This is a genomic window from Acidovorax sp. 93, assembly GCF_003633835.1.
GTDB lineage: Bacteria > Pseudomonadota > Gammaproteobacteria > Burkholderiales > Burkholderiaceae_C > Acidovorax > Acidovorax facilis.
Genome location: NZ_RBIT01000001.1, coordinates 2,363,496 through 2,417,230, shown reverse-complemented (window position 1 = coordinate 2,417,230; position 53,735 = coordinate 2,363,496). Strand labels below are relative to the sequence as shown.

At 66.1% G+C, this 53,735-nt stretch carries 56 protein-coding genes, 1 pseudogene and 1 riboswitch (2 of these 58 cut by a window edge); of the genes and pseudogenes, 39 read left to right on the top strand and 18 right to left on the bottom strand.

Annotated elements, in window-relative coordinates:
• Positions 1-298 carry the final stretch of a sulfite exporter TauE/SafE family protein gene (locus C8C93_RS11000; RefSeq protein WP_121506923.1) on the top strand. 461 nt of this gene lie to the left of the window's left edge, so the window shows 298 of its 759 coding nt (coding positions 462-759); the start codon falls outside the window, past its left edge; it ends in the stop codon at positions 296-298.
• A 78-nt stretch (positions 299-376) separates the two neighbouring features.
• Here C8C93_RS11000 and C8C93_RS25570 read toward each other — a convergent pair whose 3' ends face one another.
• A complete protein-coding gene (locus tag C8C93_RS25570; protein WP_255424283.1) occupies positions 377-508 on the bottom strand; it encodes a hypothetical protein in 132 nt (43 codons plus the stop codon).
• A 10-nt stretch (positions 509-518) separates the two neighbouring features.
• Between C8C93_RS25570 and C8C93_RS10995 the strand changes: the two genes are divergently transcribed.
• Together C8C93_RS10995 and C8C93_RS10990 are read left to right on the top strand one after the other, a co-directional pair.
• Positions 519-1,817 (top strand): HD-GYP domain-containing protein, encoded by a 1,299-nt coding sequence (locus tag C8C93_RS10995; RefSeq protein ID WP_121506922.1) that lies wholly within the window; start codon positions 519-521, stop codon positions 1,815-1,817.
• On the top strand, positions 1,814-4,258 hold the full coding sequence (locus tag C8C93_RS10990; RefSeq protein ID WP_121506921.1) for a bifunctional diguanylate cyclase/phosphodiesterase: 2,445 nt from the start codon (positions 1,814-1,816) through the stop codon (positions 4,256-4,258). The genes C8C93_RS10995 and C8C93_RS10990 overlap by 4 nt, the downstream gene beginning before the upstream one ends.
• Before the next feature lie 53 nt (positions 4,259-4,311).
• Here the strand turns inward: C8C93_RS10990 and C8C93_RS10985 are convergent, their stop codons facing one another.
• The 3 genes from C8C93_RS10985 to C8C93_RS10975 all read right to left on the bottom strand — a co-directional run bounded on the left by C8C93_RS10985 (position 4,312) and on the right by C8C93_RS10975 (position 6,125).
• Positions 4,312-5,127 (bottom strand): sulfite exporter TauE/SafE family protein, encoded by an 816-nt coding sequence (locus C8C93_RS10985; RefSeq protein ID WP_055395215.1) that lies wholly within the window; start codon positions 5,125-5,127, stop codon positions 4,312-4,314.
• A 399-nt stretch (positions 5,128-5,526) separates the two neighbouring features.
• The gene (locus C8C93_RS10980) at positions 5,527-5,898 is read right to left on the bottom strand and encodes a cell division protein ZapA (protein ID WP_121506920.1); all 372 of its coding nucleotides are present in this window, start codon (positions 5,896-5,898) and stop codon (positions 5,527-5,529) included.
• Positions 5,895-6,125, bottom strand: coding sequence for a hypothetical protein (locus C8C93_RS10975; RefSeq protein ID WP_055395219.1), 231 nt, complete (start codon positions 6,123-6,125; stop codon positions 5,895-5,897). Before C8C93_RS10975 ends, C8C93_RS10980 begins: the two co-directional genes overlap by 4 nt.
• A gap of 36 nt (positions 6,126-6,161) precedes the next feature.
• Positions 6,162-6,401, top strand: a riboswitch (cobalamin riboswitch).
• An 80-nt stretch (positions 6,402-6,481) separates the two neighbouring features.
• Between C8C93_RS10975 and C8C93_RS10970 the strand changes: the two genes are divergently transcribed.
• The 16 genes from C8C93_RS10970 to cobT all read left to right on the top strand — a co-directional run bounded on the left by C8C93_RS10970 (position 6,482) and on the right by cobT (position 24,725).
• Positions 6,482-8,365 (top strand): TonB-dependent receptor domain-containing protein, encoded by a 1,884-nt coding sequence (locus C8C93_RS10970; RefSeq protein WP_121508746.1) that lies wholly within the window; start codon positions 6,482-6,484, stop codon positions 8,363-8,365.
• Between the two features lie 142 nt (positions 8,366-8,507).
• Positions 8,508-9,869 (top strand): cobyrinate a,c-diamide synthase, encoded by a 1,362-nt coding sequence (locus tag C8C93_RS10965; protein ID WP_121506919.1) that lies wholly within the window; start codon positions 8,508-8,510, stop codon positions 9,867-9,869.
• A complete protein-coding gene (locus C8C93_RS10960) occupies positions 9,866-10,468 on the top strand; it encodes a bifunctional adenosylcobinamide kinase/adenosylcobinamide-phosphate guanylyltransferase (RefSeq protein WP_121506918.1) in 603 nt (200 codons plus the stop codon). Before C8C93_RS10965 ends, C8C93_RS10960 begins: the two co-directional genes overlap by 4 nt.
• Positions 10,468-11,370, top strand: coding sequence for an ABC transporter substrate-binding protein (locus tag C8C93_RS10955; protein WP_121506917.1), 903 nt, complete (start codon positions 10,468-10,470; stop codon positions 11,368-11,370). Before C8C93_RS10960 ends, C8C93_RS10955 begins: the two co-directional genes overlap by 1 nt.
• Positions 11,367-12,401, top strand: a complete 1,035-nt coding sequence (locus C8C93_RS10950) for an iron ABC transporter permease (protein ID WP_121506916.1) — start codon at positions 11,367-11,369, stop codon at positions 12,399-12,401. The genes C8C93_RS10955 and C8C93_RS10950 overlap by 4 nt, the downstream gene beginning before the upstream one ends.
• Positions 12,398-13,195: an ABC transporter ATP-binding protein gene (locus C8C93_RS10945; protein WP_121506915.1), complete on the top strand. Its 798-nt coding sequence runs from the start codon at positions 12,398-12,400 to the stop codon at positions 13,193-13,195. The genes C8C93_RS10950 and C8C93_RS10945 overlap by 4 nt, the downstream gene beginning before the upstream one ends.
• Before the next feature lie 17 nt (positions 13,196-13,212).
• Positions 13,213-13,680, top strand: coding sequence for a hypothetical protein (locus C8C93_RS10940; RefSeq protein ID WP_008906167.1), 468 nt, complete (start codon positions 13,213-13,215; stop codon positions 13,678-13,680).
• A complete protein-coding gene (locus C8C93_RS10935; RefSeq protein ID WP_121506914.1) occupies positions 13,677-14,045 on the top strand; it encodes a DUF2149 domain-containing protein in 369 nt (122 codons plus the stop codon). The genes C8C93_RS10940 and C8C93_RS10935 overlap by 4 nt, the downstream gene beginning before the upstream one ends.
• Positions 14,042-18,223 (top strand): cobaltochelatase subunit CobN, encoded by a 4,182-nt coding sequence (cobN, locus tag C8C93_RS10930; protein WP_121506913.1) that lies wholly within the window; start codon positions 14,042-14,044, stop codon positions 18,221-18,223. Before C8C93_RS10935 ends, cobN begins: the two co-directional genes overlap by 4 nt.
• A gap of 29 nt (positions 18,224-18,252) precedes the next feature.
• A complete protein-coding gene (gene cobO, locus C8C93_RS10925) occupies positions 18,253-18,822 on the top strand; it encodes a cob(I)yrinic acid a,c-diamide adenosyltransferase (RefSeq protein ID WP_121508745.1) in 570 nt (189 codons plus the stop codon).
• A 58-nt stretch (positions 18,823-18,880) separates the two neighbouring features.
• Positions 18,881-19,837 (top strand): adenosylcobinamide-phosphate synthase CbiB, encoded by a 957-nt coding sequence (gene cbiB, locus C8C93_RS10920; RefSeq protein ID WP_121506912.1) that lies wholly within the window; start codon positions 18,881-18,883, stop codon positions 19,835-19,837.
• A complete protein-coding gene (locus C8C93_RS10915) occupies positions 19,834-20,904 on the top strand; it encodes an aminotransferase class I/II-fold pyridoxal phosphate-dependent enzyme (protein WP_121506911.1) in 1,071 nt (356 codons plus the stop codon). The genes cbiB and C8C93_RS10915 overlap by 4 nt, the downstream gene beginning before the upstream one ends.
• Positions 20,901-21,695, top strand: a complete 795-nt coding sequence (locus tag C8C93_RS10910; protein ID WP_121506910.1) for a HipA family kinase — start codon at positions 20,901-20,903, stop codon at positions 21,693-21,695. Before C8C93_RS10915 ends, C8C93_RS10910 begins: the two co-directional genes overlap by 4 nt.
• Positions 21,682-22,074, top strand: a complete 393-nt coding sequence (locus C8C93_RS10905; RefSeq protein WP_121506909.1) for a DUF3037 domain-containing protein — start codon at positions 21,682-21,684, stop codon at positions 22,072-22,074. Before C8C93_RS10910 ends, C8C93_RS10905 begins: the two co-directional genes overlap by 14 nt.
• A gap of 35 nt (positions 22,075-22,109) precedes the next feature.
• Complete coding sequence (locus tag C8C93_RS10900) at positions 22,110-23,591, top strand: cobyric acid synthase (protein ID WP_121506908.1); 1,482 nt, start codon at positions 22,110-22,112, stop codon at positions 23,589-23,591.
• A 63-nt stretch (positions 23,592-23,654) separates the two neighbouring features.
• Positions 23,655-24,725: a nicotinate-nucleotide--dimethylbenzimidazole phosphoribosyltransferase gene (cobT, locus tag C8C93_RS10895; protein WP_121506907.1), complete on the top strand. Its 1,071-nt coding sequence runs from the start codon at positions 23,655-23,657 to the stop codon at positions 24,723-24,725.
• Positions 24,726-24,750: 25 nt separating this feature from the next.
• Here cobT and C8C93_RS10890 read toward each other — a convergent pair whose 3' ends face one another.
• Entirely contained in the window at positions 24,751-25,860 is a 1,110-nt protein-coding gene (locus C8C93_RS10890) for a GGDEF domain-containing protein (protein ID WP_121506906.1), read from the bottom strand.
• 284 nt (positions 25,861-26,144) lie between these two features.
• Here C8C93_RS10890 and C8C93_RS10885 point away from each other — a divergent pair, with 284 nt between their 5' ends.
• The 8 genes and pseudogenes from C8C93_RS10885 to C8C93_RS10850 all read left to right on the top strand — a co-directional run bounded on the left by C8C93_RS10885 (position 26,145) and on the right by C8C93_RS10850 (position 32,768).
• Positions 26,145-27,215 (top strand): ABC transporter ATP-binding protein, encoded by a 1,071-nt coding sequence (locus tag C8C93_RS10885; RefSeq protein ID WP_121508744.1) that lies wholly within the window; start codon positions 26,145-26,147, stop codon positions 27,213-27,215.
• A 61-nt stretch (positions 27,216-27,276) separates the two neighbouring features.
• The gene (locus C8C93_RS10880) at positions 27,277-28,569 is read left to right on the top strand and encodes a PotD/PotF family extracellular solute-binding protein (protein WP_121506905.1); all 1,293 of its coding nucleotides are present in this window, start codon (positions 27,277-27,279) and stop codon (positions 28,567-28,569) included.
• Between the two features lie 190 nt (positions 28,570-28,759).
• Positions 28,760-29,674 (top strand): annotated as a pseudogene (locus tag C8C93_RS10875) (ABC transporter permease).
• A 1-nt stretch (position 29,675) separates the two neighbouring features.
• Positions 29,676-30,563: an ABC transporter permease gene (locus C8C93_RS10870; RefSeq protein WP_055395267.1), complete on the top strand. Its 888-nt coding sequence runs from the start codon at positions 29,676-29,678 to the stop codon at positions 30,561-30,563.
• A 13-nt stretch (positions 30,564-30,576) separates the two neighbouring features.
• On the top strand, positions 30,577-31,338 hold the full coding sequence (locus C8C93_RS10865; protein WP_121506904.1) for a GntR family transcriptional regulator: 762 nt from the start codon (positions 30,577-30,579) through the stop codon (positions 31,336-31,338).
• Positions 31,339-31,354: 16 nt separating this feature from the next.
• Positions 31,355-32,101 (top strand): aspartate/glutamate racemase family protein, encoded by a 747-nt coding sequence (locus C8C93_RS10860; RefSeq protein ID WP_121506903.1) that lies wholly within the window; start codon positions 31,355-31,357, stop codon positions 32,099-32,101.
• A 53-nt stretch (positions 32,102-32,154) separates the two neighbouring features.
• Entirely contained in the window at positions 32,155-32,379 is a 225-nt protein-coding gene (locus tag C8C93_RS10855; protein WP_056169497.1) for an AbrB/MazE/SpoVT family DNA-binding domain-containing protein, read from the top strand.
• A complete protein-coding gene (locus C8C93_RS10850; protein ID WP_121506902.1) occupies positions 32,376-32,768 on the top strand; it encodes a type II toxin-antitoxin system death-on-curing family toxin in 393 nt (130 codons plus the stop codon). Before C8C93_RS10855 ends, C8C93_RS10850 begins: the two co-directional genes overlap by 4 nt.
• Positions 32,769-32,857: 89 nt before the next feature.
• On the opposite strand, the gene nth is transcribed toward C8C93_RS10850, so the two are convergent.
• Together nth and C8C93_RS10840 are read right to left on the bottom strand one after the other, a co-directional pair.
• A complete protein-coding gene (nth, locus tag C8C93_RS10845; protein ID WP_121506901.1) occupies positions 32,858-33,496 on the bottom strand; it encodes an endonuclease III in 639 nt (212 codons plus the stop codon).
• Positions 33,497-33,583: 87 nt separating this feature from the next.
• Positions 33,584-34,060: a GyrI-like domain-containing protein gene (locus tag C8C93_RS10840; protein ID WP_121506900.1), complete on the bottom strand. Its 477-nt coding sequence runs from the start codon at positions 34,058-34,060 to the stop codon at positions 33,584-33,586.
• Between the two features lie 120 nt (positions 34,061-34,180).
• Here C8C93_RS10840 and C8C93_RS10835 point away from each other — a divergent pair, with 120 nt between their 5' ends.
• Together C8C93_RS10835 and C8C93_RS10830 are read left to right on the top strand one after the other, a co-directional pair.
• Complete coding sequence (locus C8C93_RS10835; protein WP_121419646.1) at positions 34,181-35,371, top strand: PLP-dependent aminotransferase family protein; 1,191 nt, start codon at positions 34,181-34,183, stop codon at positions 35,369-35,371.
• Between the two features lie 7 nt (positions 35,372-35,378).
• Positions 35,379-35,606: a SlyX family protein gene (locus C8C93_RS10830; protein ID WP_015014770.1), complete on the top strand. Its 228-nt coding sequence runs from the start codon at positions 35,379-35,381 to the stop codon at positions 35,604-35,606.
• Positions 35,607-35,620: 14 nt separating this feature from the next.
• Here C8C93_RS10830 and C8C93_RS10825 read toward each other — a convergent pair whose 3' ends face one another.
• On the bottom strand, positions 35,621-36,253 hold the full coding sequence (locus tag C8C93_RS10825) for a TetR/AcrR family transcriptional regulator (RefSeq protein ID WP_121506899.1): 633 nt from the start codon (positions 36,251-36,253) through the stop codon (positions 35,621-35,623).
• A gap of 97 nt (positions 36,254-36,350) precedes the next feature.
• On the opposite strand from C8C93_RS10825, the gene C8C93_RS10820 reads away from it, so the two are divergent.
• Positions 36,351-38,405, top strand: a complete 2,055-nt coding sequence (locus C8C93_RS10820) for an NADPH-dependent 2,4-dienoyl-CoA reductase (RefSeq protein ID WP_121506898.1) — start codon at positions 36,351-36,353, stop codon at positions 38,403-38,405.
• A 96-nt stretch (positions 38,406-38,501) separates the two neighbouring features.
• On the opposite strand, the gene C8C93_RS10815 is transcribed toward C8C93_RS10820, so the two are convergent.
• The 3 genes from C8C93_RS10815 to pstS form a co-directional block, all read right to left on the bottom strand.
• Entirely contained in the window at positions 38,502-39,158 is a 657-nt protein-coding gene (locus C8C93_RS10815) for a 3'-5' exonuclease (protein ID WP_121506897.1), read from the bottom strand.
• A gap of 81 nt (positions 39,159-39,239) precedes the next feature.
• Complete coding sequence (locus C8C93_RS10810; protein ID WP_121506896.1) at positions 39,240-40,775, bottom strand: CYTH and CHAD domain-containing protein; 1,536 nt, start codon at positions 40,773-40,775, stop codon at positions 39,240-39,242.
• 99 nt (positions 40,776-40,874) lie between these two features.
• Positions 40,875-41,945 (bottom strand): phosphate ABC transporter substrate-binding protein PstS, encoded by a 1,071-nt coding sequence (gene pstS / locus C8C93_RS10805; RefSeq protein WP_121506895.1) that lies wholly within the window; start codon positions 41,943-41,945, stop codon positions 40,875-40,877.
• A gap of 296 nt (positions 41,946-42,241) precedes the next feature.
• Between pstS and C8C93_RS10800 the strand changes: the two genes are divergently transcribed.
• Positions 42,242-43,894 carry a methyl-accepting chemotaxis protein gene (locus C8C93_RS10800; RefSeq protein ID WP_121506894.1) on the top strand — a complete coding sequence of 551 codons (1,653 nt, stop codon included), beginning with the start codon at positions 42,242-42,244 and terminating at the stop codon, positions 43,892-43,894.
• Between the two features lie 63 nt (positions 43,895-43,957).
• The gene (locus C8C93_RS10795; protein ID WP_055402288.1) at positions 43,958-44,161 is read left to right on the top strand and encodes a hypothetical protein; all 204 of its coding nucleotides are present in this window, start codon (positions 43,958-43,960) and stop codon (positions 44,159-44,161) included.
• Between the two features lie 18 nt (positions 44,162-44,179).
• Here the strand turns inward: C8C93_RS10795 and C8C93_RS10790 are convergent, their stop codons facing one another.
• On the bottom strand, positions 44,180-45,466 hold the full coding sequence (locus C8C93_RS10790) for a sensor domain-containing diguanylate cyclase (protein ID WP_121506893.1): 1,287 nt from the start codon (positions 45,464-45,466) through the stop codon (positions 44,180-44,182).
• 91 nt (positions 45,467-45,557) lie between these two features.
• Here C8C93_RS10790 and C8C93_RS10785 point away from each other — a divergent pair, with 91 nt between their 5' ends.
• Positions 45,558-45,902, top strand: a complete 345-nt coding sequence (locus C8C93_RS10785) for a DUF6172 family protein (RefSeq protein ID WP_121506892.1) — start codon at positions 45,558-45,560, stop codon at positions 45,900-45,902.
• A 51-nt stretch (positions 45,903-45,953) separates the two neighbouring features.
• On the opposite strand, the gene C8C93_RS10780 is transcribed toward C8C93_RS10785, so the two are convergent.
• On the bottom strand, positions 45,954-47,234 hold the full coding sequence (locus tag C8C93_RS10780; protein ID WP_121506891.1) for a DEAD/DEAH box helicase: 1,281 nt from the start codon (positions 47,232-47,234) through the stop codon (positions 45,954-45,956).
• 214 nt (positions 47,235-47,448) lie between these two features.
• Between C8C93_RS10780 and C8C93_RS10775 the strand changes: the two genes are divergently transcribed.
• The 3 genes from C8C93_RS10775 to C8C93_RS10765 are packed head-to-tail and all read left to right on the top strand — an operon-like array spanning position 47,449 to position 48,519.
• Entirely contained in the window at positions 47,449-47,919 is a 471-nt protein-coding gene (locus C8C93_RS10775; RefSeq protein ID WP_121506890.1) for a DUF2721 domain-containing protein, read from the top strand.
• Complete coding sequence (locus tag C8C93_RS10770; protein ID WP_121506889.1) at positions 47,916-48,278, top strand: translation initiation factor Sui1; 363 nt, start codon at positions 47,916-47,918, stop codon at positions 48,276-48,278. Before C8C93_RS10775 ends, C8C93_RS10770 begins: the two co-directional genes overlap by 4 nt.
• 13 nt (positions 48,279-48,291) lie before the next feature.
• Positions 48,292-48,519 (top strand): DUF3820 family protein, encoded by a 228-nt coding sequence (locus tag C8C93_RS10765; RefSeq protein WP_055402300.1) that lies wholly within the window; start codon positions 48,292-48,294, stop codon positions 48,517-48,519.
• Positions 48,520-48,527: 8 nt separating this feature from the next.
• On the opposite strand, the gene C8C93_RS10760 is transcribed toward C8C93_RS10765, so the two are convergent.
• Both C8C93_RS10760 and C8C93_RS10755 read right to left on the bottom strand, forming a co-directional pair.
• Positions 48,528-49,622, bottom strand: coding sequence for a branched-chain amino acid ABC transporter permease (locus tag C8C93_RS10760; protein ID WP_121506888.1), 1,095 nt, complete (start codon positions 49,620-49,622; stop codon positions 48,528-48,530).
• Positions 49,619-50,170 carry a GNAT family N-acetyltransferase gene (locus tag C8C93_RS10755; protein WP_199727016.1) on the bottom strand — a complete coding sequence of 184 codons (552 nt, stop codon included), beginning with the start codon at positions 50,168-50,170 and terminating at the stop codon, positions 49,619-49,621. The genes C8C93_RS10760 and C8C93_RS10755 overlap by 4 nt, the downstream gene beginning before the upstream one ends.
• A gap of 125 nt (positions 50,171-50,295) precedes the next feature.
• On the opposite strand from C8C93_RS10755, the gene C8C93_RS10750 reads away from it, so the two are divergent.
• Complete coding sequence (locus C8C93_RS10750) at positions 50,296-51,189, top strand: LysR family transcriptional regulator (RefSeq protein ID WP_121419660.1); 894 nt, start codon at positions 50,296-50,298, stop codon at positions 51,187-51,189.
• A 37-nt stretch (positions 51,190-51,226) separates the two neighbouring features.
• Complete coding sequence (locus tag C8C93_RS25235) at positions 51,227-51,400, top strand: LiaI-LiaF-like domain-containing protein (protein ID WP_171012331.1); 174 nt, start codon at positions 51,227-51,229, stop codon at positions 51,398-51,400.
• A gap of 33 nt (positions 51,401-51,433) precedes the next feature.
• Here the strand turns inward: C8C93_RS25235 and C8C93_RS10740 are convergent, their stop codons facing one another.
• Both C8C93_RS10740 and ytfE read right to left on the bottom strand, forming a co-directional pair.
• Complete coding sequence (locus C8C93_RS10740; protein ID WP_121506886.1) at positions 51,434-51,874, bottom strand: group III truncated hemoglobin; 441 nt, start codon at positions 51,872-51,874, stop codon at positions 51,434-51,436.
• On the bottom strand, positions 51,871-52,641 hold the full coding sequence (ytfE, locus tag C8C93_RS10735; protein WP_199727015.1) for an iron-sulfur cluster repair protein YtfE: 771 nt from the start codon (positions 52,639-52,641) through the stop codon (positions 51,871-51,873). Before ytfE ends, C8C93_RS10740 begins: the two co-directional genes overlap by 4 nt.
• A gap of 92 nt (positions 52,642-52,733) precedes the next feature.
• On the opposite strand from ytfE, the gene C8C93_RS10730 reads away from it, so the two are divergent.
• On the top strand, positions 52,734-53,264 hold the full coding sequence (locus tag C8C93_RS10730) for an Rrf2 family transcriptional regulator (RefSeq protein ID WP_121506885.1): 531 nt from the start codon (positions 52,734-52,736) through the stop codon (positions 53,262-53,264).
• A gap of 39 nt (positions 53,265-53,303) precedes the next feature.
• Here C8C93_RS10730 and C8C93_RS10725 read toward each other — a convergent pair whose 3' ends face one another.
• Positions 53,304-53,735: the end of a helix-turn-helix transcriptional regulator gene (locus C8C93_RS10725; protein WP_121506884.1), read on the bottom strand. It continues 603 nt past the right edge of the window; 432 of the gene's 1,035 nt are visible here — the last part of the coding sequence; its start codon lies off the right edge, out of view — the gene reads right to left on this strand; the stop codon is at positions 53,304-53,306.

Here is a 53,735-nt window from a genome sequence, read left to right as displayed (position 1 = left end):
GGTTCTGGTTGCTGGTGGGCTTTGGGCCTTGATGCCCTGTGGCCTGCTCTACTCAGCGCTGCTCGTGGCTGCGCTGAGCGGAGGGCCTCTGGAAGGGGCGCTCAGCATGGCGCTTTTTGGCCTGGGCAGTGGTGTGTGGCTGGTCGGCGGGCCCTTGGTGTGGATTCGGCTGAAAGCAGGGGTCAATGCGAAACGTGCGGACTGGGGAACGCGCATCGCAGGAGGTTTGCTGTGCGCAGTGGCCAGCTGGGCACTCTGGATGGACCTGATCTACAAACCGTCGTTGTGGTGCCGCTAGCCAGCAGTTCCCCGATTCGCAAGCTGCGGTGCGACGGGGTTCGGAAGGCCTCGTAAATCCATGTCTATACAAGGGTGATCAACGCTTGCCCTTGGTGAGAAAGGCAAGTGTTGCCGTGCCGCTGCGGCGCAGGCGCACTCCTTCGACAAGACCCTCGATCTGGCGATAATCTGTGTAACTATTGGTGGCATTGACGTCGCCATGTTTCACACGCCTTGAAGTGAACTCCTCCATCCTCATCGACATCAGCCAACTGCGTGTCGGCATGTACATCCAGCTCGACGTGGGTTGGTTGCACCATCCGTTCCCGGTGAGCAGCTTTCGTGTGGCGGCAGCGGAGCAGATTGCCACCTTACGTGAGCTGGGGCTCACCGAGGTGCGGTACTTTCCCAAAAAGAGCGATCCAGAACTGAGGGAACTCGTGCCTGCAGCCTGGAGCGTGCCGGAAATGAAGGCATCGTCTTCGAGTGCTCCTGAGGCTGCGACAGCTACTGCCACGGTGGACCCAGAGGCGCAGCGCAGGCGTGAATTGCTGGAGGCCCAGAACCGGACGCTGGCGGCCTGCAATCAGCGGTTTGGGGAGGCCACGCGGCAATACCAGGCGCTGGAGCGTGTCGTCTCGGAGCACCCCGACCAGGCCCGGACCAAAGGCGAAACGCTGGTGTCAGGTTGCGTGGCCGAACTCCTGGAAAACGGTGATTCTGTCATCCGGCTGTTGTCGGAAGGTGTGGGCGAGCGCAATGCCCTGCACCCGATCAACGTGATGGTGATCTCTTTGCTGCTGGGCCGTGCGTTGGGCATGAAAAGCGCCGAGCTGCACGACCTTGGCATTGCCGCGCTCATTCATGATCTGGGCAAGCTCAAGCTGCCGCCGAATCTCAGGCAACCTACGCCCTCCATGATTCCGATGGAGCGTACGCGTTACGAGACCCATGTGGCTGAGTCCGTGACACTGGCCACGCGCATGGGGCTGCCCGAACCTGTGATTACCGCCGTTGCTCGGCACCATGAGATGGCCGATGGCAGTGGGTTTCCACTGCGGTTGTCGGGGTCCGATCTGGGGCGCGCGAGCCAGGTGCTCGCCCTCGTCAATCGCTACGATCGCATGTGCAATCCCGCCAATGGAGTGGATGCGCTCACACCCCACGAGGCTTTGTCGGTCATCTTTGCACAGCTCAAGGCGCGCTTTGATTCCGTGGTGCTCGGGGCGTTCATCCGCATGATGGGGGTGTACCCGCCGGGCTCCATCGTCCAGCTGGTGAACGACCGCTATGCGATTGTTGCCTCGGTCAACTCTTCGCGCCCGCTGCGGCCCAAGGTCATCGTCCATGACTCCCGGGTGCCCAAGGATGAGGCTCCCATCCTGGACCTGGAAACTGTGCCCGAGCTGGGTATCCGGCGCAGCCTCAAGCCTGCGCAACTGCCGCGCGATGCGCTGGACTACCTCTCTCCGCGGCAGCGTATCTGTTACTTTTTCGAGCGTGCGGTCAGCCCCGGTCCCGAAGAGGCAGGGTCGTGACCGTTTCGCAGTCCCACGGCTGGCTCGACGGTTTACAGGAGGCCGTCTGGCTGGTCGATGAGACCAGCCTGCTCATCCTTCACGCGAATGCCGCCGCGCAGCGGCTGGTGGGCTTGCCTGTGGCCGAGATGGTGGGTACGCCCGTGTTGCGTCTGGCCTCCACACCGCAGGACATGGCGTTCTGGGGAGAATCGGCCCAGGTGGTTGCAGATGGCATTCATTCCCACACCAGCCTTTTGCGCGCTGACGGCACCCTGGTTCCGGTCAATCGTCAGGTGACGCGCGTTCCTGCAGAGGTCGCTTCTGGCACGGTCTTCATGCTGACCATGCTGGATCGCAGTGTCCAGGAATCGACCGAGCGCGAGCTGGAAACTTTGCTGTCTGAGCTGCGCGCCACGCTGGATTCTGCCGCTGACGGCATGCTCGTGTGCAGCCTCGATGGCCGGGTGCGGGCTTTCAATCAGCGGCTTGCGCAACTGTGGAATATTCCGCGCGATTTGCTGGTGCGGCGCGACGATGCGGCTGTCTATGCGCACATGGAGGCCCAGGTTGAGGACGCACGTGCCTATGCGGAGCGTTTGGCTGCCATCGCCCGAGAGCCGATGCAGGAGAGCACCGACATTCTGGTGTTGCGAAATGGCTTGGTGCTGGAGTTGCGCACCGTGCCGCAGTTCAGCCAGGGGCGGCCCGTGGGGCGGGTGTATTCGTACCGGGACATCACCCGCCAGACCGAGATACAGGCCAGCCTGAGACTGGCCGCACGGGTGTTCGAGTCCAGCCTGGACGCCATCTTCATCGCCGACAGCCAGCACCGGGTCTTGCGCATGAACCCAGGCTGCGAGCGGCTGGTGGGGCCGTCTGCCAAATCGTTTGAAGGGTGCCTGGCGGCGTCGTTGTTCGGTGGTGGGTCGGACGCGGCTTTCATGGAGCAGGTGCTGCAGGGGTGGGCCAAGGAGGGTTTCTGGGAAGGCGAGCTGTGGCTGCCCCGTGACAACGGCACCTATTGCGCAGTGCAGTTGTCATGGGTGGCGCTGCGCGACGACGAAGAGCGTCTGGTGCAGAGCATCGGCTTCATGCGGGATCTGACGCTGCAGCACGCCGCCCAGAAGCGCATTGAGGAGCTGGCCTACAGCGACGTACTCACGGGCCTGCCCAACCGTCTGCTGTTGTCGCAGCGTGTGGACACTGCCATCCAGGGGGCGCGCCAGAGCGACACGGGCTTTGCGATCCTGTTTCTGGATCTCGACCGCTTCAAGATCATCAATGACTCCCTCGGCCACCCTTTCGGTGACCGTGTGCTGCAACTGGTGGCCGAGCGCCTGCAGGCCTGCCTGCGCCAGACGGACATGTTGTGTCGACTGGGTGGCGATGAATTTGTCATCTACCTGCATGGCGGTGATGCCCTGGTGGCTGAGAGCGTGGCGCGCCGCATCCTGGACGACATGCTCAAGCCCTTCATGCTTGACGGCATGGGCTTCTCCATCCAGTGCAGCATCGGCATGGCGCTGTACCCACAGGACGGTGCGACGCTGGACGATCTCATCAAGCAGGCTGACACGGCCATGTACCGTGTCAAAGAGCGCGGCCGGGGTAGCTATGGCTTTTACCAGCCGCAGATGAATGCCAATCTGCTGTCGCGCATGCAGATGGAGCATGCGATGCGCCAGGCGCTGGGGCTTGACCGCATGGCAGTGCACTACCAACCACAGGTCAACATGGCCACCGGGCGCATCACGGGGGCCGAAGCGCTGATCCGCTGGACCGACCCGGAGTTCGGTGCAGTATCACCTGGGCAGTTCATCCCCCTGGCGGAGGAGTCTGGCTACATCGTGACGCTGGGCGCGTGGGTCATGGAGCAGGCCGTGCGTGAGGCGGCGGTGTGGATGCACAGTGGCATGCCGATCATGATTTCCGTGAACGTGTCTGCGCTGGAGTTCCGGCAGCCTGATTTCGTGGACCGCATCACCCGGCTACTGGCGGTGCACCAGTTGCCGCCCACGCTGCTGGAGCTGGAGCTGACGGAAACCATCCTGCTGCAGGATGCACAGGAAATGGAGCAGCGCCTGCGTGTGCTCGCCGGGCTTGGCATTGGACTCGCCATCGACGATTTCGGCACCGGGTATTCCAGCCTGGCGTACCTGAAGAAGCTGCCGATCCACAAGCTCAAGATCGACCAGTCCTTTGTGCGTGGCCTGCCCGACGATGATGGAGACCGGGCCATCGTGAGTGCCATCATCAGCATGGGGCGTGCCATGCACATTGAGGTGGTGGCAGAGGGGGTGGAAACAGAAACCCAGCAGGCGGTGTTGCTGCAGATGCAGTGCGACCACTACCAGGGATTTCTCTGCGCGCCAGGGCTTCCTGCCCAGGAGTTTCGCGCCATGCTTGCCAGGCCCTTGCCTTTGAAAGCGCGGGGCCGGCGCAGTTCTGTCCAGAACTAAGGCAACCTGGTGCTACGGCACCCCCCGGTAGTATGGAGGTCGACCAGAGACGCTTAAAACGCCGCGATGCCCTTCCAGAGCATGTACGCCGCCAGTCCGAACAACAGCGATGCGAATACACGCTTGAGCTGCTTGACTGGCAGGCTGTGTGCTGCTTTGGCGCCCAGTGGCGCGGTGAGCACGCTGCAGGTCGCTATCACGGCCAGGGCGGGGAGCCAGATGTAGCCCAGCGAGGCGGTTGGCAAGCCCTCCACGTTCTGCCCTCCGATCACATAGCCCACCACGTTGGCCAGTGCGATGGGAAAACCCAGCGCCGCACTGGTGGCTACCGCATTGTGGATGGGCACGTTGCACCAGGTCATGAACGGCACGCTCACGAACCCGCCACCAGCACCCACCAGGCCCGACAGGAATCCGATCACGCCACCTGCCGCCACCTGGCCTGCACCACCGGGCATCTGGCGCGTGGGGGCAGGTTTTTTGTCCAGAAACATCTGCGTGGCCGAAAAACTCACGAACAACGCGAAGAAGATGGCAAGGAACGAACCCTTGAGCAGCGCAAACACGCCCAGGCTCGCAATGAAACCACCGAGCACGATGCCAGGCGCCAGCCGCTTGACGATGTCCCAGCGCACGGCGCCGCGCTGGTGGTGGGCCCGCACACTGGAGATCGACGTGAACATGATGGTGGCCATCGAGGTGGCAATCGCCATCTTCACCGCCAGATCGGGTGCGACCTTTTGCGCGCCCAGGATGTAGGTCAAGAACGGGACCAGCAGCATCCCGCCGCCAATGCCCAGTAGGCCCGCCAGAAAACCTGTGGCCAGGCCCAGGACACCGAGTTCAACAATCAGCAGGGGATCGAGCATGGCGCGACGTCAGACAAAGGGGTGGAAAGAGGGGAGGGAAGGCGGGGAGATGCCCTGTCGGAGATGCTGCAGCGTGGGGTTGCGTGGACAGGGGCATGGGGAAGAAGGTGTCTGCGAATGCCACCGGACTCTCATCCTGAACCGGGGGTTCAGGTGGGCGAGGGCAGCCAAGCGTTGGGTTCATCTGACGCGAGATGATCACGCTCACCGGGCAATGTACCAAGCCCGAGCTCGTTGAGCATTGGTTCAAGGAAATATAAAGCCTGGCGGCTTCGCAGACACCGCCATTGTAGGCGCTGCCTGCACGGGTTGAGTGTTTGGGGCCATGTAAAGCCCGTAAGCTTTGAGGGGTGCAGATCGGGGGCAATCCGGCAGGCTTGGCGCTGTGCTGGGGGGCTGTCAAAGAAGGCGGCCGTCGTCGCCCAATGCCTGATCCAATCGCTGCACCAGGGCATGAAGGCGCTGCTGGTCTTCGTCGGGTAGGAGGGTTTCCTGCGTACCCGTGCTGGCAGCGGTTGCGATGGTGGGGCTGGCCGTTTTGGCGGCGGCACCTGCTGCCAGGTCGGCAGCCTCGCGGTCGGCGATTTCGAAAGCCAGGTTCAAGGCCGCCAGCACCGCAATGCGTTCGCGGGCGCGGACCTTGCCCGCATCGCGGATGCGGATCATCGCGGTATCGACACGCTCCACAGCATCCAGCAGGCGGCTTTCGTGGCCCTCGGGGCAGGTCAGCAGGTAGCTTTGCTGCAGGATCTGCACCTCGATTTGCTTCATTCGGCTTCCTTGGTGACAGCGGCAGGGGCTGCGGCGGGCAGGCGCTCCAGCAGTGCATCCACGCGGGCGCGGGCGGCACTGAGGCGGGATTTGAGGGAGTCCCGTTCTTGCGTCAGCGCGGCCACCTGATCGGTCAGCAGCGCGTTGGTGCGTTGCAGTTCTGCGTGGCGCAGCAGCAGGCGGTCGACGCGCTCGGCGATCTGGTCAGTGGGGGACGGTGTTGCCATACAGCCCCCGATTGTAGGGTTGCAGGCTGTAAACAGCCGTAAAATCGCGCGGTTGGTGCTCGCGGTGTGGTTCACATGCCGCAGTTCAACGGGAAGCAGGGAGGCGCAGTACCACCGGTACACGCCCAGCCTGCGCTGCCCCCGCAACGGTCAGCGGACGAGTCTTTCGACTCTCTCTCCATCCATACGCCACTGAGCGCCTTGAACAAGCGCATGGGAAGGCATTGGGGGGGTGTTCCGCCAGCCCGGATACCGGCCAACACGGTGGCTGCGTGCGCCCTTTTTGGAGCTGCGCGGCTGTATCACCCACATGCTGGCGGGAGGCCGGCCCGGGTTGTTTGTTGACGATGATCCCCATGAAAATCCGTACCCTTCGTGCGCGCCCCGTGGCGCTGCTGCGCCTGCCTGCCCACCGTGTGGCCCTGTTGACCCTGGCGGTGGGCAGCGCCTGCAGTGCGCTGGCCCAGAGTGCCCCGGCAACCGGTGAACTGCTGGCCCAGAACCTGCGCGCGCCCTCGCTCGCCGAAACCGTGGTGGCCGCCACGCGCACGCCGCAGCCGCTGTCCGACCTGGTGGCCGACATCTCCATCGTGGACCGCGAAACCATCGAAAGCAGTGGCGCCACCGGCCTTGCCGACCTGCTGGCCCGTCTGCCGGGCGTGGAGTTCTCGCGCAATGGCGGCCCGGGTGCCACCACGGGTGTATTTCTGCGCGGTGCTGAATCGCGCTTCACAGCGGTATATATCGACGGGGTGCGCATCGATTCGCAGTCCACCGGGGGGGCGCCGTGGGAGAGCATTCCGCTCGGCCTCATCGATCGCATCGAAGTGCTGCGCGGCCCCGCAGGCGCCGTATACGGATCGGATGCCATGGGCGGCGTGGTGCAGATTTTCACCAAGCGCGGCGAGAACGGCACGGCGCCGTATGTGGGCGTGGGCATTGGCAACCACAACACCACCAAGGTGGAGGCCGGCATCAGCGGGGCCAGCGGCACCGTGGACTACGCGCTGGGCTTTGCGCGCGATGACAGCAAGGGCTTCAACGCCCGCACGGTGGCCACCCAGAACCCTGACCGCGACGGCTATCGCAGCACGGCAGGCCATGCCCGCGTGGGCCTGCAGGTCGATGCGGCGCACCGGCTGGAGGGAACGCTCATGGTCAATGACTCCAACAGCGGCTACGACAGCGGGCTGGGCAAGGACGACCGCAATCTGCACACCATGCACGCCCTGGGCCTCAACTGGATTGCCCAGTGGAGCAGCGCCTACAAGACGCGCCTGTCCATCACCGACTCGCGCGATGAATACGAAACCCGCCCCTCGCCCTACCTGAGCGACACGCGCCTGCGTGGCTACTACTTCCAGAACGAATGGCGCCAGGGCGCGCACCTGGTCACGGCCGCGTTGGAGCGCCGTGAAGACCGCCTCGAAAACGCCCCCATCGATGCCAAACGCTCGCAGGACGCGCTGGCCCTGGGCTACGGCTACAACGCTGCAGGCCACACCGTGCAGCTCAACCTGCGCCACGATTCCGACAGCGAGTTTGGCGGCAAGAGCACCGGCAGCGTGGCCTACGGCTACGCCATCACACCGCAGTGGCGCGCTACGGCATCGGTGGGCACGGCCTTCCGCGCGCCCACGCTGTACCACCGCTTCAGCGAATACGGCGTGGCCACGCTGCGCCCGGAAAGCAGCCGCAATGCCGAAGTGGCGCTGCGCTACGCCCAGGGCAACAGCACGTTCTCGGCCACGCTGTTTCGCAACCGTGTGAGCAACCTGATTTCGTTCTCTGGCCCCGGCACCTGCCTGTCGGACTTTGGCTGCTACGCCAACACGGCCCGGGCCGAATACAAGGGCGTGACGTTTGCGGGATCGCACCGTGTGGGTGATGTGCAACTGCACGGCTCCATCGACCTGCAGCGCCCGCGTGACCTGGACACCGGCAAGCAGCTGGCGCGCCGTGCCAAGCAGCACGCTACCTTCGGCGCGGACACCCGCCTGGGGGGCTGGACCGTGGGCGCGGAGGTGCAGGCATCAGGCCGCCGTTTCGACACCGTGGCCAACACCAATGTGCTGGGCGGCTATGCGCTGGTCAACCTGTACGCCAGCACCCGCATTGCCCGCGACTACACGCTGCTGGCGCGCATCGACAACCTGGCCGACAAGGACTACCAGCTGGCCCGCACCTATGCCACCGCAGGCCGCACGGTGTACGTCGGTGTGAAGTGGGCACCTCAATGAAGCCCCCCCTGAGTCGCTGCGCGCCTTCCCCCCGGAGGGGGGACGCCACCCGTGGCCTGGCGGAGCCAGTTCCACGGTGGCACTGGCTTGGGGCGCGCCAGTTTCGTCGGCCGCTGGGTGAGTACCGCACTGTGGGTGGGGTGTGACACGCTGTCCCGCGCTGCTGATTGCAGCCCCGGCCTCGGGACAAGGCAAGACCACCGTCACCGCCGCCCTGGCGCGCCTGCACACACGCCAGGGGCGGCGCGTGCGGGTTTTCAAGTGCGGGCCGGATTTTCTGGACCCGCACTGGCACCTGCTGGCCAGCGGGGCGCCAGTGCACCAGCTCGATTTGTGGATGAACGGTGAGGCCGACTGCGCGCAGCGACTGCACGACGCCGCCGTCGAGTCGGACCTGATCCTCATCGAAGGCGTGATGGGCCTGTTTGACGGCAGCCCCAGCGCGGCCGACCTGGCCCGGCACTTTGGTGTGCCGGTGCTGGCGGTGGTCGATGCCTCGGCCATGGCGGGCACGTTTGGCGCGCTGGCCTATGGCCTGCGCCACTACCGGCCGGGCCTGCCCTGGGCGGGGGTGCTGGCCAACCGCGTAGGCAGCGCGCGCCATGCCGACATGTTGCGTGACGGCTTGCAAGATGCCGACGACTGGATGGGCGCGCTGATGCGGGTGCAGCCAGGCAATGCGCCTTTAGCCGCCAAGGCCGGTGCGGCGCTGCTGCCCGAGCGCCACCTGGGCCTGGTGGCCGCGCACGAGCTGGACGACAGCCTGCAGCGGCTGGACGCAGCGGCCGATGCCCTGGCCGCTACACCCCTGGGCCAGATGACGCTGGAGGACCTGCAGCGCTGGGCCGTGGACTTTCCGGCGCCTGCATCCACGGTTGCCGTGCCTGCTTTGCTCGCAGGCCGTACGGTGGCCGTGGGGCGTGATGCGGCGTTCTGCTTCATCTACGCTGCCAACGTGCAATGCCTGGAGCAGATGGGCGCGAGCGTGGTGTTCTTCTCGCCCTTGCACGATGCGGTGCTGCCCGATTGCGACGCGGTGTGGCTGCCCGGCGGTTACCCCGAGCTGTACACCGCGAAGATCGCGGCCAACACCGGGATGCAAGCCAGCCTGCGCGCCCATGTGGCCGCAGGTAAACCGCTGTGGGCCGAGTGCGGCGGCATGATGGCGCTGTTTGAATCCATCACCCTGGCCGATGGCAGCACGGCCACTTTGTGGGGTCTGCTGCTCGGTCACGTCACCATGCAAAAGCGCCTGGCAGCGCTGGGGCCGCAGCAACTGACCGTGGCAGGACACACGTTGCGCGGCCACACCTTCCACTATTCGACCAGCGACAGCAGCGCCCCCGTGGTGGCCCGCACGGCGCGGCCCAACGAGGCGGTTGCGCCGGATGCGGGTGAAGCGTTGTACCAGCAGGGCAGCATCCATGCCAGCTACTTCCATGCGTGGTTCCCTTCGAGTCCAGAGGCGGTGGCGCATCTGCTGGGCGGTGAGAGCAAAGCATGACATCCGCGTCGCACCCCATCACTACCGAACTCATCCTGGGCGGTCAGAAAAGTGGCAAATCCCGCCGCGCTGAGCTGCTGGCACGCGACTGGCTGGCCCAGTCCGCCGACCACCGCGCCGTGCTGATCGCCACCGGGCAGGCCTGGGACGACGAGATGCGCGAGCGCATCGCCCGCCACCAGCGCGATCGTGCCGAGCGCGTGCCCGGCCTGCAGACGGTGGAAGAGCCGCACGACGTGGCCGCAGCCCTCACGCGGCTCAGCACGCCGCACACCCTGCTGGTGGTGGACTGCCTCACGCTGTGGCTCACCCACTGGACCATGCCCCTGGGCGCAGAGGCGATGATTTTTGAGCAAAAACAGGCTCTTGCGCGCGACTGGAAGGCGCAGGCTGCTATGTTTTTGGAAGCGGTTCGAAAATCCCCTGGCCCCGTTGTTCTGGTGGGCAACGAAATTGGCCTGGGGGTTATCCCGATGGGGCGCGAGGTGCGCGCCTTTGTGGATGCGCTCGGCACGCTCAACCAGCAGGTGGCGCAGGTGTGCCCCCGCGTGACGCTCATGGCGGCTGGCCTGCCGCTTACCTTGAAAGAACCTCGCTGATGAAACCCACCCCCGTGCGCCGCATCCTCTGGGTGATCGCCATCGTGATTGCGCTGGGCCTGCTCATGGCCGGCTTGGCGCGTGCGCAGCCCGTGCACATCAAGGACGACAAGGGCCGCGAGGTCTCGCTGCCCCGGCCGCCGCAGCGCATCGTGAGTCTGCTGCCCTCTTTGACCGAAAGCGTGTGCGAGCTGGAGCAATGCCACCGGCTCGTGGGGGTGGACCGCTATTCCAACTGGCCGGAGGCCGTGATTGCCAAACTGCCCAAGGTGGGGGGCGGGCTGGACCCGAGCATCGAGGCAGTCGTGGCACTCAAGCCCGATGTGGTGCTGATGTCCGTCAGCTCGCGCGCCAGTGACCGGCTGGAGGCGCTCGGCCTCACCGTGGTGCAGCTGGAGCCCAAGACGCATGCCGATGTGCGCCGCGTGCTGGGCACCGTGAGCGACCTGCTGGGCGTGCCCCGTGCGCAGGGGGCCGACCGCCTCTGGCGCGTGATCGACGCCGGCGTGGAGGCGGCAGCGCAATCTCTGCCGCCCAAGGCGCGGAATGCGCGGGTGTACTTTGAAGTGAGCCGGGGGCCGTACGGGGCGGGCGAAGCGTCTTTCATCGGCGAATCCCTCACCCGGCTGGGGGTGCGCAATGTGGTGCCCGCATCGCTGGGCCCGTTTCCGCGCCTGAACCCCGAGTTCGTCGTGCGCGCCAACCCCGACATCATCATGATCGGCAACCGCAGCATGCAGGCTATGGTGCCGTACCCCGGCTGGGCCACCATGCGCGCAATCCGCGAGAACCGGCTGTGCGTGTTTGGTCCTGGCGACTCCGATGTGGTGGTGCGCCCTGGGCCGCGCATGGCCGAAGCCGCGCGCATCATGGCACGCTGCCTGGTGGAAAAGGCCCCATGACCGGCGCTTCCATCGGTGTGCCCACCAGTTCCGCCACCCGCCGCGCCGCTTGGTGCGCTGCCTGGTTGCTGCTGGCCAGCGCCTTGCTGGCCCTGTGTGGCGCCAGCGTGGGCAGCACGGGTTTTGACAGCGTGCTGCGCATGCACGGCGACCCCGTGGCTTGGCAGATCGTGTGGGACATCCGCCTGCCGCGCACGCTGGGTGCGTGGCTGGCGGGTGCGCTGCTGGGCCTGTCGGGTGCGGTAGCGCAGGGGTTGTTTCGCAACCCACTGGCCGACCCGTACCTGCTGGGCAGCGCCTCGGGCGCAGCGCTGGGCGGGGCTGTCGCCATGGCGCTCTTTGGGGTGTCACCGGTGGCGGCGCAGTGGATGGCCCGCATCGGCATCACGGGCATGGCATTTTTGGGCGCGGCGGGGGCGGTGGTGCTCACGCTGCTGCTCGCCAAGGGTGTGCAGCACACGCTGCGCCTGCTGCTGGCGGGCGTGATCGTGGGCGTGGTGCTGGGCGCGCTGCGCGACCTGGTGGAGCTGGCCTCGCCCGACATCCTGCAGGCCATGCAGGCCTTCATCCTGGGCAGCACGGCCTTTGTGGGCTGGATGGCCTGTGTGCTCATGGCCGTGGCCTGGGGGCTGTGTTCGGTGGTCGCCTGGCTGCTGGCGCGTGCGCTCGACGGCCTCACGCTGGGCGAGGCCACGGCCGCCAGCCTGGGCCTGCCGCTCATGCCCATGCGCGCCGGGCTGGTGGCCGCCATGGCGCTGGCTACGGGCGCTGCCGTGGCGCAAACGGGGCTCATCGCCTTTGTGGGGCTGGCCGCCCCGCACTTGGTGCGTTCCATCGTGCGCGTGACACACGAACGGCACATCGTGCTCTCCAGCCTGATGGGCGCGGTGCTGCTGATGGCGGCCGACATCCTGGCGCGCTGGCTGCTGGCGCCGCAGGAGCTGCCCGTGGGCGTCCTCACGGCGGCCCTGGGCGGCACCTATCTGCTGTGGCTCATGCACCGGCGCACCTCGCAGGGGGGCGCACTATGAAATCAATAGCTATCAGTGCAAATGGAATAAGCGCCAGCATCGGGAATCGCTCGATATTGCAGGGCATTGACCTGCAATTGCCCGCCGGGCGCTGGACGAGCATCGTCGGCCCCAACGGCGCGGGCAAGTCCACCCTGCTCAAGGTGCTGGCGGGCCTGCTGCCGCGTGTGGCGGTGCAGGGCGACGTGTTGTTGCTCGGCCGCCCGCTGGTGCAGATTCCTGCGCGCGAACGCGCCCGCCAGCTCGCCTGGCTGGGCCAGAACGAAGGCTCGGCCGACGACCTGACCAGTTATGACGTGGCCATGCTCGGCCGCCTGCCGCACCAGGCCTGGCTGGCGCCGCCGGGTGCGGCCGACCACGCAGCGGTGGAGCAGGCGCTGCGCACCACGCAGGCCTGGGACTGGCGCCACCGCCCGCTGTCGCAGCTGTCGGGCGGCGAACGCCAGCGCGTGCTGCTGGCCCGCGCCCTGGCCGTGCAGGCGCAGGTACTGCTGATGGACGAGCCCCTGGCCAACCTCGACCCGCCCCACCAGACCGACTGGCTGCACACCATGCGTGCGCTGGTCGATGCGGGCGGCACGGTGGTCAGCGTGCTGCACGAGGTGTCGCTGGCACTGCAAGCCGACGACATGGTGGTGATGGCACAGGGCCGCGTGCTGCACCAGGGTGCCTGCGATGCGCCCGATACCCACGCCGCGTTGGAGAGCGTGTTTGACCACCGCATCCACGTGCGGCATCTGGATGGCATGTGGATGGCGCTGCCCTCCCTGCGACGCAAGAACAACAACCAATGAATGAAGGAAGTGCAAGCATGAACATCGAATCGGGCTTTTCGCAGGTTGCGCAGTCGTTGCTGTGGCCGGTGTTGGTGCTGGTGGGGCTGGCGTTTGTCTACGCGCTGTGGTCGGGCGGCGCCACGCTCATGGAGGCGTGGCAACGCTGGCGCCAGCCGCAGTACCGCTCGCTGCGCGTGGCGCCGGGCCTGTCGATGGAAGAGCTGGAGCTGCAACTGGTGCGCCAGGTGGAGCCCGTGCGCCTGCTCAGCCGCCTGTCGCCCATGCTGGGGCTGATCGCCACGATGATCCCGCTCGGCCCCGCGCTGCAGAGCGTGGCCGCGGGCAACGGCCAGCAGGCGCTGGCGGTGTTCAGCGGCGCCTTTGCGGGCGTGGTGCTGGCGCTGGCGGCTGCGTCGGTGGGCCTGGTGGTGTACTCGGTGCGCCGCCGCTGGCTGCTGGCCGAGCTGCTGGTGGTGCGCAAGGAGCGCGGGGTGGCGCAATGACGCTGAAGCACTTGAGCGTCCTGGCTGAGGATGACGACGACCCGATGCTGTCCGCCGTGAATCTGGTGGACGTGTTCCTGGTGCTGGTGGTGGCGCTGCTGACGGCCGTGGCCGTGCAGACCCAGACCAGCGCCCATGAGAGCGTCACCATCATCCGCAACCCCGGCCAGCCCAACATGGAAGTGGTGGTGCGCGAGCAGGGCAAGGAAGTGCGCTTCAAGGGCGTTGGCAGCGCAGCGCAAGGGCAGGGCGTGCGTGCGGGCGTTGCTTACAAGCTCGAAGACGGCAACATCGTCTATATCCCCGAAACCGGTGTGGCGCCTGCAGACGCGGGCGCTGGCGCGGCCGACCCCGCCAAGCCATGAAGGCGCTGATTCTGCGCACGGCACTGTGGTGCCTGCTGCTGGCTGCGCCGCTGGTGCAGGCCGCGCAGTCTGCGCCCGTGTTGCTCTGGCTCACCTCCGACATCACCACCGCCCCACGCACGGCCATGGTGCAACGCCTGGCTGGCGAGGCGGGTCTGGGCTTTGTGCATATCGACTACCCGTTGGGTGGCCCAGCGGTGCTGGACGCGGCACAGGCCCAGAAGCTGGAGCGCGCGCTGGCGGGCGCTGCGCTGGTGTGGGTGGATGCGCCACATGCCAGCGTGGAGGCACGCTTGCGCCGCATGGCGGGGGCGCAGCTCGATGCGCGTGCGGTGCGCACCCCTGGCCGCGTGGTCTGGGTGCCTGCGGGCACCCCCGCCGCCGACCTGACCGCGCTCGATGCGTCCGGCCACATGGTGGCCTACCTGCAGGCCGGCGGCCCGCGCAACCTGAAGAGCGCCATCGCCCTGGCGCGTGCCACCGTGGCGGGTGCTGCCATGCCCGTCTTGCCCGCGCCCGACATCCTGCCCCCCCGGGGCATCTACCACCCCGACGCGCCCCGCCTGCTGCCCCATGCCGCCGCGCTGGAGGCCTGGCGCCAGGGCCAGCCCGCGCTGCGCGGCCTGCCCGCCGTGGCCGTGTTGGTGCACCGCCACCATTTTGTGGATGGCAGCACCGAATGGCTCGATGCTTGGCTGCACACCTTCCGCCAGGAGGGCCTGTTCGCCTATGCGGCCTTTGGCCAGCAGGTCACGGCGCAGACCCTGGCCGAGGTGCTGGAGCTGCCCACTGAGAGCGGCACCGGCCCGGGCCGCTTGCATGCCTCTGCCCTGGTGCTGCACCAGCTCGTGCCCCAGGCCGCTGCGCTGCAGCCGCTGTTGGCCCGCTGGGGCGTGCCGCTGCTTGGCACCCAGCCCTACCGCGCGGGCGATGCCGCCGCGTGGGAGGCCAGCGACACGGGCCTGTCGCTGTCTGATGTGCCGTTCTACCTGGCGCAGCCCGAAGCGGCCGGTGCCATCGACCCCATCCTGGTGGCAGCCCTCGGCGCCGAGGGCCGGGACTTTCGCCTCATAGAGCGCCAGGCTCAGGCCGTGGCGGCCAAGGCACGGCGCCTGATCGCGCTGCAGACCAAACCCGCCGCCGACAAGCGCCTGGTGGCCATGGTCTACAACTACCCGCCGGGTGGCACCAACTTCGGCGCCTCGTTCCTCAACGTGCCGCGCAGCCTGGAGCAGGTTTCGGGCGGCCTGGCCCAGGCGGGCTACCGCACGCAGCAGGTGCCCGAGCAGGGCTGGATCGATGGGCTCAAGCCGCTGCTGGCCGCCTACTACCCCGGCGCCGATGTGCGCGCGCTGCTGCAAAAAGGCCAGGCCGCCGCGCTGCCGCTGGCGCGCTACGAGCAGCACCTGGTCACCTTGCCGAAGGCCGCGCGCGAGCGCATGAACGCGCACTGGGGCACGCCCGAGAAGAGCCGCTACGTGGTCGATTGGCAGGGCGAAAAGGTGTTCGCCATCCCGCGCCTGCAGGTGGGACAGCTGGCCGTGCTGCCCCAGCCCCCGCGCGAGGAAACCCTGCGCCTGGGCCAGAACCCATTCATGCACAAATCCAAGGCGCCGCTGTCGCACCATTACCTGGCCGTGTACCTGTGGGCGCAGTTGGAGGCCGATGCGCTGATCCACTTTGGCACCCACGGCACGCAGGAGTGGGCCGGTGGCAAGGCGCGTGCGCTCGATGTGCACGACGACGCGCTGCTGCCCCTGGGCGATCTGCCTGTGGTCTACCCCTACATCGTGGACAACCTGGGCGAGGCACTCACGGCCAAGCGCCGGGGCCGCGCCGTGCTGGTGAGCCACCGCACGCCGGTGTTTGCCCCCGCGGGCTTTGAGGCGCGCATGGCCCACATGCACGAGGTGATGCACGAATGGGAAACCGTGGACGAAGGCCCCACGCGCCGCGCGCTCGAAAAGCAGCTGGTGGCGCAGTTTGTGGAGCACCAGTTGCACCGCGATCTGGGCTGGAGCGCCGCGCGCATCGCTGCCGACTTCCACGGCTTTCTTGAAATCCTGCACCCCTACCTGGACCAGCTCGCGCAAAGCTCGCAGCCCAAGGGCCTGGCCGTGTTTGGCCGTGTGCCCGCGCCCGAGCAGCGGCGCGAGACCATCCTGCAGGCGCTGCGCAAGCCGCTGATCGAGGCGCTGGGCGAAGACATCGACGAAGCCTTCCTCATCAAGCACGACGCCGTGCTGGCCGCGCGCCCTGCACGCTGGCTGGAAGTGGCGCTGACCGACGCGCAGGCCGCCAGCGTGCTGGACCTGCGCCCCGTGCTGCCTGACGCGCCGCCAGCACAAGACGGCTTGGTGCGCGCCGAAGACCATGTGCCCAACCGCGCCGCGCGCAAGCCCATCGACACGCCCGCGCTGCTGCAGCTGGCCCAGCGCGCGCAGGAGCTGGAGCGCCTCTTGGCCACCGAAGGCGAAATGCCCGGCCTGCTCGCAGGGCTGGAGGGCCGTTTCCTCACCGCTGCGTACGGTGGCGACCCCATCCGCAACCCCGAGAGCCTGCCCACGGGCCGCAACCTCACGGGGCTGGACCCGAGCCGCCTGCCCACGCGCCAGGCCTATGCCGTGGCTCAGACGCTGTTCAACGACTGGTTCAAGGACTTCCAAGCGCGCCATGGCGGCCAGGCGCCGCAGCGCATGGCGCTGTCGCTGTGGGCGGGCGAAACGCTGCGCCACCAGGGCATCATGGAAGCGCAGGCGCTCGTGGCGCTGGGCATGCGCCCGGTGTGGGACGACTCGGGTCGCCCGGCGCGGGTCGAGACCATTTCCGCCGATGAGCTGAAACGCCCGCGCGTCGATGTGCTCATGAGCATCACCGGCTCGTACCGCGACCAGTTTCCCGCGCTGATGGCGCTGCTCGACCGCGCGGTGGCCCAGGCCGCCACGGCCGAGCCCGGCAATGTGATTGCGCGCAATACCGAGCAGATCGGCCAGGAGCTGCGCAAACAAGGCGTGCCCCGCGCACAGGCTGAGCAACTGGCACGCGTGCGCTCGTTCGGCAATGCGGTGGGCGACTACGGCACCGGCCTGTCCGACGCGGTGCAAAGCGACGGCCTGCAAACCAACGATGCGCGCCTGGGCCAGATGTTCCTCGAGCGGATGAGCCAGCCTTATCTGGAGGGCGAGCCGGTGACGGGGGTTGCGGGCGGCACGGCGGCGAAGGCGCTGGGAGCGCACCTGCGCCGCACCGACGCAGCCATCCTGTCGCGCAGCTCGAACCTGTACGCTATGGTCAGCTCGGACGACCCGTTCCAGTACCTGGGTGGCCTGTCGGCCGCAGCCCGTGTGGCCGGCCGGCCGCAGGGGCTGGAGCTGCATGTGGCCCAGCTGCAGGATGTGAGTGAGCCCACCACCGAAACTGCACAGCGCGCCATTGCGCTGGAGATGCAGTCGCGCTACCTGCACCCGGGTTGGCTCCAGGCGCAGAAGGCCGAGGGCTATTCGGGCACGCTGCAAGTGCTCAAGGCCGTGCAGTTCGCCTGGGGCTGGCAGGCCGTGGCGCCCGACACGGTGCGCAGCGACCATTGGCAAAGCTTCTACGACGTGCTGGTGCGCGACAAGCACCAGCTGGGCCTGCCCGAGTGGCTGAAAGAACATCCACAGGCCTACGCCCAGTCGCTGGAGCGCCTGGTGCAGGCGCAGCGCCAGGGCTATTGGCAGGCCGATGCCGACACGCAAAAACAACTGGCACAGATGTACCAGGAACTGACGCGTGCCGCGCCGCTGGCGGCCGAACTGCCCAGCGTGCGCCGCTGGGTGGAGCGAGCGGCACGTGGTGAGTCCGTAGAGCTGACCCCGCCTTCTGGCATGGCCATTGCCGCGCCGCAGTCGCCAGCCCTGGCAGCGCCACAGCCTGCGCCCGCCGCCGCTGACCTGCCCGCGCCGCCCGCCCAGGCAGAAGCACCACCCTCCGCGCCCGCCGTGCCTACCATGGGCGTGTTGCTGGAGCGGCAGCCCGAGCCAGCCCCTTCTGACAGCGCCACCGAGCCCAGCCCCGTGGAGCGCATGGCGGGCATCGTGGCCCTGCTGGTCATGGCCCTGGTGGCGATGGCGGGCGCCGCGTGGCAGGCGCGCCGTCCGTCCTCGTTGTCTTCCCCGTTGCAACCGGCCGGCGTGTGATGCCTGGCCTCTCTGAAAGAATCGACACCATGCAGATCGAAACCCCGCCGACCGAAAAACGCTACGAAAAGCCCGAGGGCGAACGCCGGGGCCTCATCATCGTCAACACCGGCGACGGCAAGGGCAAAAGCACGGCCGCCTTTGGCCTGGCGCTGCGCGCCCATGGCCGGGGCAAGGCTGTGAAGATCTTCCAGTTCATGAAGGTGCCCACCGCGCGTTTTGGCGAGCACCGCATGTTCGAGCAGATTGGCCTGCCCATCGAGGGGCTGGGCGACGGCTTCAGCTGGAAGAGCAAAGACCTGGAGCACTCGGCCCAGCTCGCGCGCGACGGCTGGGAAAAGGCGCGCGCCGCCATCCTGTCGGGCGAGCATTTCCTGGTGGTGCTGGACGAGATCACCTACCCGCTGATCTACGGCTGGCTGCCGCTCGACGGCGTGTTGCAGACCCTGCGCGATCGCCCCAAGGACGTGCACGTGTGCCTCACCGGCCGCCGCTGCCCCCCCGAGATCATCGAGCTGGCCGACACCGTGACCGAGATGCAGCTGATCAAGCACGCGTTCAAGGCGGGTATTCCCGCGCAACGCGGCATCGAAGATTAGTGAGGCCGCCGTGTCCGACCACTGGCTTTTGTTGCTCACACCCGCCGGGGGCTGGCCCATGGTGGCGGTGTGGATCGGCGTGCCGCTGCTGGCGCTGGCGGTGGACTGGTGGCTGGGCGAGCCGCCCGCTGCCTGGCACCCGGTGGTCTGGATGGGGCGGGCGCTGCAGTGGTGGGGTGAGCGCCTGGCGCCCCGGATGCCAGTGGCCCGAGATTTCAAGCTATTTTGGCGCGCAGCGCTTGTCTGGTGTGCGCTGGCTGCTATTGTTTTTATACTCGGTTGGGCGGCGCAGAAGCTGGTGCTGATGCTGCACGGTTTTGTGGCGGCGGCGTTGCTGGCACTGCTGCTCAAGCCCCTGCTGGCCTGGCGCATGCTGCACGATGAAGTGCTGGCGGTGGAGGTGGCGCTAGGCCAATCGCTGCCCGCCGGGCGTGCGCAGCTGGCCCGGCTGGTGAGCCGGGATGTAAGCGCGCTCACCGCCGTACAAGTGCGCGAATCGGCCATCGAGTCGCTGGCCGAGAACCTCAACGACTCCGTGGTGGCGCCGTTGTTCTGGTTTGCGCTGCTGGGCCTGCCGGGCGCTGCGCTGTACCGCTTTGCCAATACGGCCGATGCCATGTGGGGTTACCCGGGCATGCGCGGCGGGCGGTACTGGCAATGGGCGGGCAAGTGGGCGGCGCGGGCGGACGACGTGCTGTCGTGGGTGCCTGCACGCATCACCGCCTTGTTGTTGGGGGTGGTCGCCAAGGGCCTGCCTTTTTCCACTCTGGCCCGCCAGGCGCGCAAGACGCCATCCCCCAACAGCGGCTGGCCCATGGCGGCCATGGCACTGGCGTTGAACGTGCGCCTGGCCAAGCCGGGTGTGTACACGCTGCACAGCAAGGGCCACCGGGCTGGGCCACTCGATACGCGTCGTGCCGCGCGCCTGGGCACGCAGGTGGTGCTGGCGATGGTGCCGGTGGCGGCCGCCCTTCAGCTGCTGGTCCTGGTTGCCTTTGCCTGGGTGCATGCATGACATTCCCAGGTCCTTTTTGCTTGCCTGTGCAATTGCACGGTGGGCCGGACGCTGCGGGCATCCCGGTGTTTGATTTTTCGACCAACAGCAACGCCTGCGGGCCATGCCCCGAGGCGCTGCACGCCGTGCAGGCGGCCGACGCCACGCGCTACCCCGACCCGGCCTACACGGCGCTGCGCGAGGCCCTGGGCGCCTTCCACGGCGTATCGCCAGGGCGCATCGTGCTGGCGGCCAGTGCCAGCGAGTTCATCCACCGCATCACCGCGCTGGCCGCACAGCAGGGCGCGGTGCAGGTGGCCGTGCCGCCACACAGCTATGGCGACTACGCCCAGGCCGCGCAGGTGCGCGGGCTGGAGGTGCTGCGGGGCGGCGGCGCCGCAGCGGGCCTGCAATGGGCGTGCGAGCCCTCCAGCCCTCTGGGTGTGGAGGATCCCTCGTTGCGCGGTTGGCGACAAAGCGATGCCGACGTTGCCTGGCGTGTGCTCGACTGCGCGTATGTCCCCCTGAGGTTGGACCCCGAGGGCGCATGGACCGGCGCACCGCAGCCGTACCTGCCATCGGCCTGCTGGCAGCTCTGGACCCCCAACAAGGCCCTGGGGCTGACGGGTGTACGTGCCGCCTATGCGATTGCGCCGCCAGACTGTGAAGAGCAGGCGCTGGGACTGACGGCCCTGGCGTCTTCCTGGCCCGTGGGTGCCCACGGCGTGGCACTGCTGCAGGCGTGGACGCAGGCCACCGTGCAGCAATGGCTGGTGCACAGCCTGCGCACCCTGCGCGACTGGAAGGCTCGCCAGCAGGCTCTGTGTATCGACCTGGGCTGGGCCTTGCACGCCGGCAGCCTGGCCAACTATTTCTGCGCGCAGCCCGCCACCAACACGTTGCAAAGCGATCTGGCCGCGCTGCGAGCCAGCGGCATCAAGCTGCGGGATGCGACGTCGTTCGGCCTCCACGGCACCGTGCGCCTGGGGGTGCTGGCGCCCGCGGCACAAGATGCGCTGCTGGCCGCATGGCAGGCGCTGCCGGGCCGTACCATCCCGCATTCCATCGGATCGAGGGAGACCTTGTGAGAACCATCACCGTCAATCGCTACGTCACGCCGCTGCGTGAAGGTGGCTCCATGCCCGCCATCGTCGAAGGCGACGACCTGGGCACCTACGTGCTCAAGTTCCGTGGCGCAGGGCAGGGCGTGCGCGCACTGCTGGCCGAGATCATTGCGGGCGGCATCGCCCGCGCGCTGGGCCTGCCCGTGCCCGAGATCGTGCTGGCCCAGCTTGACCCCGCCTTGGCGCAGACCGAGCCCGACCCCGAGATCCAGGACCTGGTGCGCGCCAGTGGTGGCCTGAACGTGGGGCTGGACTACCTCTCGGGCGCGCTCAACTTCGACCCGGCGGTGGATGTGGTGTCGGATGATTTCGCCTCGCGCCTCGTGTGGTTCGACGCCCTGGTGGGCAATGTGGACCGCACTGCGCGCAACACCAATCTACTCATGTGGCACCGCCAGCCCTGGCTCATCGACCATGGCGCGGCGCTGACCTTTCACCATGCGTGGAACGGCACGGTGGCCCTGCCCGCCAAACCTTTTGCGCCCATTGCCGACCATGTGCTGCTGGCCCGGGCCACGCTGCTCGCGCAGGTGGATGCCGAGCTGGCCGCGCGCCTCACGCCCGAGGTGGTGGCGGGCATCCTGGCCGAGGTGCCCGACGAGTTTTTGGTGCTGGCCGGTGCAGATCACGAAGAAGGCCTGCTGACCGCTGCCCCTACCCACCGCCAGGCCTATGTGGACTACTTCTGCGCCCGCCTGGCCGGGCGCGCCACCTGGGTGAATGCACTGAAGGAGGCCGCCGATGCACGTGCCTGAGGTGTATGACTACGCCATCGTGCGCGTTGTGCCGCGTGTGGAGCGCGAGGAATTCATCAACGCGGGCGTGATCCTGTCGTGCCAGCGCAGCGGCTTCCTGCGGGCCTCCATCGCGCTCGACGAGGCACGCCTGCTGGCCATTGACCCGCACGCCGACGTCGACACCGTGCGCCGCCACCTGTCCGCCATCGTCGCCATCTGCGCGGGCGACGAAGGCTGTGGCCCCATCGCCCGCCTGCCGTACCGCCAGCGCTTTCACTGGCTCACCGCCAAACGCAGCGCCATCATCCAGACCTCTCCCGTGCACACGGGCCGCTGCACCGATGCGGCCGCAGCACTTGAACACATCATGGACCGCATGGTCCGCCCACTGCCTTGACTGAAAACTCTGCTCCCCAATTGGCCCGTTGTGTGATGGTGCTGGGCACTACCAGCGGCGCGGGCAAAAGCTGGCTCACCACGGCGCTGTGCCGTTACTACAGCAACCTGGGCCTCAAGGTCGCGCCGTTCAAGGCGCAGAACATGAGCAACAACGCACGTGTGGTGCCTGGCCCTGCGGGTGTGATGGGTGAAATCGGCAGCGCCCAGTATTTCCAGGCCCTGGCTGCGCGTGCCGAGCCTGAGGTGCGCATGAACCCGCTGCTGCTCAAGCCCGAGGCCGACACGCACAGCCAGGTCGTGCTGATGGGGCAGGTGAGCGCCGAGCTGACCGCCATGCCCTGGCGCGGCCGCAGCGAAAAGGTGTGGCCGCAGATCGCGGCTGCGCTGGATGCACTGCGTGCCGAGAACGACGTGGTGGTGATCGAGGGCGCAGGTTCGCCCGCAGAGATCAACCTGCATGCCAGCGACATCGTCAACATGCGCGTGGCCCGCCATGCCGATGCGCGCTGCCTGCTGGTGACGGACATCGACCGGGGCGGCGCGTTCGCCCACCTGTACGGCACCTGGGCACTGCTGCCCGAGGACGAGCGCGCGCTGATCCATGGCTTTGTGCTCAACAAGTTTCGCGGTGATGCCAGCCTGCTGGCCCCTGCGCCGCAGATGCTGCAAGACCTGACCGGCGTGCCCACTGCGGCCACCATCCCCATGCAATGGCGCCACGGCCTGCCCGAGGAAGACGGCGTGTTCGATGACCGCACGTTGTCAGCGGGCGCGGTGCACACCACGGTGGCCGTGGTGGCCTACCCGCGCATCAGCAACCTCGACGAGTTCCAGCCGCTCAAGAACGTGCCCGGCGTGCGCCTGCTGTGGGCGCGCAGCCCGGCCGACCTGGGCGGGTTGAAGCCCACCGATTGGGTGGTGTTGCCCGGCTCCAAGGCCACCGCCTCCGACCTAGCCTGGCTGCGCGCGCAAGGGCTGGACCAGGCTGTTGCCCATCACGCGGAGCAGGGCGGCACGGTGCTGGGCGTGTGTGGCGGCCTGCAGATGCTGGGCGAGGCGCTGATTGACACCGCAGGCATCGACGGTAATGCGCCGGGCCTGGGCCTGCTGCCGCTGGTCACCACCTTCGAGGTTGCCAAGACCGTGCAACGCACCCAGGCGCATTTTGGTGCGGTGTTGGGGGCCTGGGCTGCGCTGGCGGGTGTGTCTGTCACGGGCTACGAAATCCACCACGGCCAGACCGCCCAGCACCCGGCCATGGCTGCCAAGGGCGATGTGGCGCGCGAGGTCATCCCCGGCATCGCCTGGCAGAACCCGGCAGGCAACGTGCTGGGTGTGTACCTGCATGGCTTGCTGGAAGACCCTGCTGCGCTGCAGGCCCTGTTTGGCCGTGTGGGTGCGGCGCCCGTGCCCACGCTCGATGCAATGTTTGAAGGGCTGGCCCGCATGGCGGACGCCAGCTTTGTGCCCGGTGCGCTGCGGGCGTTGATCGCCCCAGATCCGGCCACCGCCTGAGTGCTGTTGCCCACGGCCTTCAGCCCTTCCTGTTTCCTTTTTCATTCTGTTGTCTCACACACCATGCACTCCCTGGCCCAGTTCACCGTCCCCGCCATCGCCGATATTTCCGACGCTCCGTTGACCGCCCGTCTGCAGCACCTGCTCGACAACAAGACCAAACCGCTCGGTTCACTGGGTCGGCTGGAGTCGCTGGCCCTGCGCATCGGCCAGGTGCTGGGCACCGAGGCCCCCGCGCTGCTGCAGCCGCAAATGCTGGTGTGCGCGGGCGACCATGGCCTGGCGGCCAAGGGGGTGTCGGCCTTCCCCAGTGACGTGACCTGGCAGATGGTGGAGAACTTTCTGGCCGGTGGCGCTGCCGTGAGCGTGCTGGCTCGCCAACACGGCCTGGCCCTCACCGTGGTGGACTGCGGCGTGGCCAAGCCCATCGCGCCGCGCGATGCCGCCCCGGGCGCGCCCCAGTTGCTGCTGCGCAAGGTGGCGCCCGGCACGGCCGACGCGTCGGTCGGCCCAGCCATGACTGCGGAGCAATGCGCTCAAGCGATCACCAACGGTATAGAGGTGGTGCGCGTCGTGCCCGGCAATGTGCTGCTGCTCGGCGAGATGGGCATTGCCAACACCTCGGTCGCATCGCTGCTGCTGGCGCGCCTGGCGGGCCTGCCCCTGGCGGACGTTACGGGCGCTGGCACGGGCCTGGATGCTGCAGGCATCGAGCGCAAACGCGCCGTGTTGCAGCAGGCGCTGGACGCGAATGCCGAGGCCACCACGCCGCTGGCCGCATTGGCCGCGCTGGGCGGCTATGAGGTGGCCACGCTGGTGGGCGCTGTGTTGCAGGCAGCGCTTGAGCGGCGCGTGATTGTGGTGGATGGCTTTATCACCAGCGCTGCCGTGCTGGTAGCCAGCCGTCTGCAGCCTGCGGTGCTGCAGCGCTGCGTGTTTGCGCACCGCTCGGGCGAGCGCGGCCACAGCCTCATGCTGGCGCAAATGCAGGCCGAACCGCTGCTGGACCTGGGCCTGCGCCTGGGCGAGGGTTCGGGCGCTGCGTTGGCGTGGCCGCTGTTGCAGTCGTCCTGCGCGGTGCTGGCAGAAATGGCGAGCTTTGAATCGGCCGGTGTGGCCACGCAGACGGCTTGAACCTGCTGGACTTCCCTGCGTCGTATCAAGCGATGCAGGTCCGGTTGCGCCCCTCGTTCTTGGCTCGGTACAGCGCCGCATCGGCACGCGACAGCATGGCATCCAGCGTTTCGTGGGGGGCGGTCCAGCTGGTCAGCCCGATGCTGACCTCGCAGTCCAGGGGATGGCCAGCGGACAGCGTGGCGTGGATGCGCTGGGCCACGCCCTGGGCGGCGGCAGTGTCTGCGTCGGGTAGCAGCACCAGAAACTCCTCGCCGCCGTACCGCCCCAGCCGATCCGCGCGGCGCAGCACCTGGCGGGTGCATTCTGCAAAATGCACCAGCACCGCATCGCCATGCTGGTGGCCTCGGGTGTCGTTCACGGCCTTGAAGTTGTCCAGGTCCACCATCATGATGGACGGCCCGTTGCCGTAGCGCTGTGCGCGCTCCAGCTCTTCATCGCAGCGCTGCAGCAGCGCTCGGCGGTTCAGTGTGTTGGTAAGGGAGTCGTGGGTGGCCAGGTGTTCCAGCTCGGTACGCAGGCGGTCGGTGGCCATGAGCACCGCGCCGATGGACAGCATGAGCACAGTGATCACATAGGCCCCGATGTACAGCGTCTGGAACAGCGAAGGCTCCATCAGGTCGGCACCGGCATTCCCGGTCACGATCGAGATCAGCCGCACGGCCAGCACCGCCATGTGCAGGGCCAGCACCACCTCCACCAGCCGCACGGGGAAGTTGCGCCCACCGTGGCGCAGCATGAAGCGCATCTGTGCGATGTAGATCACCTCCATGACCACCGTGAAGAAGCCGACCCGCATGGCGTAGTTGGGCGCCCAGTAAGTGAGCACGATGAACACCAGGGTGGTGCCCACCATCAGCCAGTTCCAGGGCCGCCAGACGGTTGGCTGCCCCATGAAGCTGCGCGTGCCCATGTAGTAGGTGACGGTGCCCAGCACCAGCAGTTGGTTGGCGAGCACCAGGCTGAGCCAGTCTGGGATGAGCCCGCGTGCGCCGAACAGCACGGTGGACACCAGCCACAGCAGCGGCGCTGCGGCCCAGGCGCCCACGCCGCGGATGGAGGGCGGGTAGTAGCGCCGCATGAACAGCAGCACGATCGCCATGATGGCGGACATGAAGCCCGCCATGGCAATCATCGAGCGTGGGTCGAGGTTCATGCGGCGAGCGCGGAAGGGCTGTACGTAAGAAATTGTTTCTTGATGCCGAGGCCAGTATAGCCACGCACCTGCGTGCGGAAGTAGGGTGATTTACTAAATCCCGCAGTGCACCGTGTGCACCACAACGAGCTGCGTGTGGGCCGCCTGTGGTGCACAAGCGCTTTGGTGCAGGTGCGATCGCGCACAGTGCTGGTGCATTTTGTATGCAAAACAAATAAAACATTGTGTACAAAGTTGGCACAGGCTTTGCGTACGGCAAGTTCATGCAAAGCCTTACCCCCGAGCCGACTCCGGCCGCCATCGAGATCGTCGCCCTCACCAAACGCTACGCCCAGGGCAAGCCGGCGGTGGATGCGATCAACCTGCGCATTGCCAGCGGGAGCTACTGCTGCCTGCTGGGCCCCTCGGGCTGCGGCAAGAGCACCACGCTGCGCATGATCGCAGGGCATGAGTCGGTGACCAGCGGAGACATCCTGCTGGAGAACCGCAACATCACTGACCTGCCCGCCGCCGCGCGCGGCACGGCCATGATGTTCCAGAGCTTTGCGCTGTTCCCGCACCTGTCTGCGCTGGACAACGTGGCTTTCAGCCTCAAGATGAAGGGCGTAGCCAAGGCCGAGCGCCAGGCCAAGGCGCGTGACCTGCTGGAGCGCGTCGCGATGGGCCACCTGGCCGAGCGAAAGCCCGCCGAACTCTCTGGCGGGCAGCAGCAGCGCGTAGCGCTGGCGCGGGCTCTCATCACCCAGCCGCGTGTCTTGCTGCTGGACGAACCTTTGTCGGCACTCGACCCCTTCCTGCGCATCCAGATGCGTGCCGAGCTGCGCCGCTGGCAAAAAGAGCTGGGCCTGACGTTTATCCATGTGACCCACAGCCAGGAAGAGGCTATGGCCCTGGCCGACACCATGGTGGTGATGAACCACGGTGTGATCGAGCAGGTGGGCAGCCCGCACGAGGTCTACAACCGGCCCGCCAGCGAATTCGTGGCGCGCTTCATGGGCGGGCACAACGTGATCGACACGCCCGAAGGCAAGGTGGGCGTGCGCACCGACCACCTGCAGATTGTCCCCGCCAGTGCCGAATTGCCCTGGGGTGCCCAGCGCATGCAGGCCGTGGTGACCGATGTGGAATACCAAGGCACCTACGTGCTGCTGGGCCTGCAAAAGCAGGGCGTGGCCTTGTCGGCCAACGCCACGGCGGCGTATTCGGTGATGGTGTCCGAGGCCACCTTTGCAGCGCGGCCCTACCAGGTGGGGCAGGGCGTGCAACTGCACTGGACGCCCGACCAGGCGCACCCGCTGTCCGTGCCCGCTCCCGCAATGGCCGTCGCCGCCTGACCGCGCCGCCATGTCCGCTCTTTTTTCACCCGTCCCCTTCCGCAACCCAAGGAGTTTTTCCATGTCCGATGCTTCCCGTGCTGATTCCCCTGTTGTTGTCTCCGATGCCACTGGAGTGGCGCGCCGCTCGTTGCTCAAGGGCACGGCGGGCATCCTGGCCGCTGGCATGTTCCCGGCCGTGCATGCGCAGGAAAAGATCGTGCTGCGCTACCTGGGCACGGCCGTGAACCAGGACAAGGCCATTGCCGAGAAGTTCAAGGCCGACACCGGCATCGAGATCCAGTACGTGGCCGTGACCACGGACGACGTCACCAAGCGCGCCGTGACCGCGCCCAACAGCTTTGACTTGATCGACACCGAGTACTTCTCGCTGAAAAAGATCGTGCCCACGGGCAACTTGAAGGGCATCGACACCAAGCGCATCAAGAACGCCGACAAGATCACCACGCTGTTCACCACCGGCCAGGTGGCAGGCAAGGCCGTGGGCGACCAGGGCACGGCGCCCAAGAAGGTGATCTACCTGGAGGGCGAAAAGTCCAAGAAATTTGCGACTGCGCCCACGCAGTTCATGAGCCTGATCCCCACCGTGTACAACGCTGACACGCTGGGCATCCGCCCCGACCTGATCAAGCGCCCCATCAACTCCTGGGCCGAGCTGCTCAACCCCGAGTTCAAGGGCAAGACCGCGATTTTGAACATCCCCTCCATCGGCATCATGGACGCCGCCATGGTGGTTGAGGCCATGGGCATCTACAAGTACCCCGACAAGGGCAACATGACCAAGAAGGAGATTGATCTCACGATCAAGACCCTGATCGAAGCCAAGAAGCAGGGCCAGTTCCGCGCGCTGTGGAAGGACTTCAACGAGTCGGTCAATCTCATGGCATCGGGCGAGGTGGTGATTCAGTCGATGTGGAGCCCAGCTGTGACGGCCGTGCGCACCAAGGGCATTGCGTGCAACTTCCAGCCGCTCAAGGAAGGCTACCGCGCCTGGGCTGCCGGCTTCGGCCTGCCGGCCACGCTGTCGGGCCGCAAGCTCGACGGCGCCTACGAGTTCATCAACTGGTTCCTGGACGGCTGGGCCGGCGCCTACCTGAACCGCCAGGGCTACTACAGCGCCGTGCTGGAAACCGCCAAGTCCAAGATGGAAGCCTACGAGTGGGCCTACTGGATGGAAGGCAAGCCCGCCACGCAGGACATCAAGAGCCCCAATGGCGACGTGCTGGCCAAGTCCGGCGCGGTGCGCGACGGCGGCAGCTACGAGTCGCGCATGGGCGGCATTGCCTGCTGGAACGCGCTGATGGACGAGAACAACTACATGGTCCAAAAATGGAATGAATTCGTCGCGGCGTAGAAGTTTCACCCCCTGAGGCGCTGCGCGCCTTCACCCCTCTCTCGACCCGCTGCGCGGGTCGGGAGGGGGACGCCCCCGGTGCGGCGGGGCGGCCCTTGCACGGGGGCACTGGCCTTTGGCCGCGCCAGTTTCAAGGATTGAGACGAAACGCCGAGCTGCGGATATCTGATACCGATTGTTTGCAAACACCATGAGCACAACCCACACACCGACCTTGCCTGCTGCTGCCGTCCCCGGCCGCAGCATTGCCGCCTGGTGGCAGGCTGCGCCGTTCACGCTGGTGTTCGCGCTGTTTTTCCTGATTCCGCTGACGTTGATCGTGATGGTCAGCTTCTGGGACTTCAATGAGTACGAGTTGCTGCCGGGCTTCACGTTCAAGAACTACGTGTCCATCTTTGACGGCTGCAGTGACGTGTCCGACGGGCTGTGCGTCACGCTCAAGACGTATTGGTCCACGCTCAAGTTCAGTTTTCTGGTGTGGCTGATCACGCTGGTGATCGGCTTCACCGTCGCCTACTTTCTAGCCTTCCATGTGCGCTCTTCGGGCATGCAGACGCTGCTGTTCGTGCTGTGCACCATTCCGTTCTGGACATCGAACGTGATCCGCATGATCTCGTGGGTGCCGCTGCTGGGGCGCAATGGGTTGGTCAACCAGACGCTGATGGGCATGAACCTCATCGAAACACCTGTGGAGTGACTGCTGTTCTCGGACTTCTCGGTGGTGCTGGCCTTTGTGCACCTGTACACCATGTTCATGATCGTGCCCATCTTCAACAGCATGATGCGCATTGACCGCAGCCTCATCGAGGCCGCCAGCGACAGCGGTGCGAGTGGCTGGCAGACGCTGTGGAACGTGATCGTTCCGCTGTCGCGCACCGGCATCATCATCGGGTCCATCTTTGTGATCACCATCGTCATGGGCGACTTCGTCACCATCGGCGTGATGGGCGGCCAGCAGATCGCCTCCATCGGCAAGATCATCCAGGTGCAGACGTCCTACCTGCAGTTCCCGCTGGCGGCGGCCAATGCGGTGATTTTGCTGGCGGTGGTGCTGATGATCATCTGGGGCCTCACGCGCCTCGTCGATATCCGCAAGGAGCTGTGAGATGAAAGTGCGCGATTCCCGCCCCGCCAGCTTCTGGCCCCTGGCCATCTTCTTTGCGCTGTTCGTGCTGTTCATGTACGGGCCCATGTTCGTCATCTTCATCCTGAGCTTCCAGGGGCCAGAAGGTGGGCTCACGTTTCCTATGCGCGGCGTGTCGTTGCACTGGTTCACCAAGCTGGCCGAGGGCCTGGGCGTGGTGGACATCGGTGCGGCGCTGTGGCGCTCACTGGGTCTGGGTGTGGCGGTGATGCTGTGCACCGTGGTGTTGTCGGTGCTGGCCGGGCTGGCGTTTCGCAAGCGGCTGGCGGGCGGCAACACGCTGTTCTTCATCGTGGTGGCCAGCCTCATCATGCCGTCCATCATCGTGTCGCTGGGCATCGGGCTGGAGTTCCGGCTTATCGACAACGGCATCAAGGCGGCCCTTGAATGGCTGGGCATGGAGAGTGCGCTGGAGGGCTACGGCACGTCGCTGGGCCTGTTCACCTCGGCCCTGGGCGCGCACCTGACCTGGACGCTGCCGTTTGGCCTGCTCATCATGTTTGCGGTGTTCAACCGCTTCAACCCTGCGTACGAAGAAGCCGCACGCGACCTGGGCGCCACGCCCTGGCAGGGCTTTGCGCATGTGGTGCTGCCGCTGATCGCTCCCTCGGTCGTGGGCATTGGCATGTTCGGCTTCACGCTCAGCTGGGACGAGATCGCCCGCACCTCGCAGGCCATTGGCGACGTGAACACGCTGCCGCTGGAGCTGCAGGGCCTCACCAGCACAGTGACCACTCCCTCCATCTACGCACTGGGAACGCTGACCACCGTGGTCTCCTTCGTTGTCATGGGTATCACGCTGGCGCTGGTGTGGGCCTTGGGCCGCAGGCGCAAGGGCCGTTCGGGGTAAAAACGGCGCCCTTATGACAACCACCCTCCCCAAGCCCCGGCGCGCGCGCGCTGCGGTCACCGAACCGCCCGTGCAGCCCGACACGACAGGCCAGCTCAGCGACAACGACATGTACGACCGCATGATCTCGGCCATCCTCGACCACCGCCTGCCACCCGGCACCAAGCTGGTGGAAGACAAGCTGGCGGCTGCCTTCGGGGTCTCCCGCACGCGGGTGCGGCCTGTGCTGGTGCGGCTGGCCAACGAGCAGGTCGTCACGCTCACACCCAACCGGGGCGCATCGATAGCGCAGCCCACGCCGCAAGAGGCGCTGGAAGTGTTCGAGGCCCGCCGCCTGCTGGAGCCGCGCCTGGTGGAGCTGTTCATCGCCAACGCCACCGATGCCGACATCGCCGCACTGCGCACCTGCATCGACGACGAAGAGGCCGCGCGCGCCAGCGGTGACATGCGTCGTGCGATCCGCCTGTCGGGTGATTTCCACCTGCACATCGCGCAGGCCGCAGGGCACCAGACGCTGGGCCGTATCCTGCGCGAGCTGGTCTCGCGCACCTCGCTCATCCTCATGACTTACAGCCCCAGCCACGCGCGCGAACGCGAAGAGGCCACCGCCTGCGGCTGCCGCGAGCACCGGGCGTTGATTGATGCGATCCGCCTGCGCGATGCGCGCGAGGCCGCGCGCCTCATGCTCAAGCATTTGGCGCGCATTGAAACGCAGCTGGAGTTCACGCCACCGGCTGCCGACACGCCCGACCTGGCGCAACTGCTGGGCGCCTGAATCCTGCCACCTTGTTATGCGCCAACTGCTCGTCATCAACCCCAATACATCGGCCAGCGTCAGCAACTTGCTTCAGCGGCATGTGCAGGCTGCAGCGGGCTTGCATGTAGCGGTGCGCACGGCCACGGCGCGTTTCGGCGCCCCCTACATCGCCTGCGAGGCCAGCTATGCAGTGGCGGCCCACGCCGCGCTGGATGCCTGGGCGAATGAACTGTCACAACACCAGCCGCAGCCTGATGCCGTGCTGATAGGCTGTTTTGGCGACCCGGGCCTGATGGCGCTGCGCGAAAGCAGCCCCGTGCCTGTGACTGGGCTGGCCGAAGCGTCTTTCATCGAAGCCGCTCGCCACGGGCGCTATGCCATCGTTACGGGCGGCGAGCGCTGGGGACCCATGCTGCAGCGCCTGGCGCAGGCGCTGGGCCACGCGCACGCGCTGGCTGGAATCCACACCGTGGCACCCACCGGCGCTCAGCTGGCCGCCGACCCCGAAGCCGCCCGCACACTGCTCGCCCAGGCCTGCCGCGACGTGGTGCGGCAAATGGGTGTGCAGGCCGTCATCCTGGGCGGGGCGGGGCTGGCCGGCATGGCTGCTCTGGTGCAGCCGCAGGTGACGGTACCGGTGATCGATAGTGTGGTGGCTGGTGCCACCTGGGCGCTGCGTGCGCACCCCGTGCCTCCAGAGCGCAAAGTGCCTGGATTCGATGTGGCGTGGGCGGGGGTGTCGGGGGAGATGACAGCGCTGGGAGTGGCCGGGGTGGTTTGACGCGGGGTGGTAGAAAGTCTAGTATTACGTTTGTAATTACTCGGAGGTTTCCCATGCACACTCTCAAACTCACCCAGGTGGGCAACTCTGTCGGCGCGATTTTCCCAAAGGAACTGCTGGCGCGGTTGCAGCTGGAAAAGGGAGACGAGCTGTATGTGACGGAATCGCCTGACGGTTTGCGGATCACCACCCACAACCCCGAATTTGAAGCGCAGATGCGCGTGGCGCGCGAGATCATGAAAGAGCGCCGGGCCGTACTGCACGAGCTGGCCAAATGAGCGAATGGGTCTGGCTGAACCGCGCCGTCATCATTGCCATCCACGAAGTGCAGCTGGCCGAACATGGGGGCGGGACAGGCGTCCGCGATGCGGGTTTGCTGGATTCGGCCCTGGGCAAGCCGCAGCAGCTGAACAACTATGGCGAGCCGCCGCCTGATGCAGCCGCGCTGGCAGCCTCGTATGGCTATGGAATTTCGCGCAACCATCCGTTTATTGATGGAAACAAGCGAACGGGCTATGTGGCGGCCGAATTGTTTCTGCGGCTCAATGGCTGGAGGCTTAACGCTGACGATGCATCGTGTGTGGTCACCATGCTAGGTGTTGCCGCTGGCGATATCACCGAAGAGGCCTTCGCCGCCTGGCTGCGGGCACATGCCGTCGCTTGCTAACGGAGGTTCCAGGCATTTTCCGTTCTAGCGCTTGACCAATAAGCGCTAGTTGCTATAAAAAAAGAAGCAATTTGCCTGGTTCGTTTAACTCAAGGCGCCAACGTCTTCGGCTGGTAGTCGCAATACCTGCTCACCGCACACTCCCAGCAGCGTGGCTTGCGTGCCTGGCACACGTAGCGGCCGTGCAGGATGAGCCAGTGGTGCGAATCCACCGCATACTCGGCGGGCACGCGCCTCATCAGCTGCAGCTCCACCGCCAGCGGGTTCTTGCCGGGCGCGAGGCCCGTGCGGTTGCTTACGCGAAAGATGTGCGTATCGACCGCCATGGTCGGCTCGCCGAAGGCCACGTTCAGCACCACATTGGCCGTTTTGCGGCCCACACCGGGCAGGGCTTCCAGGGCTTCGCGCGTGCGCGGTACCTGGCCCCCATGCTGCTCCACCAGGATGCGGCAGGTCTCCATCAGGTTCTTGGCCTTGGTGCGGTACAGGCCGATGGTCTTGACATAGCCCTCCAGTCGCTCAAGCCCCAGGTCCAGGATGGCCTGCGGAGTGCCCGCTACTGGGAACAGCTTGCGCGTGGCCTTGTTCACGCCCACGTCCGTGGCCTGGGCCGACAGCAGCACGGCAGCCAGCAGCTCGAACGGCGTCGTGTATTCGAGCTCCGTGTTGGGCATGGGGTTGGCGGCCTTCAAGGTGGCAAAGAAAGGCTCGATGTCAGACGTCTTCATGGGGGCGGGGTGTGTCGTTTATGTACTGCGGCATGCGGGGCTGCGCCCGCGCCTGCATCGTTTTCGCGAGGGTTAGAACGAACTGCCTCAGTGGGTGCGCTGCACCGCCAGGCACAGCCAGCAGGGGAACGCGCCGGTGGCGGGGTTGACGGCAAAGTCTTCGTCGTAGACCTCGATGGCGGGCCGAGGGGCAGCTTCCCAACCTGCGGGGATCTGGCCCGGGGCCATCATGCTGGCCCAGGCCGCGCCGATCTCGGGCCCGGTACCGACGAAACGCAGGCAGGCGTAATCGCCACCGGCAAAGTCCTGGATCATGGCCTCGGTGCCGGTGCGCAGGCCCACGCCCACCTGCACGCAGGCGTCGTAGCGGCATTGCGCGGGCGGGGTGCATGCGGGGTTGTCCAGGCTGATGCCGTAGTACTTGGGGCGTGGCTCGCTCAAACGATTTGCTTCGCACCAGCGGCCGAACCGCTCCCAAAGTTGCGTGAGCGAGGGGCTATAAGGGCCTGTCTGGCGCATATAGGCAAGGCGCATGCGGGGCAACTGACGGATTTCGAGGGGCATAGTTGGTCTCGGTAGTTGTGCGGTGGGCCAGGTTTTTGCCCTCGCAGTCTAAGCCGCAGGAAACCTGCACGGCAATTGGCGACAATGCGGAATCCTTTGCCACCAACTCCTGCCCACGCCATGCAATTCGCCGACCGCCTGAACAACGTAGAAACCTCCGCCATCCGCGAACTCTTCAAGCTGCTGGGCAAGCCCGGCATCATCAGCTTTGCGGGCGGCTTCCCTGACAGCGCCATGTTCGACGTGGAGGGCATCCGCGCCGCCAGCAACGCCGCCCTGGCCGAAGAACCCGGCGCCGCGCTGCAATACGGTGCGACCGAAGGCTACAACCCATTGCGCGAGCAACTGGCCGCCTTCATGGCCAGCAAGGGCGCGAAGGACGTGGCAGCCGACAACCTCATCGTCACCACCGGCAGCCAGCAGGCGCTGGACCTGCTGGGCAAGACGCTCATCAGCCCCGGCGACAAGGTGATCGTGGAAGGCCCGACCTTCCTGGCCACCATCCAGTGCTTTCGCCTGTATGGCGCCGAACTCATCAGCGCGCCCATCGATGGCAACGGCGTGAAGACCGATGAGCTGGAAAAGCTCATCGCCGAGCACAAACCCAAGTTCGTCTACCTGATCCCCACCTTCGGCAACCCCAGCGGTGCCATGCTGAGCCTGGAACGCCGCAAGGCCGTGCTGGAGATGGCCGTCAAGCACAACACGCTGATCGTCGAAGACGATCCTTATGGCGACCTGTACTTTGGCGATGCACCCCCGCCCAGTCTGCTCAACCTGTCGGCCACCGTGCCCGGCAGCCGCGATCTGCTGGTGCACTGCGGCAGCTTGAGCAAGGTGCTGTCGCCCGGCCTGCGCGTGGGCTGGATGATTGCCCCCGCCGAGCTGCTGGGCAAAGCCACCATGTGCAAGCAGTTCAGCGATGCACACACCAGCACCTTTGCCCAGGCCACGGCCGCGCAGTACCTCAAGGCCGGCCGCATGCCTGGCACGCTGGCCCATGTGCGCAAGGTGTACGCCGAGCGCGCGCAGGCCATGGGCGATGCGCTGCGCAAGGAGCTGGGGGACGCCATCGAGTTTGTGCAGCCCCAGGGCGGCCTGTTTGTGTGGGCGCGCCTGACGGGTGCTGGCGGCAAGGTGGCTGACGGCAATGTGCTGGCCAAGCGCGCGATTGAAAAGGGTGTGGCCTTTGTGCCCGGCACGCCGTTCTTCTGCGCCAACCCCGACCACGCCACCTTCCGCCTGTCGTTCGCCACGGCCGATGTGGACAAGATCCGCGAAGGCGTGGCGCGCCTGGGCCAGGCCATCTGAAGCGTCGATGTCTGACGCCAACGATCTCGCCAACGTTCTCCAGCGCCTAGAAAGCCTGGAGATCAAGGCCAGCTTTACCGAAGACCTGCTGGACCAGTTGAACATGACCATCTACCAGCAGCAGCAACTGATCGACCGGTTGACGCACGAGGTCATCCAGTTGCGCCAGCAGGCGCCCGAAGGTGGCTCGAACGGCCCGCGCAACCTGCGCGACGAGCTGCCGCCGCATTACTGATCGGATCGCTCGGTCTACGCCCTGACGGACCGCCACGCTGCGTCCGCCAGCTCTGCGCGGTACGTGGTGGGCGAGGGCAGGCCGCCCTGGCCTGCATTGCCTGACAGCCACGCCCTGCAATAGCTCTGCACCGGCCCCATCACCAGCGACGGCATCAGCTCGCACGGCAGGTTGCGCAGCGCGCCCGATTGGCGGTGGGGCTCGAACCAGGCCACCAGCGCCTGGTTGCGGCGCCGCGCGGCTTCGGCCAGGTCGGGCGTGCGCGGGCCAGCGGCCACGGCGCCCCGGGACTGGAACATGAACCGGGCCCGCTCTGGCTGCGCCACCACCCAGTCCAGATAGCCGGTGACCAGGGCGTGCACGCCCGCCTCTACGCCCTGGGCGGCATCGAGCTGCGCCTGCACGCTGCGAGACTGGTCGTGAAAGATGTCAAAGAACAGCGCCGCCACGATGCCGTCGCGGTTGCCAAAGTGGTGATAAATGCTGCCCACGCTGGCCCCGCAGCGCGCACGCACGCCGTCGATGGTCACCGCGTCCACGCCCCCTTCGGCCGCGCAGGCCAGGGCGGCGTTCAGGATGTCCTGGCGGCGGTCGGTGGTTGCGTCGGCAGGGGATGAGGTGGTGGTCGAGGAATTGCGGCTTGCCATGGAACGGGATTCTAGAATAAAGTTCTAGAAAATACTTCTAGTCCACGATCCTTCCATGCATTCCTCTCCTATTGCCGCCCCTGCAGCCGCTGCCTCCATGCCCGGCACTGCCTTGTATCCGCACCTGCTTGCCCCGCTCGATCTGGGCTTCATCACCCTCAAGAACCGTGTGCTCATGGGCTCCATGCACACCGGGCTGGAGGACGGGCGCGACCTGTCTCGCATGGCGGCGTACTTCCGCGAGCGGGCCGAGGGGGATGTGGGCCTGATCGTGACGGGTGGCTTTGCGCCCAACATCGCGGGCTGGGCCAAGCCGTTTGCGGGCACGCTGGCGACCTCGGGCGCCGCCAAACGCCACCGCGTGGTGACCGACGCCGTGCACGGTGCGGGCGGCAAGATCGCGCTGCAAATCCTGCACACGGGGCGCTACGCCTACCATCCGCTGGCGGTGGCGCCCTCGCGGCTGCAGTCGCCCATCTCGCCGTTCACACCGTTCGCGCTGTCGGCGCGCGGGGTGGAGCGGCAAATTCGTGCGTTTGTGAACTGTGCCGTGAAAGCGCGCGAGGCGGGCTACGACGGCGTGGAGGTGATGGGATCGGAGGGCTATTTCATCAACCAGTTCCTGTCGCAAACCACCAACCTGCGCACCGATGCCTGGGGCGGCGACTACAGCCACCGCATGCGCCTGCCGGTGGAGATCCTGGCCCGCATGCGCGAGGCCGTTGGCAAGGACTTCATCATCATCTACCGCCTGTCGATGATCGACCTGGTGCCCGGCGGCAGTGCGTGGGACGAGATCGTCACCCTGGGCAAGGCCGTCGCTACGGGCGGGGCCAACATCGTCAACACCGGCATCGGCTGGCACGAGGCGCGGGTGCCCACTATTGCCACCAGCGTGCCGCGCGCAGCGTTTGCCTGGGTCACGCAGAAGATGAAAGCCGAGTTTGCGGCGGCGGGCATTTCCACGCCGCTGGTCACCTCCAACCGCATCAACACGCCCGAGGTGGCCGAGCAGGTGCTGGCCGATGGCTGCGCCGACATGGTGTCGATGGCGCGGCCACTGCTGGCTGATGCGGCGTTTGTGAAAAAGGCCGCCGAGGGTCGGGCAGACCGCATCAACACCTGCATCGCGTGCAACCAAGCCTGCCTGGACCACGTGTTCCAGAACAAGACCAGCAGCTGTCTGGTGAACCCGCGCGCTTGCCACGAGACCGAACTGGTGTACCGCCCGGTGTCGTCGCGCAAGCGTGTGGCGGTGGTGGGCGCAGGGCCAGCGGGCCTGACCGCCGCCACCGTGGCCGCCGAACGCGGGCACGAGGTGCATCTGTTCGACGCCGCGCCCGCCATCGGTGGTCAGCTCAACATGGCCAAGGTGATTCCTGGCAAGGAAGAGTTCCACGAAATGCTGCGCTACCTGGCCACGCGGGTGGAGGACACAGGCGTGCAATTGCACCTGAACCAGCGCGTGTTGGCCACCGACCTGGCGGGCTATGACGAAGTGGTGATTGCCACGGGTGTGGAGCCACGCGACCCGAAGATCCCCGGCCAGGACCACCCCAAGGTGCTGAGCTACATCGACGTGCTGCGCCATGGCAAGCCGGTGGGTGAGCGCGTGGCCATCATCGGCGCGGGCGGCATCGGCTTCGATGTGGCCGAGTTCCTCACGCACGGCGAGCACCCCTCCACCACGCTCGATTTGCCCGCCTGGAAGGCCGAATGGGGCATCACCGACCCGGCCGAGGCGCGCGGTGGTCTGGCGCCCAGCGGCCCGCGCGTCACGCCCCCCGCACGGCAGGTCACGCTGCTGCAGCGCAAGAAGGGCAAGCTGGGCGGCGGCCTGGGCAAGACCACGGGCTGGATTCACCGCACCACGCTCAAGATGAAAGCGGTGCAGATGGTGAGCGGCGTGAACTACGAGCGCATTGCCGACGAGGGGCTGCTGGTGTCATACGGCGACAAGCGCGAAGACCCCACCTGGATTGCGTGCGACACCGTGGTGCTGTGCGCGGGGCAGGTGCCCCTCTTCAGCCTGGCGCAGGAACTGGAGGCTGCCGGCCGCAAGCCGCACCGAATTGGTGGCGCGCTGGAAGCTGGCGAGCTGGATGCCAAGCGCGCTATCGACCAGGCGGCGAGGCTGGCGGCGCGTTTGTGAGGGGAGCGCGGCCAGAATCTAAGAAAAATTGGCTGCTAGCGCTTGATGGATAAGCGCTAGCAGCTATTATTTTGATAGTAAATGGCTGCTGCCTGGCTATGCGCCTTGATGCGTGGCAGAGCCCTCCAGCGCGTTGAACACCCGCAGCGCTGCCCACGCATCGTTGGCTGCGTAGACCAGTTGGGCCTCAGTCAGCCGGGCGTTGGCCCAGTTCGATGTCGCGGCTTTCTTGGACTTGATGAAGCGCTTGTTGAACAGCACGGCCACGGCGCCTTTCACGCCCATGTCTTTGCGGTAACCACGCTGGCGGAACACGGTGTTGAGCTCCAGCACATCGGCTGGTTGCACGCCCAGTTTGTGCTGGATGCGTTTGGTGTCATCCCCCAGCCCAAAGCCCGCCTTGGTCACGCCGCGCAGGGCCAGCAGCTCGGCCACGCGGGCACGGCAACCGGGGTCGTGCAGCTGGAACACCCAGGCGGTTTCCAGCGTGGCCAGCTGCACGATGTGGGGCCCGTCGGACTGTTCGCCCTGCACAAAGGTGGGTTTGGATTCGGTGTCGAACCCCCAGGCGCTGGCCGCTGCCAGGGCATCACAGGCCTTGTCGGCCTGTTCTGGGGTGGCAACGAGGCTGATGCGGTCCGCGCCCAGGCGCTCGAAAGGTTCCAGCAGGGCGATCTGGTCTTTGTCGGGGGTGCTGCGGTGGGCGGTGCGCGAAGGCGGGTGGGTGCGCTGGGGAGGGGGAGATGCCGTCATGGGCCCATTGTGCCGTGCCAACTTGGGAACCCCGCTGTGACCCGCGATGGGGGTACGGCGCGTCTACTGCAGCTACCGCTCTCAGCGCTTGCCCGCCTTGCGCAGGCGGGGCATGTCGGCAAGGTGGGCCAAGGCCTTTTCGCAGTCAGCCACCGTCAACGCCTCCCGTGCAGCCAGCCAGCCCACGCCAAACCAGGCCCGTGGGTCCGTGGCAGCGATGTCGCTGTACAGCACGCGGGCCACCCGTTCATCGCCCAGCCGGCCCAGAGCCGTCAGCGCAGGCTGCAGGCTGGCGAGGAACGATTCCCCCTCGGCGTCCAGCGCAGGCGCGACAAATTCCGTCAGGTAGCGCAAACGCTTCAAGCGCTTGCGCAGGCGGTGTTGTTCCTCCACCGGCAGGGCGGCAAAGTCTTGGGAGCCGTGGCGCACCTTGGCGCGCAGGCGGCGCAATCGCTTGTGCAGCAGGCGGTGGGTGTCCTTCGTGTCCAGGGCTTCTTCTGCGGCCGCCGGCGGGGCATCCTCGCCCTGGGCCGTGAACGCCATGAGGGCGATCAACGCTGCCTGAAACGCTGGCATGCGCACGATGGCGGCGGCGGATGGGGCGGGGGCGTGCCCCGCCGCCACAATCACATCCAGGGCAGGCGCACCCGCATCGCGCAGATCGGCAACGATGGACTGCAGGGCTTGGCCCTGGTCGCGCAGTTGGCCCAGGTGCTGGAACACCTCCACCAGCGGCGGCTCCCAGGCGGGGTCGAATGCGCCGGGTGCCAACGGCGCCAACTCGCGCAAGGCGGTGCGTAAGCGGCGGATGCCGATGCGCAACTGGTGCACATGCTCTTCATCGCCCCCGCCTTCGACGATCTCGCTGGCGTTGGCCAGGATCTGGTGGAGGCAATGGGCCACTGCCGCGCGCTGCAACGCGCGCCCGTTCAGGAAGTGCTTTGGGAGGCCACTGGCCTTCATCGGGGTGGCCTTGGTGGCGGGCCGGGCCCACTGCGGGGCCAGCAGACGCTCGCCTCGCTCTGCCTTGGACACCGTACTCAGAAACAGCCTATGCCGCGTGGCCCACCGGGTGGCGATGGCCGCCAGGCCCGCCAGCGGGCCGGCCTTGAGTTCCAGCTCCAGTTCGCAGATGCGGGCCTCTTTCTGCTGCGGCGTGCCGCGATGGGCGATGACCCGGCCGGTGTCCAGAGCCAACTCCACCACACCGCCCTTGAAGGCGATGTCCCGTGTCACGCGGTCCATCTCGGTGCCGTAGGTTTCGGTCAGAGGGCCGCTGGCGGCCCGCAGAGCACCCAGCAGCCGTGTGCCCGCCACGGTGCCTGCGTGCAACTCAGGCTGGGGCTCTGGGGCGGGGCCTGTGGCGTGGGCTTGGCCCCGGTCCACGTTGTGCTCCTCGCGGTCCAGCGGTCCGTTACCCAGGGCCTTGACGGTTTGCACCCACTGGTCGCCCTCGCGGCGCAGCCGAAAAGCAATGCCACGCGACGACAGCGCTGCATCGGGCGTATCGAAGTAGCGGGCCTCCATGCGGATGTGCGCGTGTGTGCCCCTGCGCGCGGCGGCCTGCACCGCAGCCAGGCGCTCTGGGGGGATGCAGAACTTGAACTCGATTTCCATGAAGACGGCGCCTGGTGACGGGGGCGGCAGAGCCTGCCGGTGAAAGATTAATAGAAATCCTAATGATTGATTTTAAGGGCGGAAATCATGAGCGCTGGATTATTGCTGCAAGGGTGCGGACGATGAAATCAGGCTCATGCCCAGGGGAGTGCCATTTTTATCGCGGATGGAGGTAATTGCCTTGAAAGCCGATGCCTGAACCCGGTCTGGTAATCGAACAAAATTGTTTTCATGGACGAGGGTATCGCCATTGAGAAACGACCAGATAATGAATTTGAGGGCCAGGGTGGTTTGCTCTGGATTTTGAGTGACTTTGGGGAACACCACAAACGTGCCCATGGTGATGGGCCACACGGCTTTGCCGGGTTTTTGTGTCAGCGTATTGTGGAAGGCCCCGGTGGCTGGCCACTCGCTGTTGGCCAGTGCGGATTTGAAAGCGTCGATGGAGGGTCTCACAAAAACACCCTCGGCATTTTTCATCTGCACCGATGCCAGGCCATATTCGGCCACATACCCAAAATCCACATAACCGATGGCACCCGCCGTGTCGCGCACACCCTTGGCCACCCCATCGCTCCCCTTGAAGGCCAGAAATCCTTCGGGCCATTGGATGCTTGTCTTGGCTCCGTGGGAAGCCTTCCATTTCGGGCTGACCTTGCCCAGGTAATCGGCGAAGTTGTAGGTGGTGCCCGAGCCGTCGGCACGCACCACCACCTTGATGGGCATGTCGGGCAGCGGAGTCTCGGGGTTCAGCGCGGTGATCTCGGGGGCATTCCAGCGGCTGATTTCGCCCAGGAAGATGCGGCTGAGCACCTCGCCCGTCAGGCGCAGCTGTGCGTTTTGGACTTTGGGCAGGTTGACGATGGGGCTGATGCCGGTGATGGCCACGGGCAGTGCCAGCAAGCCGTGTTCGATGAGGTCCTTGTCAGGTGGGTAGACATCGGTGGCGCCGAAGCCCACGGCCTGTTGCTGGATCTTTTTCATGCCTGCGCTGGAGCCCACCGGGTCGTAGTCCACCCTGGAACCGGTGGCTCTGGCGTAGGCCTTGGCCCAACTGCGGTAGATGGGGGCTGCGGCCGACGAGCCCGCGCCCGTTACGGCTTGTGCACTGGCCTGGTGCGCCTGTAGCAGTGCAAGTGCCAGCAAGAATACGGTATAGATATATTTCATGGATTTTTGTGTATTGGTTTTAATTAATAAGGATGTGGCTGTGAAATTCTGACCATAGGCCTATGCCCGGCAGGGGCATTGGAGTGATTTATGAAGTCTCAGCTTATCAATGCGGCGCCGATTTTAACCACTGGAATGAATGGGGAATGTTTATCCCATCGTCATTATTTTGTCACTTGAAACAATTAGTATCAGCCGCGGCAGACGTGGGCCCTTGCTGGCAAGGCGTGCGCGCCAGCTGATGCGGTGGCAATGAACCCGGCTGCCCGCCCAGTGAACCTTCATGAGAGATTCAGATGCTTCAAAAAATCAAGATTGGCACCCGGCTGGCGCTGGCGTTTGCAGTGCTTTTGCTGCTGATTTCTGCACTGGCTGCGGGGGGCATCAGCGGTGCCAAGCGCCTGACCGAGCGCAGCGCGGCGCTGTATGGTGACCGCACGGTGCCCCTGGGCGTGCTGGCAGAGATCAGCCACCTGACGCAGCGCAACCGGGTGCTGGTGATGGACATGCTGATGGACCCGGGTACTAGCAACCTGCAGGCCAGCCACGCCGCGTTGACTGCCAACGTGGAGCGCATCCACACGCTGTGGACGGCGTATTCCGGCAAGGCGCTGGTTGCTGAGGAGCAAGGTCTGGCGCAGGCCTTTGCCGATGCCAATGCCACCTACCTGGACAAGGGTCTCATCCCGGCTGCCTCGGCACTGGTGGCAGGCAAGTACGACGATGGTTCCGAGCTTTATATCAACCAGATCCGCCCCAATGCGGCCAAGGTGCAGGACGCCATCGAGAAGCTGGTAGCCCTGCAGATCAACGTGGCGGCGGCAGAGTTTGCCGGCGCACGGGAGATGAGCAACACCATTCACTGGTGGATGCTGGCGGCCACCGGGCTGGCCCTGGTGGCGGGGGCTGCGATGGCGTGCGTCATCACCCGCTCCATCTCGCGCCCTTTGCGCCAGGCGGTGGTGCTGGCCCGCACGGTGGCGGGTGGCGATCTGAGCGCACAGATCGATGTGCGCGGCACCGATGAAACCGCAGAACTGCTGGGCGCCCTGCGGGAGATGAACCACCAGCTGGTGCGCGTGATCACCGAGGTGCGCTCCAGCACCGAAACGGTGGCACAGGAGGCCGTGCTGATTGCGGGCGGCACCGAAGACCTGGCGCGCCGTACCGAGGTGCAGGCGTCCAATCTCCAGGAGACGGCCGCCTCGATGGAGCAGCTCACCATCACCGTGCAACACAACACGGACAACGCCCACCGCGCCACCGAGCTGGCCCAAGAGGCCGCCAAGGTGGCCAACGAGGGCGGCAGTGTGATGCGCGACGTGATCACCACCATGCAGGAGATCAGCGTGCAGTCGCAAAAGGTCACCGACATCATCAAGGTGATTGATGACATCGCGTTCCAGACCAACCTGCTGGCCCTCAATGCGGCGGTGGAGGCGGCCCGCGCGGGTGAGCAGGGACGCGGCTTTGCCGTGGTGGCGGGCGAGGTGCGTGGACTGTCCCAGCGCAGCAGCACGGCCGCCCGCGAGATTCGGGGCCTGATTGCTGCCAGTGTGCGTGGTGTGGAGCGCGGGTCCACCCTGGTGGGCCAGGCGGGCGAGCGGGTGGCCAGCACCGTGCAGCGCGTGGACGAGGTGATGGAACTCATCAGCGAGATCAAGGATGCGGGGCAGGAGCAGGCCCGCGGCATTGCGCAGATCGGCGAAGCCGTGCGGCAGCTGGACGCCGCCACGCAGAAAAATGCCGCGCTGGTGGACGACAGTTCGTCGGCATCCACCGGCATGAAGAACCAGGTTAGGCGCCTGCTGGAGGTCGTTCACCAGTTCAGGCTGGCGCCTGACGGCGCTGGGGATGCCTTGGAAGGAGGCTACCGAGGTACGCAGCCACTGCCTGCCTTGCCAGCAAGGGCTTCATCCCCCAAGCAATTGTCCCTGGCACCCCGCTGACTGGACACACGGGACCGGTGCGGTGCAGGTCATCAGATTCTTTTGCAATGGGGAAGATGCTCCATGAACCGCACAGATGTACTTATCGCCATTGCCGAGATTGCGCGGACGGGCGGTGCCTCTGCGCCCGAAGACGCCATCTCGCAACTGGCCGTGATCATCGATGGCCTGGAGCTGTCGAGCAGCGGCTCTGAACAGGTGATGGAGATGCTGCTGCGGATTGCCGCCTGCCTGTGGAACCTGCAGCAGGAACGCATGCGTTGGTAAGGCGCAGCCGCAGATAGGTTACTGGGCTACTTGGCCATTCGGCTGATCGCCCAAGGGTTCCTGCGAAGCGATCTGGTCGCGCCCCTGGTTTTTGGCCAGGTACAGAGCCTGGTCGGCGCGGTCGAGCATGTCGCGCAGGCTGCGGTCTGCCTGGCGGAAGGTGCTCAGGCCCAGGCTGGCCGTGATGCCGTAGGCGTGGCCTGCCTCGTCGCTCAGCTGCAGGGCGCGAACGCCATGCAGGATGCGTTTCGCCACTTCCAAGCCCTCGTCCATGCTGGTCAGCGGCAGCAGCACGCCAAACTCTTCGCCGCCCAGTCGGCCCACGGTGTCGCTGGCGCGCAGCTGGTTTTTGACGGCCTGCGCAAACGCCACCAGGGCGCGGTCGCCTTCCAGGTGGCCAAAACGGTCGTTGATGGATTTGAAATGGTCCAGGTCCAGCATCAGCAGCGTGAGCGGCTCGCCATTGCTGCGTGAATGGGCATACACCGACTCCGCGCATTCCAGAAATGCGCGGCGGTTGGCCATGCCGGTGAGCATGTCGGTGGTGGCCAGGCGCTGCAGCTCGCGCTCCAGGTTCTTGCGCTGCGTCACGTCGCGGTAAATGCCCTCCACCCCTGCGAAATTGCCAGCATGGTCGTACAAGGCGTGGCTGCTGATGGAGATGTCGATCACGGTGCCGTCGCGCCGCACCATCTGGCCCGGAAAATCCGACACCTCGCCATGCTCCATGATGGCGGCCTTGAACGCGTCGCGGTCAGTGCTTTGCGGGTAGTACGACTCGGCCGTGCGGCCCTCGATTTCGTGGGGCTCGTAGCCCAGCACCCGGCGCACGCCAGGGCCCACATGTTGCACGATGCCCTGGGCATCGGTGCGGTAGTAGACGTCCTGCATGTTCTCAAAAAGGCGACGGAAGTTCTGCTCGCTCTCGCGCAGCTGGGCCTCGATCTCGCTCTGGTGGGTCATGTCCAGACCACACATCAGCACGGCGGGGGCTCCGTTCCATTCCACAGCCACGCTGCTGATGAGCACCATGCGCAGGTTGCCCTGCAGTGTGCGGATGCGAAATTCGGACGATTTGTTGGGCCGCCCGCCCTGTTCGGGCACAGCGACCTGCTGGATGCGGTTGGTAGAGCGCACCTGGTCCATGGGATGCACAAAATCGCCCGAGAGGCGGCCTATCAGGCTATCGGTGCTGGGCGCTTCCAGCAGCGCCATGCTGGCAGCGTTGGCAAAGCGGATGGCGCCCTCCTGCGTGACGAGCACGGCCGCTGGCAGTGTGTGCAGCAGACTGAGGTCGTGGAACATCGGGCTTGGCGGTAACCAAAAGTAATGCACCATTGTGGCACTGGGGTGCGCGGCTGGGAATCCATATCTGTCACAGGCGGTACCATCACCCATGAGAAAAACTTTCCAACTCCATGTTGAAGGCAAGAACCGGGACCGCGTTCTGGATGCCGTCAAGCACGAAATCCGCAAGTACGTCAAGCGCGAACGGCGCCGCGACCTGCCCGAAGGCGCTGATTTTTGGGACTTTGACTGCCAGTTTGGTCGCACCAAGGAAGACGCCACCGTGGCGCACCTGTCGGCCTTGACCGGGCTGATCAACGGTGTGGCCGCTGAGGGCGGCGCGCAGTTCTATGTCGAGATTCTGGCCAAGCCCGCCAAGCGCACGCCACGGGCGCCGGGCGAGCCGCAAGGCGCTGATGCGGATGGCATTGACGAGGGCGACGAAGAGGTCTAACACTGAGGCCGCTTGGGCGGCCGCCCTTCACGGCGCTTCCAAAGGCTCCTTTCAGGAGCCTTTTTTGTGGGCGGCGGGGGGCGCTTCGGTAACTGCAGCCGCTGCTGCGCGCAGCTTGTCCTTTTTGCTGGGCCGCTTGCCCTTGATGCCGCCGGTGCCCTGGGGATCTGCGGATGACGCGGGCGCAGGGGCCTCGGTGGGTTCAAAACCCGCAATGTGTTCGCGCGGGATGGTGAGGTGCTGACGTTTTTCGATGAGGCGGAAATGTGCTTCGGCATCGGCCGTCACAAAGCTCACGGCCACACCGCTCTCGCCCGCGCGGCCCGTGCGGCCGATGCGGTGCACATAGTCCACGGCCGAGCGTGGCAGGTCGTAATTGACCACCGCAGGCAACTGCGCAATGTCGATGCCGCGTGCGGCCAGGTCGGTGGTCACCACCACCTGCCAGCGTTCATCCTTGAACTCCTGCAGCACCTGTTTGCGCGCGCCCTGGCTCAGGCCGCCGTGGAAGGGCGTGGCAAAGATACCCGCTTTGTAGAGCTTTTCGGCCACATGCTCGGCAGCGTATTGCGTGGCCACAAACACCAGCACGCGCGACCAGTTGTGTTCCTTGACCAGATGGCGCAGCAGTTGGGTGCGGCGCACGGCGTCCACCGCAATGGCCCGTTGCTCGATGGCCGGTTCGTTGCCCGGCGTGTGGGGCACCTCCACGCGCAACGGGTTGTTCAGCAGGCCATCGGCCAGCGCTTGCACGGCGGCAGGGAAGGTGGCCGAGAAGAACAGGTTCTGCCGCTGCGCAGGCAGCAGCGCCAGCACGCGCTGCAGTTCTTCGGCAAAGCCCAGGTCCAGCAGGCGGTCGGCCTCGTCCAGCACCAGGTGCGCCACGGCCGACAGGCGCAGCGCTTTGTGGTCTACCAGGTCCAGCAGGCGGCCCGGCGTGGCCACCACAATGTCTGCGCCGCCACGCAGGCCCAGCATTTGCGGGTTGATCGAGACGCCGCCGAACACAATGGCCACTTTCAGCGGCTGCTGCAGGTGCTGTGCCAGGCTGCGCAGCACCTCGCCCACCTGGGCGGCCAGCTCGCGCGTGGGCACCAGCACCAGGGCGCGCACCCGGCGTGGGCCGCCGGTGGCGCTCAGCTGCAGCTGCTGCAGCAAGGGCAGGGCAAAAGCGGCTGTCTTGCCCGAACCCGTCTGGGCGGCTCCCAGCAGATCAGCCCCCTGCAGGATGGCCGGGATGGCCCCCGCCTGGATGGGCGTGGGCGCTACAAAACCCGCTTTTTCTGCAGCGTGGACAAGGGCAGGGGACAAACCGAGGGAGGCAAAGGGCATGGAGGCAGCGCTGGGGCGGCGTTGAAAGGAGGACGCACAACAGCGCGATTGGGGGGAAAGGGATGGGGCGATTGTCGCCGCAGTTGCTGCCTAAGCCCCTGCACGCGCGTCAGGCAGTCAAGGCCGTGCGCCGCTGAGCCTGGCTGCGCGCGCCATCACCCTGATAATTGGGCCACCGGCGGTTCGCCGGTTTTTCCTTTGTTTCCCAAGCACCATGGCCCTCACCCTTGACTCCTCTGCCATCACCCACGGCATCCAGCTGGCGGTGGCCCCCGTGTTTTTGCTCACGGCCGTGTCCGGCATGATTGGCGCTGTGGCGGGCCGGTTGGCCCGCATCATCGACCGGGCCCGCGTGGTGGAAGACCGCGCCCGCGCCAACACTGAGCCCGAGTTTCTGGCCCGAGCCTACAACGAACTGGCCGACCTGCGGCTGCGTGGGCGGCTGGCCAATGGCTGCATTGGGCTGCTCACGTTCTGTGCGTTCCTGATCGGCATCACCATCATCCTGCTGTTCCTCGGCGAGACCACCAACTTCCAGTCCAACCGCTTGGCCGTGGCGGGTTTTCTGGCGGGGGTGGCGTCGTTTTTGCTGGCGCTGGTGTGTTTTCTGACCGAGACCATGCTGGCCACCCGGCTGCTCAACTTTCACATGCTGCAGCAAGAGGTGGAAGGAAAAAAGCCATGAAGTCGTTGGCTGACCTGGGCGGCCTGGTGTATTCCACCGAGTCCGGCCGCATGTGCCCCGACTGCCGCCAGCCCGTGGCGCAGTGCACCTGCCATCAGAACAAACCTTTGCCCACCGGAGATGGCATCGTGCGGGTGTCGCGTGAAACCAAAGGCCGGGGCGGCAAGGCTGTGACCCTGGTCAAGGGCGTGCTGGTGGACGCGGCCGCACTGGAGCAGCTGGGCAAGCAGCTCAAAGCCGCTTGCGGCAGCGGTGGCACGGTGAAGGACGGCGTGATCGAAGTGCAGGGCGACCATGTGGAGCGCGTGATGGCCGCACTGCAAAAGCTGGGCCACAAGGTCAAGCGCTCCGGCGGCTGAGGAGGGCTGTCCGATGGACTCGGAAAAATTGCAGCGCTTGGTCACCACCGAGATGCCCTACGGCAAATACAAAGGCACGTTGCTGGCCGATCTGCCCGGCAACTACCTGAACTGGTTTGCGCGCGAGGGCTTCCCCAAAGGCGAGCTTGGGCAATTGCTGGCGCTGATGCACGAGATTGACCACAATGGGCTGTCGGATCTGCTCAAGCCGTTGCGAGGGGCCGGTGCTGCAGAGGTCTGATCCGCAAGTCACATGCTATGCCCGGTTGATCCGGGTGCTTGTGTCTTGTCGGGTGCAGGCCACAGTCCACTGGAGCGCCACAGCATGGTGACGATCATCGCCAGCGCAATTAGCAGCGGGCGCACCACGCCGGCGTCCAGCTGCCCGTTGGTCGCGGCCTGCAAAGGGCCGACCACATAGCGCAGCATTTCGGGCAGGGCCGCGAGCAGCACTGCGCCCAACACCACGCCCGGGATATGGCCCATGCCCCCAAACACCACCATGGCCACGATGAGCACGGACTCGTTCAGGCTGAAGGCTTCGGGCGAAACAAAGCCCTGGAAAGCAGCAAACATGGCACCGGTGATTCCGCCAAAGCTGGCCCCCACGCCAAAAGCCAGCAGCTTGAGATTGCGGGTATTGATGCCCATGGACCGCGCGGCAGTCTCGTCGTCGCGGATGGCCATCCAAGCGCGGCCAATGCGTGAATCCTGAAGGCGCTGGCAAATCACGATGGTGATCAGCACCAGAGTCAGGAACAGGTAGTAGTAGAGGGTGACGGAGGCTACTTCGTGGTCTGCCACGACCAGGGGCTGGCCCAGGTCCACTCCCAGGATGCGGACCGGGTCAATCAGCCCCAGGCCCTGGGCGCCGTGGGTGATGTTGACCGGGTGGCCCAGGTTGATGACCAGCAGGCGCACGATCTCGCCAAAGCCCACCGTGACCACCGCCAGGTAGTCACCGCGCAGCCTCAGCGTGGGCGCCCCCAGCAGTATGCCCAGGATGGCGGCCAGCGCCGCGCCCAGCGGGATGGTCACCCACCAGGGGGTGTGCAGCCCGTTCGGGAACAGCGCCGCGATCCAGGCAAAGTGGTCGGTCAGGTGCGGTGAGGTCAGCAACGCGAACAGGTAGGCGCCCAGGGCGTAGAAGGCGACGTAGCCCAGGTCCAGCAGGCCCGCATAGCCCACCACGATGTTCAGGCCCAGCGCCAGCATCACGTACAGCAGGCTGGTGTCTGCGACACGCACCCAGTGGTGTCCGAGGCTTTGCAGCACCAGGGGCAGCAGGAGCAGTATGGCTGCCAGGCCTGCGCGCCTGGCATGCCGTGCGGAGAGCGTTTTCATGGGCAAGGATGGGTGATGGCGCGGTGCATGAAGCGCCATTGGCCCTGCAGCGCGGCGGGCACCTCGGTGCCTTCGTAGGCCGCACAGTCGGTAAAGCCGTGGGCTTCGTACAGACAGTGCGCAGCCTGCATGAACAAGGCGGTGTCCAGGCAGATGCGGGTGTATCCCCAAAGACGGGCGTCGGCGAGCAGCCTGCGCAGTGCGGACGACCCGAGCTGCATGCCCCGGTAGGCCGGGCGGACATACAGGCGCTTGATCTCGGCGGTGTTGCCGCCCAGGCTACGTAGGCCGCACATGCCGGCGGCTTCGCCATCGACCTCCATCAGATAGAAAACGCTGCCCGTTGTGCGCCCGGCGCAGAGCGCCTGAATCACTTCGGCGTTGCCTTCAGTGTGGAGCCGTCCCGCATCGCGGGTGGGAAGGGCGGAAAAGCTCCGCGCCATCTCGCCGTATACCCAGGCTAGGTATTCAGCTTGCAGGCCAAGCAGCGAATCGTGGACAGCACAGGGACTGCCGACTGCGGCGCGAATGAACAACGGAGTGGGCATGGTGCGGGTTTTGTGGACTTGGCAAAGGTTAAACTGGCCTGAATGGTGGAAAAAGTAACTCCCATTCCTTTCATTGCGGACCAAATCGCTTGAATTGACCGTATCAAGCAATCACGTGAGGGCAGATGGACAAGCTCAGCGGCATGTTGGCCTTTGTCAAAACGGCGGAACTTGGCAGCTTTGTGGCGGCAGGACGGGCGCTCGCGATATCCGCGTCTGCCGTGGGCAAGGGCGTGGCGCGGCTGGAGCAGGAGGTGGGTGTGCGGCTCTTGCAGCGCAGTACCCGGCGCATCCAGCTCACGGCAGAGGGACATCTGTTTCACGAACGCTGCCGGCGCATCCTAGATGACCTGGACGATGCGCAGGCCATGCTGTCCTTGTCGCGCGAGGCCCCCCGTGGGCGGCTGCGGGTGAGCGCGCCCATCGTGGGGTACCACTTCCTGATCCCCCTGGTGCCGGAGTTTCTGACCCGCCACCCAGAGGTGGAACTGGACATCAATTTCAGCGACCGCGCGGTCGATCTGATCGACGAGGGCATTGACGTGGCCATCCGCAGCGGTGACCTGCGCGACTCCCGCCTTGTCTCGCGCCCGTTGCAGGCCTTCCGGCTGCTGTTATGCGCAGCCCCGGCCTACCTGACGCGCCATGGTACGCCTGCGGCCATGCGCGATCTGGAACAGCACGCCTGCGTGCGGTTTCGCCATCCGGACTCCGGCAAGCTGCTCGATTGGCCTTGGCGCGAGGGCGTGGCCAGCGCCGAGCCGCGCCTGCGCACCGTACTTGCCTGCAACAACATCGAGGCGGTTCTGGGCGCCACTTTGCGCGGGCTCGGGATTGCCTGTCTGCCCGACTTTCTGGTGCGTGATGCCCTGGCCGATGGCCGGTTGGTCAGTGTGCTGGAGCAGGACATGGGCCCCAGCCGCCAGTTCCGCGCGCTGTGGCCATCCAGCAGGCATTTGTCCCCCAAGGTGCGTGTGTTTGTGGACCACCTGGGGGCGCGGCTGTCCGGCCCGCCATAATCGCCCTCAGATACACAACTACTCCGAGGGAATGCACATGAAGGGCCATATCGCTGCCATTGTTCTGGTCGTACTGGGCGTGTTTTTTCTGCTGACTAATCTGGGGCTGATCAGCATCAGCCTGCGCGAGCTGCTGCGGGTGTGGTGGCCGGTGGCGCTGATCGCGGTGGGCCTGGCGCTGTTCTTCACACCGGGCGACAAGAAGAAGTAGCCCTGGCGCAAAGACCCAGGCAAAGGCCTGGGCTCAGCGCTCGCCGTGCCCGCTGTGCGGCGTCACAAACGCCGGGTCGCTGCCAAAGAAACCCCGGAACAAATTGCGCGCAATGCCGTGTGCCGCTACCTGCAGGTCGTGCGCCACCTCGGGGGCAAACAGGCGGCTGGTGTGCTGCTGCCACAGCCCCACCCAGGCGGCAAAGTGGGCGGGAGTCACGCCCTCCAGCGCCATGTGTTTGCCAAACACGTCGCCCTTGAAGCTGCGCGTGCCCAGTGCCACCGTGCTCCAGAAGTCCACGAGCCGCTGCAGGTGGGCGTCCCACTGGCCGTGCAAGGCCTTTTCAAACACGGGCCCCAGCAGCGGGTCCTGGCGCACATCGTCGTAAAAGCCATGCACCAGCTGCGTGATGCTTTCCACGCTGGGTGGTGCGTGTGCCCCAAGACCCTCGGGTGAAGTGGTTTGCAGGTTCATGCCTGCAGTGTGCCCCCGCCGCTGCACGCGCAGCCTGACGGACCGCAACCTTGCGACGAGGGCGCTGCGCCGGCTTCGAACGCCGGGAACAGCACGTTGTTCTCCAGGTGGATGTGGTTGATGAGGTCATCGCCCAGCTGGGCAATGCCTGCATACAGCGCGCGCCAGGTGTTGCACGCGCCTTGGGGGGGCGTGGCGTCGTTGGTCAGGGCGTTGAGCTTGTCCAACGCTTCGCCGTGGTCCACGTGTTCGGCGCGCATCATGCCGATGGGCTGGCCCACAAAGGGGTTGCCGCCGCTCTTGAGCATGGGGAATAGCACCTGCTCTTCCTTGAGCATGTGCGAGAGCAGCTCTTCGTGCATGGTTTCCAGGTGGTCGGCCAGTCCGGCGGGCACATGGGGGTTGTCGCGGTGCACGGCCTCCACGCGGCGGGCCATGCGGATCAGCTCGGGCAGCTGCTGGCGGTGCACCTCGTGGTAGCGCGCCAGGATGTGGTCGATCAGTGCGCTGGGCGATGCGACTTCGGGCACGGCGTCGCTGCGCTGCAGGGCCGCCAGCTCGGCCAGCACGGCGTTCGCGTCCAGTCCCTTGTCGGCAGCCGCCTTGGACAGGCTCACTTGGCCGCCGCAGCAAAAGTCGAGCTTGAGCCGCCGAAACACCGCCGTGGCACCGGGCAGTTGCACCGCGATCTGGCCGATCTGCTGGTCGGCATTGAGCGGGGTGGGGTGGGCGGGGGCAGCATCCAGGTGGTCAACGCGGGCGTTCATGGCGGGTCCTTTTAAAGATTCATTTGTTGTGAATATTTTATTCAATAAAATTCGTCCTGCATACCTCTTTAACTTGACCTGCGGCAAAACCCATGCGCCTGACCCAATGGACCGACTACACGCTGCGCGTGCTCATGTACTGCGCAGCCACCGAAGGCCGCGAGCAACCTGTAACGATCATCGAGGTGGCCGAGGGCTACGGCATCTCGCGCAGCCACCTGATGAAGATCGTGCAGCAGCTGGCCGCCCAGGGGCTGCTGGAGACCACGCGCGGGCGGGGCGGTGGCATGCGGCTGATGGTGCCGGCGTCGGCCATCAACATCGGCGCCGTGGTGCGTGCCACCGAGACCGACTTCAACCTGGTGGAATGTTTTGATCCCGGCACCAACCAGTGCCGCCTGAGCAACCACTGTCGCCTCAAGGGCGTGCTGTGGCAGGCCATGCAGGCCTACCTGGCGGTGCTGGACAGCGTGACGTTGGCCGACCTGATGGCACCGGCCGCTGCGGGTGGGTCAGCTGCACGCGCCCTGCTGCCCACGGTGGCGCTGCCCCGGGGCGGCAGCGCCATGCGCAAGCGAGCACCCGTGGCCGGGTTGCCCTCCAAAGCCGAAAATATTGAATAAAATGGCCCATTGCGCTCGATAGATATCGAGTTTTTGCTATCAAATTGATAGTAAATCCGACCCTCGCATGCCTCCGACTGCAAATGCCTGCCGGTAGCGCGCCGGAGTCAGGCCCACATGGCGTGCAAATTCGCGTGTGAAGTGGGGCTGGTCGGAAAAACCGCACGCAAACCCGATTTCTGCGAGGCCATGCGGGCTCTCCAGCAGCCATTGCGCGGCCACGCGAGCGCGGGCTTCGGTCACGATGTGGCGGCAGCTCAGGCCGCTGTCGGTCAGCGCCCGCTGCAGGCTGCGGCGGGCCAGGCCGGTGTGCCGGGCCAGTGCATCCACCGTGTGCTGCGCGGCCGGGTCGTGCAGCACATGGCGCGCCAGCTGGTGCGCCAGCGGCGGCCAGGGCAGGGCATCGCACAGATGGGTGGCGGGCTTGGGCTGCTGAGTGGAGGTTGTGGGTGCGTTGCTGTCGTGAGGTTC

Excerpts from the sequence above, each read along its gene's own strand:
- C8C93_RS10985 (WP_055395215.1), bottom strand. The coding sequence starts at position 5,127 with ATGCTCGATCCCCTGCTGATTGTTGAACTCGGTGTCCTGGGCCTGGCC.
- C8C93_RS10980 (WP_121506920.1), bottom strand. The coding sequence starts at position 5,898 with ATGAAGCAAATCGAGGTGCAGATCCTGCAGCAAAGCTACCTGCTGACC.
- C8C93_RS10975 (WP_055395219.1), bottom strand. The coding sequence starts at position 6,125 with ATGGCAACACCGTCCCCCACTGACCAGATCGCCGAGCGCGTCGACCGC.
- C8C93_RS10970 (WP_121508746.1), top strand. The coding sequence starts at position 6,482 with ATGAAAATCCGTACCCTTCGTGCGCGCCCCGTGGCGCTGCTGCGCCTG.
- C8C93_RS10960 (WP_121506918.1), top strand. The coding sequence starts at position 9,866 with ATGACATCCGCGTCGCACCCCATCACTACCGAACTCATCCTGGGCGGT.
- C8C93_RS10955 (WP_121506917.1), top strand. The coding sequence starts at position 10,468 with ATGAAACCCACCCCCGTGCGCCGCATCCTCTGGGTGATCGCCATCGTG.
- C8C93_RS10950 (WP_121506916.1), top strand. The coding sequence starts at position 11,367 with ATGACCGGCGCTTCCATCGGTGTGCCCACCAGTTCCGCCACCCGCCGC.
- C8C93_RS10945 (WP_121506915.1), top strand. The coding sequence starts at position 12,398 with ATGAAATCAATAGCTATCAGTGCAAATGGAATAAGCGCCAGCATCGGG.
- C8C93_RS10940 (WP_008906167.1), top strand. The coding sequence starts at position 13,213 with ATGAACATCGAATCGGGCTTTTCGCAGGTTGCGCAGTCGTTGCTGTGG.
- C8C93_RS10935 (WP_121506914.1), top strand. The coding sequence starts at position 13,677 with ATGACGCTGAAGCACTTGAGCGTCCTGGCTGAGGATGACGACGACCCG.
- cobN (WP_121506913.1), top strand. The coding sequence starts at position 14,042 with ATGAAGGCGCTGATTCTGCGCACGGCACTGTGGTGCCTGCTGCTGGCT.
- cobO (WP_121508745.1), top strand. The coding sequence starts at position 18,253 with ATGCAGATCGAAACCCCGCCGACCGAAAAACGCTACGAAAAGCCCGAG.
- cbiB (WP_121506912.1), top strand. The coding sequence starts at position 18,881 with ATGGTGGCGGTGTGGATCGGCGTGCCGCTGCTGGCGCTGGCGGTGGAC.
- C8C93_RS10915 (WP_121506911.1), top strand. The coding sequence starts at position 19,834 with ATGACATTCCCAGGTCCTTTTTGCTTGCCTGTGCAATTGCACGGTGGG.
- C8C93_RS10905 (WP_121506909.1), top strand. The coding sequence starts at position 21,682 with ATGCACGTGCCTGAGGTGTATGACTACGCCATCGTGCGCGTTGTGCCG.
- C8C93_RS10900 (WP_121506908.1), top strand. The coding sequence starts at position 22,110 with ATGGTGCTGGGCACTACCAGCGGCGCGGGCAAAAGCTGGCTCACCACG.
- cobT (WP_121506907.1), top strand. The coding sequence starts at position 23,655 with ATGCACTCCCTGGCCCAGTTCACCGTCCCCGCCATCGCCGATATTTCC.
- C8C93_RS10890 (WP_121506906.1), bottom strand. The coding sequence starts at position 25,860 with ATGATTGCCATGGCGGGCTTCATGTCCGCCATCATGGCGATCGTGCTG.
- C8C93_RS10885 (WP_121508744.1), top strand. The coding sequence starts at position 26,145 with ATGCAAAGCCTTACCCCCGAGCCGACTCCGGCCGCCATCGAGATCGTC.
- C8C93_RS10880 (WP_121506905.1), top strand. The coding sequence starts at position 27,277 with ATGTCCGATGCTTCCCGTGCTGATTCCCCTGTTGTTGTCTCCGATGCC.
- C8C93_RS10870 (WP_055395267.1), top strand. The coding sequence starts at position 29,676 with ATGAAAGTGCGCGATTCCCGCCCCGCCAGCTTCTGGCCCCTGGCCATC.
- C8C93_RS10865 (WP_121506904.1), top strand. The coding sequence starts at position 30,577 with ATGACAACCACCCTCCCCAAGCCCCGGCGCGCGCGCGCTGCGGTCACC.
- C8C93_RS10860 (WP_121506903.1), top strand. The coding sequence starts at position 31,355 with ATGCGCCAACTGCTCGTCATCAACCCCAATACATCGGCCAGCGTCAGC.
- C8C93_RS10855 (WP_056169497.1), top strand. The coding sequence starts at position 32,155 with ATGCACACTCTCAAACTCACCCAGGTGGGCAACTCTGTCGGCGCGATT.
- C8C93_RS10850 (WP_121506902.1), top strand. The coding sequence starts at position 32,376 with ATGAGCGAATGGGTCTGGCTGAACCGCGCCGTCATCATTGCCATCCAC.
- nth (WP_121506901.1), bottom strand. The coding sequence starts at position 33,496 with ATGAAGACGTCTGACATCGAGCCTTTCTTTGCCACCTTGAAGGCCGCC.
- C8C93_RS10840 (WP_121506900.1), bottom strand. The coding sequence starts at position 34,060 with ATGCCCCTCGAAATCCGTCAGTTGCCCCGCATGCGCCTTGCCTATATG.
- C8C93_RS10835 (WP_121419646.1), top strand. The coding sequence starts at position 34,181 with ATGCAATTCGCCGACCGCCTGAACAACGTAGAAACCTCCGCCATCCGC.
- C8C93_RS10830 (WP_015014770.1), top strand. The coding sequence starts at position 35,379 with ATGTCTGACGCCAACGATCTCGCCAACGTTCTCCAGCGCCTAGAAAGC.
- C8C93_RS10825 (WP_121506899.1), bottom strand. The coding sequence starts at position 36,253 with ATGGCAAGCCGCAATTCCTCGACCACCACCTCATCCCCTGCCGACGCA.
- C8C93_RS10820 (WP_121506898.1), top strand. The coding sequence starts at position 36,351 with ATGCCCGGCACTGCCTTGTATCCGCACCTGCTTGCCCCGCTCGATCTG.
- C8C93_RS10815 (WP_121506897.1), bottom strand. The coding sequence starts at position 39,158 with ATGACGGCATCTCCCCCTCCCCAGCGCACCCACCCGCCTTCGCGCACC.
- C8C93_RS10810 (WP_121506896.1), bottom strand. The coding sequence starts at position 40,775 with ATGGAAATCGAGTTCAAGTTCTGCATCCCCCCAGAGCGCCTGGCTGCG.
- pstS (WP_121506895.1), bottom strand. The coding sequence starts at position 41,945 with ATGAAATATATCTATACCGTATTCTTGCTGGCACTTGCACTGCTACAG.
- C8C93_RS10800 (WP_121506894.1), top strand. The coding sequence starts at position 42,242 with ATGCTTCAAAAAATCAAGATTGGCACCCGGCTGGCGCTGGCGTTTGCA.
- C8C93_RS10795 (WP_055402288.1), top strand. The coding sequence starts at position 43,958 with ATGAACCGCACAGATGTACTTATCGCCATTGCCGAGATTGCGCGGACG.
- C8C93_RS10790 (WP_121506893.1), bottom strand. The coding sequence starts at position 45,466 with ATGTTCCACGACCTCAGTCTGCTGCACACACTGCCAGCGGCCGTGCTC.
- C8C93_RS10785 (WP_121506892.1), top strand. The coding sequence starts at position 45,558 with ATGAGAAAAACTTTCCAACTCCATGTTGAAGGCAAGAACCGGGACCGC.
- C8C93_RS10780 (WP_121506891.1), bottom strand. The coding sequence starts at position 47,234 with ATGCCCTTTGCCTCCCTCGGTTTGTCCCCTGCCCTTGTCCACGCTGCA.
- C8C93_RS10775 (WP_121506890.1), top strand. The coding sequence starts at position 47,449 with ATGGCCCTCACCCTTGACTCCTCTGCCATCACCCACGGCATCCAGCTG.
- C8C93_RS10770 (WP_121506889.1), top strand. The coding sequence starts at position 47,916 with ATGAAGTCGTTGGCTGACCTGGGCGGCCTGGTGTATTCCACCGAGTCC.
- C8C93_RS10765 (WP_055402300.1), top strand. The coding sequence starts at position 48,292 with ATGGACTCGGAAAAATTGCAGCGCTTGGTCACCACCGAGATGCCCTAC.
- C8C93_RS10760 (WP_121506888.1), bottom strand. The coding sequence starts at position 49,622 with ATGAAAACGCTCTCCGCACGGCATGCCAGGCGCGCAGGCCTGGCAGCC.
- C8C93_RS10755 (WP_199727016.1), bottom strand. The coding sequence starts at position 50,170 with ATGCCCACTCCGTTGTTCATTCGCGCCGCAGTCGGCAGTCCCTGTGCT.
- C8C93_RS10750 (WP_121419660.1), top strand. The coding sequence starts at position 50,296 with ATGGACAAGCTCAGCGGCATGTTGGCCTTTGTCAAAACGGCGGAACTT.
- C8C93_RS25235 (WP_171012331.1), top strand. The coding sequence starts at position 51,227 with ATGAAGGGCCATATCGCTGCCATTGTTCTGGTCGTACTGGGCGTGTTT.
- C8C93_RS10740 (WP_121506886.1), bottom strand. The coding sequence starts at position 51,874 with ATGAACCTGCAAACCACTTCACCCGAGGGTCTTGGGGCACACGCACCA.
- ytfE (WP_199727015.1), bottom strand. The coding sequence starts at position 52,641 with ATGAACGCCCGCGTTGACCACCTGGATGCTGCCCCCGCCCACCCCACC.
- C8C93_RS10730 (WP_121506885.1), top strand. The coding sequence starts at position 52,734 with ATGCGCCTGACCCAATGGACCGACTACACGCTGCGCGTGCTCATGTAC.